The organism is Nocardia sp. NPDC049149, assembly GCF_043197455.1.
Classification (GTDB): Bacteria; Actinomycetota; Actinomycetes; order Mycobacteriales; family Mycobacteriaceae; genus Nocardia.
The window spans coordinates 1-43,959 of the sequence record NZ_JBICTD010000023.1; the positions used below are offsets into that span (position 1 = coordinate 1).

Consider the following 43,959-nt stretch of genomic DNA (forward strand, 5'->3'; position numbering starts at 1 on the left):
GAACAGGAGGACCCAGCACCAGCAGAACTCACCGCCTGACCATACTTCGGATCATGCGGTGACCACTCAGTTACACCACGCCCCGGGACTTGACCTGGTGGGTCTCTCGGTGGGTCTTGCCACCATAGGACTCTCGTCAACGGGCACCTTCAACCATATGACTCCCGTCAACGGAGGTCAGCGACCATTTGACTATCGTCAGTAGGTTCGGCAATCCCCGGGATCATCGGCCGGTGGTTCGGCTCAGAGACCTTCAAAGCGATCTTGGAATGTTGGCGTGAGAGAAAAGGTGCGTGTCGCGACGTGTTGCAACCCCTTCACTCACGCCAACCAGGTTCAGCAACCATTTCTCTCACGCCGATGGAGGGCGGCCAACCATTGGACTCGGGCCGATGGCCAACCATTGGACTCGCGCTATGAGGCTCGGCAGCCATTCACGCACGCCGACAAGCCTCGGTAACCGTCCGACGACCGCCGACGAACCTCAGCAACCACCGATCACCGCCGACAAGCCTCAGTCACCACTTCTCTCCCCGGACAACCCCCAACCCCTCACCCCTGCCGCGCAACTGGAATGAAGGGCCTCAGCAACCACTTCTCCCCCGGACAAACCCAAACCCCCAACCCCTGCTGCGCAATCGGAACGAGGATTTCAGCAACCACTTCTCGCCCCCCCATGGCCCCAACACCCAACTCCTCACCCCGGCTACGCAACCGGAACGAAAAGCCTCAGTAGCCCCTTCCCCCAACCCCGTGCCCTGGCTACGCAACCGGAACGAAGAGCCCTCAGTAGCCACCTCCCCCGACACCACAACCCCCAACCCGTCCGCGTAGTCGGAATGAAGGGTCTCAGCAACCACTTCTCCCCGGACAAACCCAAACCCCCAAACCCTCACCCCCGCCGCGCAATCGGAACGAGGACTTTCAGCAACCACTTCCCTCCCCCACAGCCCCCGACACCCCAACTCCTCACCCTCGCCCTGGCTACGCAACCGGAACGAAAAGCCTCAATAGCCACGTCCCCCAACCCCCCTCACCCCTGCTACGCAATCGGAACGAGGAGTTCAGCAACAACTTCTCTCCCCCACAGCCCCCAACACCCAACTCCTCGCCCTGGCTACGCAACAGGAACGAAAGCCTCAGTAGCCACAACCCCCAACCCCTGCCTCACCCCGAACCGAAGAGCCTCAGCACCCCTCACCCCTGCCCCGGCTGCGCAATCGGAACCTGCTGATCCGCAACCTCCGTCAACGCCTGCGCCCAACCATCAAGCCGGTCGGCCGCATGTCGAAGGTCCGCAACGATCGCGTCGAAATTGTGGCGAAGAACAGCACTTTCAGGCACCGCGAGGATGCGCCCCGCAGCGGCGACTACCTGCTCGTATTCGGCCACGCCCGTGTCGAGGCGGTTGAGGGCGAACTGGAGGTTGTCGGTGAGGGCTGCGGCGGCGGGAGACGTGGTGCGGCCCATGGCGCCGAGTGCTTGTTCCATGGCGGTGACGTCGGCGGCGAGGGCGTGTAGGGCGGCGGAGCCGGAGCCTGCGGTCTCGAGCATGTCGACGAGTTCGTCGTCGGGCAGGCGGTTGCCCTTGGCGATTTGAGTGCCGAGGCCGTGCAGGGCGCGTTCGGCGCGAACCAGTTTGGCGATCGGGCCGCGTGCGCGTGACCAGACGGGGGGTTGTTTGCGGGGGACGAAGGCGCCTTGCGGCAGCGGGGTGTTGCGCAGGCGCAGGTAGCGGCGGGCGCTGAGCGCGGTGCCGGTGACCAGGGCGACCGCGCCGCCGCCGATGACGACGACGATCCAGGCCGGTGCCGAAATGACCGCGAGCCCAACGGCTCCCGCGGTGGTGAGGCCGGTGGCGGTGCCGAGCTGGAAGCTGCGGCGGCGGACCCTACGGCGCCTGCGCAGTTCTCGTTCGCGCGGATCGGCCCAGCGGCGCACCGCGAACAGTGCGTGTTCCCCGACCTCACGCAGACTGTCGGGCAGGCTGCCTGGCTGTGGAGCGAGCGCGGCTTGTGCCCGGATGATCGCCGCGTCCCGCTTGCGGACGGGCCGCGCCTTACCGGACTGACCGCCGGTTCGCTCAGTCATGCCTTTTCTCCCACTGATTGCGCGGATCGGACCTGCACGGTCCCGGCGCGGCCGACGGCCGGCCCGCCGGGTGCCGTGATGTCGTCCAGTGAACCAGTCACCACCGACAAAGTCTTCCCCGCGCGACTAACTGCTACCGCAGTGCGGCTAGTTCTTGTCCATCTGCGGCTGCGCCGGATTGGCCTGCGCCGGTGCGGGATTGACGGCAGGCTGGGCCGCCCCGCCCGCGGGCAACTGCTCGCCACGCATGGACGCGCGAATCTGTTCCAGCTTGCTGTGCCCCGCCATCTGAATGCTGGCCTGCTGCACTTCCAGCATCCGCCCCTGCACCGTGTTCTGCGCGAGCTCGGCCGAACCGAGTGCGTTCGCGTAGCGGCGCTCGATCTTCTCGCGCACCGCGTCCAGGCTCGGCGTGGTGCCCGGCGCCGACAGCGTCGAGTCCATCTGCTGCAGCGATGCGGAGACCTGCTCCTGCATCTTCGCCTGCTCCAGCTGGCTGAGCAGTTTGGTGCGCTCGGCGACCTTCTGCTGCAACAGCATCGCGTTCTGCTCGACCGCCTTCTTGGCCTGGGTTGCGGCCTGCAGCGACTGATCGTGCAACACCTTCAGGTCCTCGACGGACTGCTCGGCGGTAACCAGCTGCGCCGCGAAGGCCTCGGCGGCGTTGGTGTACTGAATCGCCTTCTCGGTGTCGCCCGCGGCGCTGGCCTGGTCGGCGAGCATGACCGCTTGGCGCGCGTTGGCGTTGAGCTTCTCGACCTCGTCGAGCTGCCTGTTCAACTTCATTTCCAGCTGACGCTGATTGCCGATGACCGACGCGGCCTGCTGCGAGAGGGCCTGGTGCTGACGCTGGGCTTCCTCGATAGCCTGCTGAATCTGGACCTTCGGATCCGCATGCTCTTCGATCTTCGAATCGAACAGGGCCATCAGGTATTTCCAGGCCTTGACGAACGGATTAGCCATCGATTGATCCCGCCTCCATCTGACGTGCCGCGCGTTCGACGCGACTCCAGTGCGCGACCGTCACGCACCCGATATGGTCCTATCCTCCACCATGCGGCAGGTGAGCCGGGCAAACCCGGCCCAACCGACGCCTAGTGAGAATGTATCCGCTTTCGGCACCGGACCGCAGCCTTGCCGCGGCCGTCACCTCTCGTTGTGTGTCACACGCCCTTCACCAGGACCAACATGTCGGCCTTCGGTGCGGGAATGACAATCCGGGTGTCCATGGCCAGCGGCAGCGGGCGGGTACCTGCTGCGGCCACGGACATGGTCGCGCTCGCCGGGGTGAGCACGGGTTCGGCAACGGGTGCCGCCTCGGCCGGCGCGGCGGGCGCGGCCTCGGCAGCCTGCTCCGCTTCGGCGGGTACCGGAGCGGCGGCGGTGTCGGCCGGTGTGCGGGTGGGCAGGCCGTCGGCACCTGCCATGATCGTGCTCACGTCCCACAGCACCCGCGAGAGTGGGACATCGAGTGCCGCGCAAATCGCGGCGAGTAATTCACTGGAAGCTTCTTTGCGGCCTCGTTCGACCTCGGACAGGTATCCCAGGCTCACGCGCGCGGAGGTGGACACCTCGCGCAGGGTTCGGTTCTGGGCGAGACGAGCACGCCGCAGACTGTCCCCGATGGCCTCTCGCAGCAGCGTCATCTCGTTCTCCTTCGCTCCCTGTCAGGGGACCCGCATGACACTCACGAGTGCCACGCACGCCGTTCTTTCTGGCACAACGTCGGACGAGGCCCGGTTGGTTCCCGCCCGACGCAAATCACTTCCTTACCCGCCCGCTTCGGCCGGACTCGCGTCCGGACCTTGCACACATCGCAGCAGTTCCCGCACCGCGATGTGGGTCGCACTGATTCTGATCGTCCACCGGTCGCCGAGGAGTTTCAACCGCATCACCTCGGTGTGCCCCGGCCCGGCCAGGCCGAGGAAGACCGTGCCGACCGGATGTCCGTCCTGCGAATCCGGCCCGGCGACACCCGTCAGCGCGACGCCCCAGTCCGCGCCGCAGCGGGTGCGCGCACCGACCGCGAGCTGTTCGGCGGTGCTTGCCGCGACGGGACCTTCCGTCTGAAGTACTTCGGCGCTGACGCCGCCGAGGCTGTGTTTGAGCTCTGTGGCGTACACCACGACGCCGCCGCGCAGGACCGCGCTGGCGCCGGGCACGCCTGCGATCGTCGCACTCAACAGGCCTGCGGTGAGTGATTCGGCGGTCGCGACGGTCTGCCCGGCCAGGCTCAGAGCCTGAACCAGCTCGGCGACGGGCGCATCGACGACCAACGGATCGGTGCGCACGGATGCGGGACCGTCGTAGGCCGCGGTGGTCATCGCAGGCTCGCCGCGTTCATGCGCCGCGCGCCCGGCTCGGCCCGCCCGCGAACCACACCCGCGCCGCCTGGCCGACGTAATCGAGCCCGGTGATCACGGTCAATGCGACAGCCGCATACATCAGCACCATGCCTGCGCCTGCGAACCAGCCCGACAGCGGCAGCAGCAGCACCGCGATCGCGAGCGACTGCATGAGGGTCTTCAGCTTCCCGCCGCGTCCGGCCGGGATCACGCCGCGGCGCACCACGGCCAAGCGCAGCAGGGTGATACCGATCTCGCGGCCACAGATGACCAGGGTGATCCACCACGCGAGATCGCCGAGCACGGACAATCCGATCACCGCGGAACCGATCAGCGCCTTGTCCGCAATCGGGTCGGCGAGCTTGCCGAAATCAGTCACCAAACCGTATTTGCGCGCCAGTTGCCCGTCGAAGCGGTCGGTGATCGCGGCGAGGCCGAACAGCGCGGCCGCGACGATCCGCCAGCCGGTCTCGTGCCCGCCGCCGACGAATAGCGCGACCACGAACAACGGCACCAGCGCGATCCGCAGCATGGTCAGGATGTTCGCGATGTTCATCAGCGGCACGGCAGCGGGTTCGGACGCCGCGGGAACGAACCCGGAACGGATCGGGCTGGCCGCCGACCAACGCCGTTCGATCTCTTCCGGTTGTGCGCTCATGCCTGCACCTCGCTACCGCTCGGTTCCGGCATGACTGCATGGGCAGCTGTGTTGATTGTTCGCTCGCTGCGCTCCCTCATGCCTGCACCGCATTCACACCGGCACGACGACATCGGCCATCGACACGGCGCATGTCTTGCCGGACCCGCTGCTCGACGCAATGCGGCGAGCGGGGCGACTGGATGTGTGGCACACGTTCAGCCTATCGGTAACCGACCCGACTACTGTGCACCCCATGAACTCTCGGGGACCACTAGGTGGTTCGACCAGCGACGCACATCCGGGCGTGCCTCTAGGCGCGCAGAGCTCCACACCGGTAGTGCGACGCGCTCGAACCTCCGATGTGCCCGAGATCAAACGCCTCGTCGATGTCTACGCCGGTCGGATACTGCTGGAAAAGAACCTGGTCACGCTGTACGAAGCGGTGCAGGAGTTCTGGGTCGCCGAGCTCGACGGCCGCATCGTCGGCTGCGGCGCGCTGCACGTGCTGTGGGCCGACCTCGGTGAGGTGCGCACAGTCGCGGTGCATCCGGATGTCAAGGGCGGCGGGGTCGGCAGGCTGGTGGTGGAGCACCTGATCTCGGTGGCCAGGGAGCTGGAGTTGCGGCGGGTCTTCGTGCTCACGTTCGAGGTGGATTTCTTCACGAGGCACGGTTTCGTCGAGATCGAGGGCACTCCGGTCACGGCCGAGGTCTACGCGGAGATGTGCCGGTCCTACGACACCGGTGTCGCCGAGTTCCTCGATCTGAGCTACGTGAAGCCGAATACGCTCGGCAATACTCGAATGCTGCTCACTCTGTGAGTCGCCCCCACAGGCTGCCGTCCCTCTGATGAATCTCGACTGTAAGGAATGGATCACGTGCCGATCTTCGCCGTTCACTATTCGTACTCCGAGGCCACAGTCCCTGGCCGCGACACCTATCGGCCCGAGCATCGCGCCTGGCTCGGCGACCATCTCGCGGCGGGCACGCTGCTGAGCAGTGGGCCGTTCGCGGACGGGTCCGGTGCGCTGCTCGTCTTCCAGACCGCGGATGCCGACGCGTTGACCGCGTTGCTCGCCGACGACCCGTTCGCGCGCGAGAAGTTGGTCGATCACGTGGCCGTGCTCGAATGGGTTCCGGTGCTCGGCGCTTTCGCGTCCTGACCGGCGCCACGCGCGATTGTCGTTGATCCCCGCGCGTTGTGTCGACGCGCGGGGATCAATGCAGGTCCCACTATTTTTTGGCGAAGCAGCTAACTTCCGGCGACACACCGGGCTCGATGCGGACGTACCACGCATCTCACACGGCAGACTCGCGGCCATGCGCACTTACGTAGCGGTTTTCGCGTCGACGGCTGCCACGGCGGGGCTGTTGTACGTGTACCTGGGTACTCCGGACAAATCGGACCCAGCAACTTCTTCCTCGGCCCATCCGCTGATCCGACCCGGTGTCGTCGACCCGGTGCACTTCCGATCCGCCGACGGGTACTACTTCCAGACCCCGGATCGCCACATCACCTGCGGCATCCTCGATGAGCCTGTCGGCAGGCCACGCCGCACCGCGGGATGCCAGGGCGCGACCGGGCCCGCGCCGCCGCACATGGAGAAGTGCTGGAGCACCGACCCCGCCGCCGCGGCGCTCGCCGTCGGCGAGGACGCCGGATACCTCTGTGTGAACCAGGGCTTCTACACCGCGCTGCAAACCACGCCGGGTAGCGACGACACGGTCGTCGGGCCCGGGCCGGTGCTGCCCGCCGGATCCATCCTGCACGCGCACGGAATCACCTGCCAGGCCGACACTTTCAGCGTCGTCTGTCGCAACGATGACGACGGGCACGGGTTCGAGATCACGCCGGACAGCAACCGGGTGTTCTGACCGCTCGCCCCGCTCAGACCCGACTCGTGCGGGCGCGGGTGCGCAGCAGACTGGCGACCGTCGCGATGACCAGGATGCCGAGGATCACGCCCAGCGAGACCGGGGTGGAGATTTCCGGCACGCTGACGGGCTCGCCGCCATTGATGAACGGCAGCGTGTTCTCGTGCAGCGCGTGCAGCACCAGCTTGACGCCGATGAACGCGAGGATCGCCGACAGACCGTAGGACAGATACACCAGACGATCGAGGAGTCCACCGATCAGGAAGTACAACTGCCGCAAACCCATGAGCGCGAACGCGTTTGCGGTGAATACCAGGTACGGCTCGCTCGTCAGACCGTAGATCGCCGGGATCGAGTCCAGGGCGAACAACAGGTCGGCGAAGCCGATCGCCAGCAACGCCAGCAGCAGCGGGGTCACCGCGCGACGTCCGTCGACGCGCGTGATCAGCTTGTCGCCGTCGTAGCTGTCCGCGGTCGGCAGCAGTCGCTTGGTCAGCGCGACGATCTTGCTGTCGCGCTGTTCTTCGTGCTCGACTTCGTGACCGCTCTCCTTGATCAGCTTGACGGCCGTGTAGACGAGGAAGAGCCCGAACAGGTAGAACACCCAGCTGAACGCGCTGATCGCGGCCGCGCCGACGGCGATGAACGCGCCGCGCATCACCAGCGCGATGACGATGCCGATCAGCAGCGCCTTCTGCTGGTACATCCGCGGCACCGCGAAGGTGGACATGATGATCAGGAAGACGAACAGGTTGTCGACCGAGAGTGCCTTCTCGGTGACGAAGCCCGCGTAGTACTCCCCCGCGAACGTCGAACCCCATCGCCAGGCGACGATGCCGCCGAAGACGAGGGCGAGTCCGATGTAGACCGCGGACCAGAACGCGGATTCCCGGAAGGTCGGCTCGTGCGGCGTGCGCACGTGGGCGAAGAAGTCGAAGACGAACAGTCCGAGGATCACCACGACGGTGATCACCCACTCGAGTGCGGTTACCTGCATGCGGCGTGTCTATCGATAGTCATGGCGTCCATAATGCCCGATTTGTCCGTTCTGGTCGGCTAGCGGGGTGATTGCTGACCATAATTTCACATGCGTTCACCCGGCCTCGCATGCCAGAGTGGCCGCTGTGACCGACGACTACCTGCTGCTGAACAAGGCGAACTGGGACGAGCGGGCGCCAGTACACGCCGCCTCCCGCGACTACGCGGTCGACCGCTTCCTTACCGAGCCGGACTTCCTCAGCGACGTGGTGCGCTTCGATCTACCCCTGCTCGGCGACATCAACGGGCTGCGCGGCGTGCACCTGCAATGCCATATCGGCACCGACACGCTCTCGCTGTCCCGGCTCGGCGCCGACATGACCGGGCTCGACTTCTCCGCCGCGTCGCTGGCTCAGGCCCGGTCGCTCGCCGAAAAGACCGGCGCCGACCTCACTTTCGTCGAATCAGAGGTCTACAACGCGGTATCCGCGCTCGGCAGAACACAATTCGACCTCGTGTACACCGGAATCGGTGCGCTGTGCTGGCTTCCGAGCATCGACCGCTGGGCACGCACCGTCGCCGGGCTCCTGCGCCCCGGTGGGCGACTGTTCCTGCGCGAGAGTCATCCGGTGCTGTGGTCGCTGGACGAAAACCAGACGGACCGGCTGGCTATCGGCTACCCCTACTTCGAAATGCCCGAACCGATGGTGTTTTCCGAAGGCGGCACCTACGTCGAGACCGACGCCGAGTTCGTCCAGACGACCACCCACGAGTGGAACCACGGCCTCGGCGAGATCCTCACCGCACTGCTCGACGCAGGCCTGACCATCACCGGGTTCACCGAGCATCGAAGCGTGCCGTGGGAGGCGCTGCCAGGCCAGATGACGCTCGGGACCGGTGGCGAATGGCAGCTCACCGAACATCAGGAACGCTGCCCGCTCAGCTACACCCTGCAGGCGACACGCGACGCGGACGCGTCTTAGCCGAAAGCCGGGCACAGCGGTACCACAATGCCGTCATGCAAATCCGAGGAGCTCGTATTGTCGTGCTGCCGTGCGCCGTCACGCTGGCTTTGCTGACCGGGTGCGGGAACGACAAAGATACGGCGACACCGACCACCAGCTCGGCGGCGCCGACCTCGGCCGCGGTGCGGACCTCCGCCGCACCGACCGCGCCGCCGACCTCGAGCGCACCGACCACCACGCGGCCGCCCGCGCTCGGCGAGGTCGACCCGGCGCAGTATCGCGAGCAGCGGGGGTACTACTTCCAATCACCGAGCGGAATGTTCCTGTGCGCGATCCTCGACCAGCCGATCGATGAGAACGCCCAGGCCGGCTGTCAAGGGCCGACGACGCCGGCGCCCGCGGATCAGAAGGAATGCTGGGCAAAGGATCCGAACGCGAGCGGCTTGGCCGTCGGCAAGCGCGCGCGGACACTGTGCCTGACCCAGGGCGTGTTCGTCGGCGAGCCGAGCGACGGCGGAAACCGAGGCGGCGGTCGGGTACTTCCATATGGCGCGAGTATTACCGTGGGCCCGTTCACCTGCTCGTCCGCCGAGAACGGCGTGACCTGCACAAACGACAGCACGGGCAACGGATTTCAGATCTCGCGCGAAATGAACAGAACCTTCTGACACACCAAACCGGTTCCCAAGGCGAAATCCGGATGTTAGCGTCGAAGCAAGCAACTCACACGACCAGGAAAGGCGAAGGACGATGGCCGGGACCCAGCAGCTAATGCGCTCGCTGCGCGCTGCCCGGTACTCGCACGCCAACGCTGCGCTACCGACCGCTGTCCTCACCCATCCTCGGATGAGCGTCCGGAGCCGCCCCTGACCGTGTCTGCATAGACCCGGCAAAGGGGTCACTCCGTGGCAATCGCCAAGGAGTGACCCCTTTTTCGTGGGTCAGCACTCCCTCGTAGCCCAATCGGTAGAGGCACCGGACCTAGATTCCGGCAAGGTGCGAGTTCGAATCTCGCCGGGGGAACCACGGTCAACCCGCCGACCGCCACATCGTTCGACAGCCCGGAGCCAGTCGACGACACACCGCACGACAGGTATGACGCAGCCCACACTCACTCCTCGCACGCTGCGATACCAACACTCGTAGGATGAATCACTGATTCAGCAACTAAGGGACGCTCGCACCAGCCGGGGGCGGGCATGGCGTCGATTTTGTAGTGTCGACAAGATCGTCTGCGTGATTTGGGGAGTGCCGTTGTCTAAGGTTCGCATTTTTGGCGCTGTTGGCGTCGTCGTCCTTCTTATCCTGGCAGGCTCGCTCTACTTCGGCTTGCGCGACAAGTCCGAAGCCCCGGCGAATCAGAAAACGATCTCGGTCGCGGTCGACGTGACCAATCTGCCGCAACGCATAATTCAGGTGAAACAGACGATCCCCGTTCAGTCGGGCGAGATAGATTTGCTTTTTCCACAGTGGCTGCCCGGCAACCACTCGCCGTCCGGTCCGATCGACAAGATCGGGGGCATCACCTTCACCGGGGCCGGGAACAAGCTGCAGTGGAAGCGTGATCCGCTGAACGTGTACTCGTTCAAAGTTACTGTGCCCGACGGCGTGGAATCCATTGACGCGAGCTTCCAGTACCTCACCCCCACCGATTCCACTCAGGGGCGCGTGGTGATGACGCCGAATATGTTGAATTTGCAGTGGAATGCCGTGGTCCTCTATCCAGCCGGCGTTCCCGCCAGCGAGATTCCGTTCGTCGCGAGCGTCACCTACCCGCCGGGATTCGAGGCCGGGACCGCGCTGGACGTCGCGGGCAAGGACGGCGACACCGTGAACTACAAGCCTGTTCCGTTGGACATCCTCGTCGACTCGCCCGTGTATGCGGGGCGCTATCACAAGGAGTTCGACCTGGCTCCTGGCGCGAAAACCCCTGTGCGGCTGCAAGTATTCGCCGACGCACCGGAACAGCTCGCAGCCAAGCCCGAGCACATCGAGCTGCACAGGGCGCTGGTGAAACAGGCTGTGGAGCTGTACGGCTCACAACACTATGACCACTACGACTTCCTGCTGTCGTTGTCGAAGCAGCTCAGCTCCAATGGATTGGAACACCAACGATCCAGCGAGAACGGCCAACCCACGGACTATTTCACCGCGTGGGACCCGGCGGTCGGCAGCGCTGATCTGCTCGGGCACGAGTACACCCATTCCTGGAACGGCAAGTTCCGACGCCCGGCAGACCTGTGGACACCCAACTACAACACCCCGATGCAAGACAGCTTGTTGTGGGTCTACGAGGGGCAGACGCAGTATTGGGGCAACGTGCTCACCGGCCGGTCCGGCTTGCGACCCGCGGAAGTCTCTCGTGATGCGCTGGCTTCGGTGGTCGCCGCATACACCGACAACCGGCCCGGACTCACCTGGCGCACTGTGCAGGACACCACCAACGATCCCATCATCGCGCAGCGGCGTCCGAAGCCGTATCGGTCGTGGCAGCTCAGCGAGGATTACTACCAGGGCGGGCAACTGGTGTGGCTGGGAGTGGACGCGCGTATCCGCGAATTGTCCGGGAACACAAAGTCACTCGATGATTTCGCGCGCGCGTTCTTCGGTGTCGACGACAGTAAGTGGGAGTCGCAGAACACCTACGACTTCGACCAGGTCGTCTCGACGCTGAATGGCGTGGTCGCCGACGATTGGGCGAAGTACCTGCGCGATCGCCTCGACGGAAAGGAACCGTTCGCCGCAAGCGTGGAGAAGACCGGGTGGAAGTTGGTCTACGACAACAACCCTGGCGCTTTCCTCTCGGCTCAGGTGAAAGCGGCTGAGGGCGCCGTCAACTACACCTACTCGATCGGTCTCAACGTGTCCGGTGAAGGCAAGGTCACCGACGTGCGATGGGACGGACCCGCATTCAAGGCGAAAGTCGGCACCGGGATGACGGTGGTTTCGGTCAACGACGCCCCCTATAACCAAGCCACGATGGAAGCCGCGATCGAGGCGGCCAAGACCGACCCCGCACCGATCCGATTGCAGGTGAAGGACTTCGATCAGACACGGACCGTGGAACTGAACTATCACGACGGCCTCCGTTTCCCGCATCTGCAACGCATCGACGGCACCCCGGACTACCTCACCCAGATCCTGGCCGCGCGGAACTAGCGCCGCACGGTCAAGCATCGGGACGTCGCGAGCGCGCAGTCCAGCAAGGTGCCTGGTCCTCGACCTGATCGACCAGTGCACGAACTGCGCGCCGCGACGAACCGGAACTCCGCAATCCAGCGAGAACTCGGGATTCCTCTGTGGCACTTCACAACACAGTTGACTTGTCCGAGGGCGCTGGCGTACGGATGGTCTACAGCAGATTTCGCGAATGGAGCCAACCGAATATGCGAGGTTCCATCGACAAGCTAGGAAGCTACATGATCGTCAAAACCGCTCGTACGCTGATGATCAGCGCATTGACTCTGTCCGCCATCGCGCTGAGCGCCGGGACCGCCGCCGCCACCGCCCCCGAGGCCACCGCTGTCTCCGGGTCGGTGACATTGTGCCTGTCCCTTCCCCTCGGCCCGGCCACCGTGAGCATCTGCCTCTGACCTACGGCGCAACCCACGCTGATGACCGCCCGAAATCATCGGGCGGAACGTCCTGAAACCGGCATGATGGTGCGTTCGGCTACCGTCGGATCGCCCTCGGCTCAAGGCCGTGGACCATTTGAGTCGTAAGGAATCCGTGTCGACTCGCCTAGCAAGCGATGCAATTCGATCCGGAGGCCACGCGGACCTTCCTCCTCACGCCCGGTCCACCCGAAGCCGTGCCGTAGATATACGCTCTCGGCGCTCAGGTTTTCTTCCCGTACCCAGAGAGCTACGCGACGGTAGCCGTTGTCCCAGGCCCAATCCACGACCGATTCGACCAAGCGGTCCGCGACGCCGCTGCCACGGGCTTCCGGCACCACGAACATCGACTTCAACAGAACGGTATCCGGCCGTTCGTGTTTCGCCGCCGCCACCATACCTATCGGTTTGCCGTCCTGTAGGGCCACGAACTCTGCGTGGTATCCCTGCACGGTTCGGCGCCACTCGTCATCGGGGAAGTCGAGCGCCTCTTTGAACGTTGTCTTGTACTCCGCGGGCGCTGAGGCGAATGCTTTCAACGCGATCTCTCGATCCAGCTGCCAGTCGTCCGGGGTCAGTTGCTTGACCTTCGGGAGAAGGACAGCCTCGGGAATTGGCCGTGCGTTTGAGTCCAAGAAGTATCCGTCAGAATCCCGTCGACCGGTCGTCATCCACATGCCAAGGGGGGATTTCGATGTCGCGGCGTGCGACAGGTCCTGTTGGGTGTATCTCTCGGTAATGGTCTCGAGGGCTTTCGCGCCTATGTCCTCGCCGCGTGTGGTGTCGGCGAGGTGCGTCGCGACACGTTTTGCCTGGGAGTCCAGCCAATCCGTCGCATCGCGCAGGAGAAGTCGGAGGATCTCTGCCCTCAGCACCCGCTCTCCTGCCTCTTGTGCGCTCGACGCCGCGACCAGAATAATCCCGAACCGCAGCCCGGCTGACCTCGCAGGTGGACACCTCGTCGAGGGAACCATGCGGGTGAATGGTCGCACTTCAGCCAGTTGGCCATGCTCGAGTGCTGAATTGCCAGCCAATTGGCCACTCTCGAGCTGACGCGGCCCCGGGGGCGGCGGGCGGCCCTACACTCCGAGCATCCAGTCGACCTGCATGAAGGATGAGTAGACAATGACGCGCTTGTTGGCCGTGCTCGGCTCTCTCCGTATGGCACTCACCGTTTTCACTGCCGTCACGGCCGCCTATGTTGCGGTGGTTGCGTTGAACAACATCACCGACTTCGGCACCAATCAGCAGTTCGTGCAGCATGTGCTCGCCATGGACACCACTTTTCATGACGACGACGTCATGTGGCGGGCGATCACCGACCCGACACTGGCCAACATCGCCTATATCGCGATCATCACCTGGGAGACGCTCACCGCGCTCGTGCTGATCGTCGCGCTGATCAGCTGGCTCCGCACGCTGGCCGGGCGGGCCGACGTCGAACGCGCCCGCAGGCTCAGCACGGTGGGCTGGCTCATGGTGATCGTGCTGTTCGGCGGCGGTTTCATCGCGATCGGCGGCGAATGGTTCGTGATGTGGCAATCCAAGACGTGGAACGGGCTGCAACCCGCGCTGCAGAACGTGCTGATCGCGTCCGTCGGCCTGGTCTTGGCCCATCTGCCGGAGCGAACCGCCGAATAGCTCGGTCAGCGGGTGCGGAGGTAGGCGACGCCGCGAGGCGAAAGTTGGTAGCCGACTTCGAGGCTGAGGGTGAGACCGAGCGCCTCGAGTTTGCGCACATCGACTTTGAAGCGGTCCGGTTCGCGACCGAGGCGGGCAGCCAGGTCGGGGGCGCGGGTTGCGGGGAGTTCTTCGATGAGGCGCAGGGTCGGCATGGTCCACGGGCCGATCGAGCTCGACGCGTCCATGCGCGCCAAACGCGCTGTGATCCTTGCGATGTCGTCGTCGGAGAGCTGGTCGGTGTTCGCCAACTCCGTGCGCGGATCCGGCTCATCGACCAACCGGATACGCAGCAGATAGATCGGATCACCTTCCGCGCCACGCAGATCCGCGAGCACCTGCGCTATCGAGGCGTACCCGGCGGCGCGAGCATCCTTGGCACGGATGCGGGACGGGGCGACGATATCGGCCTGCTCCACCATGATTCGGCCCGCGGCGGTCCGATAGATGTTGCCCGCACTGGCTTGGCGATGCCGCCAGCGCCGGAACAGCACCGTGACCGAGCCGTCGCGAATGCCCGCCCAGCGCTGCTTCTCGATCAGCATGTCACCCTCCGATCTTCCGGTAGCGGATCCACCCAGGTCACGCGCCTACCACCCTAGGGGTTGGCCTGCGCGAACTAAGCTGCGAAGGGGTAGCAGCGAGGAGGGACGCGTGGCGGTGACACCCCTGATCGGCCGGGACCATCCCGCGTCGCTGTTGCGGGACGAGTTGCGGCGCACAGTGTCCAGCCACGGCGGGTTCGTCCTGGTGTCCGGTGAGGCGGGGATCGGCAAGACCGCGCTTGTCACCGAGGTAGTCGGCGAATTCGACGAGGTGCTCGTGCTCGCGGCGACCGCGTGGAGCGGCGACGGCACGCCCGGATTCTGGCCATGGGTCCAGATTGTGCGCAATCTGCGCCGTGCTGCCGCACCCGAGCAGTGGGCGGCCGTGGATGATGCGGCGGGCAATGCGTTGTCGATTCTGATCGGTGAAGAGCAGGCGCAGCCGCTGACGGACGGCGCCACACTGTTCCGGATCGGCGACGCGGTGACCGAAGCGCTGGTCACCGCGTGCGCCGTGCGGCCGGTGTTCGTGGTGATCGATGATCTGCATCGGGCCGACCCAGAGTCGATCACATTGCTCGCGTTCGTCGCCAGGCATTCCTGGTTCGAGCGGCTCGCGATCGTCGGCACCGTGCGCGACACGGAGGTGCACGCCGACGCCCATCCACTGCGAAACCTGTTCGGCGACTTGCTGACCGCCGCGCGAACGATCGAGCTGACCGGGCTCTCCGTCGACGACGTCGGTGCCGTCGTCACCAGGATGACGGGCGCACAACCACCCGAGGAGGTGGTGCACCGGTTGCACGCGCTCACCGGCGGCAACCCGTTCCTCACCGAACAGGCTGCGCGACTGTGGCATTCGGGAAGTGCCATCGATACGTTGACGCCGGGGGTGCAGGAGACGCTCGACGCGCGCGTGGCACCGCTCTCGTCTGCCGCGGTCGACACCCTCACCACCGCAGCACTGGTCGGCCGTTAATTCACGCTCGTGGTGGTCGCCGCCGCCACCGGGCGCGCGGATGCCGCGGTGGCCGAGCTGGTGGCGACCGCTGTCCGGGCCCGTTTGGTTGCCAGGCTCGACACCGCACGATTCACTTTCGTACACGATCTGATCCGAGAAGCGCTGATCGCACGGCTGGGCGCGACCGAGTCCCGAAAACGCCACGCCGCCATTGTTTCCGCGCTCGAGCAGCTGCCGAGCGAGCGGTCCGGTGCGACGCCGAGCGAGCTCGCGCACCACGCCTATCTGGCAGGCGACGCCATCGATGCCGAGCGCGCGCTGCGGTATCTGCTGGATGCGGCGCTTGATGCCTGCGGCAGGTTGGCCGCGGGCGAAGTCGCGCAACACTATCGGCGGGCACTGACGCTGATCCCGGAGGAGCAGCACGAGTCCCGTGGCACCGTCGGGCTCGATTTGGCAAGCGCCGAGGCCGCGGCCGGTGAACTGTCTGCCGCCCGCCGCACTTTCGAAACACTGCTCGAACTGGCCGGACAGCACGAATCGCCGGAGCTCTTCGCGCGGGCGGCACTCGGCTTGCACGAGCTGGGAATGCCGCGCCCGGAACGCGATTCCGAGCGGGAGATCGCGCTCATCGATCAGGCGCACGCCATGTTGCTGCGCGATCGTCCGCGCAGCGATCCGCTGGCGGTGCGTGTGCTCGCCGCGGCGACTCGGGTGCGCGTACACACCGTGTCCGGACAACGCGCGGCCGCCGAGCAGATGAGCGCCGAGGCGGTGCGGCTGGCCAGGGAATCCGAGGACGACACGGCGCTCGAACTCGGACTGCTCGCCAGGCACGACGCGATCTGGCGACCAGGCACCGCCCCCGATCGACTCGAGTTGGCCGAGGAGCTGATCGCGATCGGTCGCCGAACACATCGCGACGAGACCGAATTACAAGGCGCCCTTTTACGTTTCGCCGCATTGCTGGAGCTGGGTGATCCGCGGGCGCACACCGAGATGGCCGCGCTGCGCGCACACGCGGACCGGGCGAACCTGCCGCGCTTCCGGTTCGTCGCGCTCTCGCGTGGTGGTGCGCTCGCCACGCTGGCCGGTCGATTCCAGGAAGCCCGCGATGCCATCGATGGCGCCTATGCGTTGGGTGAGCGACTCGGCGAGGTGGACCGAGCACCGTTGTGGCTCGAGCAGCGGTGGTCGCTGGCGTTGGTCACCGGCGATCTGGCCGAGGCGGACACGTTCGTCGACCGCTATCGCGCGATGGGCGCCAACTACACGATCATCACCGATCTCATCACCGCCGCCCAGCTCGGCGACAAGGACCGCGCCCGCCGCCGGGTCGCCGAAGTGCAGGCGCTCTACGACGGATACCCGACGCACTTCCACGCCGCCATCCTGGTGGCGCTGGCGCATGCCGCGCTGGTGCTCGACGATGCGGAGCTGCGCACCAGCGTGCGAGCGAAACTTGTTCCACTGCAAGGATTGTGGGCTGTGGTCGCGGGCGGCGGAGCCAGCTACGGGCCGTACGTGTACTGGCTCGGCAGGCTTGCCGCCGCAGCAGGCGACCGCGACACCGCGACGCGCGAACTGCTGGCCGCCGCGGAATCCGCGCGCCGCATGCGCGCCCGTCCATGGCTCGATGCGGCCGAGCACCAGCTGCGGCTGCTCTCGCACGACCGTCGGCCACCGGCCGAGCCGACCGCGCTGCCGGACAACGAGTTCCGACGGGACGGCGCGGTGTGGACCTTGCGGTTCGCGGGCCGCACCGCGCGCCTGCCCGACGCCAAGGGACTACGCGACCTGCACGCGCTGATCGGCCATCCCGGTCACGAGATCCCGTCCCTGGAACTGTTCGGCGCACCCGGTTCCGGCGACATGCTGCGCGCGGCAGGATCACTGGGCACCGACCCGGTGCTCGACGAGTCCGCGAAGGCCGCATACCGCCGCCGCCTGGACACGCTCGATACCGAGATCGATCGGGCGGTCGACCTCGGCGCCGACGATCGAGCCGCCGAACTCGACCGGGAGCGCGCCGCCTTGCTCGACGAACTGCGCCGCACCGCAGGCCTGGCCGGGCGCACCCGGCACCTCGGCGACGATGCCGAGCGAGCCCGCAAGACGGTGTCCGCGCGGGTCAGGGACACGCTGCGGCGCATCGATCGGATCCACCCCGAACTCGCCGAGCATCTGCGCGCCTGCATCTCGCTCGGCATCGTGTGCCGCTATCAACCGCAGCGCGAGCGGCAATGGCGGTTGTGACGGCCGCCGATCTAGCGTCGCGAGATCGGATCTCGCGCCTCCTAGGTGAAGACATCAACGCACCGAGGAGCACATCATGAAGCAGATCTCCGCCGACCTGTGGCAGACCGAGACCGAGAGCCCGTTCGAGGGACTGACCGTCAACGCCTATCTGTGGACGACGCCGGAGGGAAACGTGTTGTTCTACAACACGAACAAGCCAGGCGAGCTGGACAGGATCGCCGAGCGAGGCGGCGTCACCCACCAATACCTCAGCCACCGTGACGAAATCGCGCCCTCACTGTCGACCATCAAGGAGCGCTTCGGTTCTCGGCTGCACATTCATCGCGACGACGCGGAACTGGTCACGCAGACCAGCGTCGACGACGCCTTCGACACCCGGCACACCGCGTTCGGCGGCATCGAGGTGATCCCGACGCCCGGCCACACCGCGGGCAGTGCCGTCTATCTCGTCACCATTTCCGGTAAGCAGCACCTGTTCACCGGCGACACCCTCATTCTCGGCGGCAACGGGCAGTGGTGGGCAGGCTACATCGAAGGCCACAGCAACCGCGAAACCCTGCTCGCCACACTGGATTTCCTCGCCACCCTCACCCCCGACGTCATCGTGTCCAGCGCCTTCATGAGCGACTCCGGCGTCACCGAACTCGGCGACCGCAAGTGGGCCGACTGCGTCGAGGAGGCACGCAAAGGTTTACTCGCAGCGTGACAGCCGCGGCGTCGCGCACTATTCGACGGCAGCCGTCGGCTCTTGGTATGCCTGCGCCTGCAGGGTGTAGAACTCGCGATAGAGGCCGTTGCGGGCCATCAGTTCCTCGTGGGTCCCGTGCTCGACCACGCGGCCCTGCTCGAGCACATAGATCCGGTCGGCGTAGCGGACGCTCGCCAAACGATGGGTGATCAGCACGACGGTGCGCTGCGCGGCATGCTTGCGGATCGTCTCGAAGACGGCATGCTCGGTGCGCGCGTCCAGCGCGGCGGTCGGCTCGTCGCAGATCAGTAGTGGCGCATCGCGATACAGGCCACGGGCCACCGCGATGCGCTGCCATTGCCCACCGGACAGCTCGACCCCGCCGCGGTAGGTGGGGTCGAGCAGGGTGTCCGGCCCGGCGGGCAGTGCGGCAAGGACCTGATCGGCTCCCGCCGCCTGCGCGGCCGCGGTGAACGCGGCGTCGGACTCCGGATGATCGTGTCGGCCGATGGTGATGTTCTGCCTGGCCGAGAACGGCCAGTGGGTAAAGTCCTGCGCCACCACCGCGATTCGACTGCGCAACTGGGTCAGGTCAATGTCTTCGAGCCGGACGCCGCCGTAAGTCACTGTGCCGGAATCGGGTTGGTACAGGCCGCTGAGGACCTTCGCGAGAGTTGTTTTGCCGGAGCCGTTCGCACCGACGATGGCGACGATCTCCCCGGGCGCTATGTCGATGTCGAGCCCGCACAAGGCCGGACGCTGCCCGCTCGGGTAGGTGAACGTGAGATCCCGCGCGCTGATCCGGTCCACGTCAGCGGGCACGGCGACACCGCCCACGCGTTCCTGTCGCTGCCCGGCATCGGCACAGAAATCGAGATAGTCCTGATAGAACAGGGCGTTCTCGTAACTCCAGTTCATGCTGTTGACCAGTTCGCTCAAGGCGGTCATCGCGGTGCGCAACGCGACCACCGCGGTTCCGGCGACGGCCAGCGGCATCACCGCGGTGAACAGCAGCAGGCCGAGGACCAGATAGACCACGGCGATCCCGAGCCCGGCGAGAGCGGCTCCGAGCGAACGACTTACGGCCTGTCTTCGCTCCAGCCGCAACGCCCTGGCCTGGACGAAGCCGGACAACCTGGTGAACTCGGCGAGCAGAAACGAACGCATGGTGTACGCGCGGATCTCGGCGGCCGGAACCCGATCGGCCATCAGGTTGGTCAGCGTCTCCATCCGGCGCTCGGCGCCGCTGGTCGCCGCGTACATCTCATAGCTCATCCTGGCCGAATGCACCGCGGCCCACCAGGTCGGAACCAGGGCGATCACCAACAGCGGCAACAACACCGGGTGCAGCACGCCGAGCACGCCGACCACCACCAGTAGTCCGACCACCCCCGACAGCAACCGCAGCACGCCGTCGACCAGCGCCGCGACCGCGTGTGGCGCACGCTCCCTGATCCGGTGCAGCGTGTTGTGGAAGACGTCGTTGTCGAAGGCCACCAGCTCGGCGTTGGTGGTCAGCTGCAGCAGACCGGTCTGCAGGCTGCGCCGCAACTGCGGATCGATCCGCGACTTCGCCAAGACCGCCGCTTCCCGCAGCGCGCCGCGGACCACCACCATGGCGGCGATCAGGAGCAACGCGGGCGCCGCCGCCCGGACGCGGTCCGGCGTCGGCCCGGCCGCCAGCAGCCGCTCGAGCACCGAGGTGGTGGCGAGCAGTCCGACCGCCGTGCCGAGCTCGGCGAGCAGGGTGCACAGCACCAAGGCGGCCGTATCGACACGGCTCACCTGCCAGCATTCCCGCAACACCCGCGCGAAGGTGGCAGGCAGCCCACGCGCCATCGCCCAGAATCCGGCGGCAGCCACGGTCGCGTCGTGCGCGGTCCACGGGTCTGCCGTCTTGTCCAGATCTACCGCCAGGTCATCGAGGGGCATCCGCCAACGGTACGAACGGCCGCTCGATCAGGAAACCGGATTTCCGACACACCGGAGACGAGCTCAGTCGTCCTCGTCCGCAGGGCCGGAATCGTCCCCGCCCCGGATCGTGTACAGCAACCCATCCAGCTCATCGGGCTTGATGAGCACGTCACGCGCCTTGGAGCCCTCGCTGGGCCCGACGACACCGCGGGTCTCCATCAGGTCCATCAGGCGACCCGCCTTGGCGAAACCGACCCGCAGTTTGCGCTGCAGCATCGAGGTGGAGCCGAACTGCGAGGTGACAACCAGCTCCACGGCCTGAATGAAGACATCGAGGTCGTCGCCGATGTCGGGGTCGACATCCTTCTTCTCCCCCGCCTTGGCGGCGGTGACGCCCTCCTGATACTCCGGCTCGGCCTGGTTCTTGGCGAAATCGACGACCGCGTGGATCTCTTCGTCGCTGATGAACGCGCCCTGCAGACGGGTCGGCTTATTCGCACCCATCGGCAGGAACAGCCCGTCGCCCATGCCGATCAACTTTTCGGCGCCCGGCTGATCCAGGATGACCCGCGAGTCGGTCAACGACGACGTGGCGAACGCCAGCCGGGACGGCACATTGGTCTTGATCAGACCGGTCACCACGTCGACGGACGGCCGCTGCGTCGCAAGCACCAGGTGAATGCCTGCGGCACGGGCCTTCTGGGTGATCCGCACGATCGCGTCCTCGACGTCACGCGGCGCGGTCATCATCAGGTCGGCGAGCTCGTCGACGATGGCGAGGATGTACGGGTAGGGGCGATACACCCGTTCGCTGCCGAGCGGCGCGGTGATCGCGCCCGATTTCACCTTCTTGTTGAAGTCGTCGATGTGGCGAACCTTGTTGGCCTGCATGTCCTGATAGCGCTGTTCCATCTCCTCGACCAGCCAGGCCAGCGCGGCGGCCGCCTTCTTCGGCTGGGTGATGATGGGCGTGATCAGGTGTGGAATGCCCTCGTAGGGAGTGAGTTCCACCATCTTCGGGTCGATCAGGATCATCCTGACCTCCTCCGGCGTCGCCCGATGCAGCAGCGAAACCAGCATCGAGTTCACGAAACTCGACTTGCCGGAGCCGGTGGAGCCCGCGACCAGCAGGTGCGGCATCTTGGCGAGGTTCGCGGCGAGATAGTCGCCCTCGATGTTCTTGCCGAGCCCGATCACCAACGGGTGGTGGTCGTTTCGGGTCGACGGCGCCTTGAGCACGTCGGCGAGCCGGACCAGCTCGCGGTCGGCGTTGGGCACCTCGATGCCGACGGCGGACTTGCCGGGGATCGGCGCGAGCAGCCGGACATTCTCCGTCGCAACGGCATACGCGATGTTGCGGGCCAGCGCGGTGATCTTCTCGACCTTGACGCCGGGCCCGAGCTCGACCTCGTAGCGAGTGACCGTCGGGCCGCGCACGAAACCGGTAACCGCAGCGTCGATTTTGAACTGCACCAGCACCTCGGTGATCGCTTCGATCATCGATTCGTTGGCGGCACTGCGCTTCTTGGGCGGATCGCCGTCGGTCAGCAGCGACATCGGCGGCAGCACGTAGTCGCCCTCGACCTCGCGGTCGGTGACGAACTCGAGCTGCTTGGGCGGCGGCGGGGTCTGGTCCTCGACCACCACCTTCGCCGGGCGCTGTTTCTTCGGCTTCGGCGCAGGCGCAGGCTCTTCGGAGGCGATCGGCTTGGCGTCGCGCAGCGGCGGCTCCCCGATCACCTCGGTCACCGCGTCGCCGTCGCCGAACTCGTCGGGCGGATAGTTCTCCGCCGGGGTGCGACCGCGCCGCTTCGACCGGGCCGAGGCGTGCAGCGGGAAGCCGTCGGCGTCGTACTTGGCGGGGTCGTACTCGCCGAATTCGCCGTTGTACTCGCCGTATTCGTCGCCGCGACTACCGGTGCCGAAGTATTCCCGCAGCTTGGAGGGCACTTCGCGCACCGTGGTCCCGGTCAGCAGCAGCACGCCGAAGATGATGGCCAGCAACAGAATCGGCACCGACAGCCAGGCGGTGAGCCCGTTGGTGAGCGGCCCGCCCACCACGAAGCCGACGAAACCCGCGGCGCGCGAACGCCCGTGCGGGTCGGTCGGCGCACCGGCGGCGATATGCCAGAGTCCGAGGATCGGCAGGCCGACCAGCAGCCCGCCGAGCACCAGCCGCGGCCGGATCTCCGGATGCGGCTCGGTGCGCATGAGAATGACGGCGATCATGGTGGCCACGAACGGCAGCCCGGCGGACGCGGAACCGCCGACCGCGCGAATGGCCTCACCGACCCAGTGCCCCACCGGCCCGCCCGCCGACAGCCACACCGCGGCGGCGATCACCGCGCTGAGGGCGATCAGGGCCAGCGCGATGCCGTCCCGGCGATGGCCGTGCTCGATCTCGCCTGCCCGGCTCAACGTCCGCGTCGTCGCGCCGAGGCCGCGCGCGAGCATGTTCCAGCCACTGCTGATGCCGCGGCTGAATACCGCGAGCGGCGCGGTGTTCGACGTGCGCCGAACCGGCCGACGGGCGGGTTGACGACGACCGCGCGGCGCCGGCGTCGCACGGGGCGTCGCCGAACGGGATCGTGCCGTGGTGGTCCTCCCCCGCGCCGATCCCGCCCGCGCCCGAGTAGTCGTGGTGCTGCGGGACTTACCTGCCATTCCCCCAGGCTAGCCGCAAACGCCCCATCCAGACCATCCGCAACACTAGTCTCGCGCGCCACTCCACGCCTCAACTATGCAGACGCCCAGGTAGGCGATAATGCCGACCGCCACTCGAACTCGCCGAGCTCAGAGCCGCCTTCCGCGTGTTGCCCGCCCCTTCCTGGCTCCACAACAGCGCGGGCAATCCCCGCCCGCGCCACGCGGACGAACAACACACCGCCACGCCGACCGCCGCCCCCTCTCGCGAGCCACCCTCGCCGTCCTGCCCCGAACGGCACACAGCAGGGGCGATCGCATCCGCGAGGTCAGGACGAACAACACACCGCCACGCCGTCGCCTCCCGAGGCGACCGCACGCGCGATCGCGTCGAAAGGTCAGACCGAGCGATCCAGGCTCAGCACAGCACGCACCGACTCGGGGTCTCCCGTGGTCTCCAAACGCACCTCATCGCGGCCGAAGGCGTGCAACAGCAGCTCCGACGGCTTGCCCGTCAGGATCACTTCCCCGCTCGGCTTCGAGTGCACCACCGCGCGTTTGCCGTCCGGTGTCGCCAGGACGACCGTCACCGGCGAGCGGCGGTAGGCCCGGCGGCCCATCCGGCGAGCGAACGACCAGAGGGCGTTCTCGTCGGCGGCGGGCAGCTCGCGTGGTTCCCAGCCGGGGGTGCCGCGGCGGATGTCTTCGTGGTGGACGAACATCTCGGTCAGGTTCACGATCGCGTCGACCGGTCGCAGCGGCGACCACCACGGCGGCCCGGTGCGGACTTCCTCGAGCAGCTCGGGGAACGGCTTACGGGCCGTTTTCGTCTGCACCCCATCGAGATACCCGGCGAACGGCTTCAGCATGATGCCCGGCGAGGCGTCGGGCCGCCGCTCACGAACCACCAAGTGCGCGGCGAGGTCTCGCACCGTCCATGCCCCGCAGAGAGTCGGCGCTTCCGGACCGGCAGCCGTCATCGCCTCGACCAGTTGCTGTCGTTCGCGCTGCGCCATGCTCATCCACTGAACATACCGACCACCCCATTGCGCGGAACGCACCGACTACCCCATTCCGGACACTTCCCACTGCTGCGAATAGCCGGGTTGACAGTCCCAGCGACACGCCAGTTCACTCGGCCGATGCAACGCCGATCTTCCGCAATCCCGGACGACACCAGGACATGTCGACACGCCAGGCCCCGATTTGTCGGGTAGCGCAATGGGTGTTCGCTATGTACCTTGTCACTCGGTCCATCGGGTCGTGGACTCTTGAACAAGAAGGGCAAATTCCCTGTGAAGAAGTTTGTTTCCGGCGCAGCTGTTCTGGTTGCGGCCGGTTGCGCGCTGGCTCTCAGCGCTCCTGCCGCACAAGCCGCGCCGTACAACTACGGCGCCATCGCGCTTTCCACCTCCACCGGTTTGATCGGTTATTCCTACGATTACCCGGATTCCGCTGCGGCACAGGCGCGTGCAGTCCGCCAGTGCGGCGCAGGCGACTGCCAGTCGGTGGTCTGGTTCGCCAATGGCTGTGGCGCCGTGGCGTATTCCAGCCGTACCGGCACCTACAGCTGGTCGTATGCCGCGTCGCGTAGCCGTGCCCAGAGCAAGGCACTGTCGAACAACTACTCCGACGCGTACATCGTGCACTGGAACTGCACGTCCAACCACGGCTGATGTCCGCGCTTCGATTCAGGGGAAACATCGTGAAACACCGCACTTTCCGGACCGCCGTGGCCGTCGTCCTGACCGCCGCCGCGTGCACACTCACCGCCTGCGCCTCGGGTGACGACAAGAAGACGGACGCGCCGAGCAGCACCGCCAAGGCCGACACCGCACCCGGTGAACTGCAGGGCGGCAGCGACAAGGGTGACAAGGAGACCGGCGCTGTGCCGACCACTCCGTCCTCGCCCGCGCTGGCCAAGCCGTCGGTGGAGCAGCTGAACGAGCGCCTGAACAAGGCATTCGATCCCGCTGTGCCGAACAAGGAGAAGATCAGCTGGATCCAGGCCGCCGAGCAGGATCCGTACCTGGTCGCGAACCTGGTCGACGCCGCCAAGAAGCAGGACGTCAAGGTCAAGGTCACCAAGGTCGGCGACCCGGCGGACGGCAAGCTGAAGGCCGACGCCGAGGTCACCATCGCGGGCACCCCGGTGCAGAACGCCTTCATCTCGTTCGTCTCCGAGGGCGGCGAGTGGAAGGTGGACCACACCTTCGCGTGCAACATCGTCAAGAGCGCGAAGATCGAATCCGCGGCCTGCCAGGAGTGAGCTAGCCCGAACGACAAGCGCCGGATGCCAAGGGCATCCGGCGCTTTCGTGTATCCGGTATCAGACGCCGATCACGGTCGGCACGATCATCGGGCGCCGCCGGTAGGTATCGGCGACCCAGCGACCGACCACACGCCGCACACTCTGCGCGATCCGATGCGTATCGGTGACGCCCTCGGTCGCCAACCGCAGCAGTTCCGCCTCGACCAACTCGGCGGCGTCACTGAGCGCCGTCGGATCATCGGAGAAGCCGCGCCCGCTGACCTCCGGCGTGCTGACCGCCTTGCCGGTGGTCTCGTCGATCGCGACGGTGATCGAGATGAAGCCGCCCTCGCCGAGCACCAGACGATCCGACAGTGTCGACTCGCCGACGTCGCCGACCGAGAGCCCGTCGACGTACACGTGCCCGACCGGCACCCGTCCGACGATCGAGGCGATGCCGTCGACCAGGTCGACCACGACGCCGTCCTCGGCGAGCATGACCCGGTCCTCCGGCACACCGGTCGCGATGGCCAGCGCGGCGTTGGCCCGCAGATGCCGCCATTCACCGTGCACCGGCATGGCATTGGTCGGCCGCACCGCGTTGTACAGATACAGCAGCTCGCCCGCCGAGGCGTGCCCCGAGACGTGCACCTTGGCGTTCTGCTGGGTGATCACGGTGGCGCCGAGCCTGGCCAGTCCGTTCACCACCGCGAACACCGAGTTCTCGTTGCCGGGGATCAGCGAGGAGGCCAGCACCACGAGATCGTCCTGGCGGATGTTGATTTGGCGATGATCGCCGCGCGCCATCCGGGACAGCGCCGACAGCGGCTCGCCCTGCGAACCGGTGGAGATCAGCACCAGCCGATCACCGGGCAGCGTCGCGGCCTGATCGAGATCGACGACCACGCTGTCCGGCACCGTCAGATAGCCCAGATCCTGCGCGATCTGCATGTTGCGGACCATCGAGCGGCCGACGAAACACACCCGCCTGCCGTACTTCTGGGCAACGTCGACCACCTGCTGGATGCGATGCACGTGGCTGGCGAACGAGGCGACGATCACCCGGTTGCGCGCCTTGCCGATCACCGTGTCGAGCACGCCGCCGATCTCGCGCTCCGGCGTGACGAAGCCGGGCACCTCGGCGTTGGTCGAGTCGACCAGGAACAGGTCGACCCCTTCGTCGCCGAGCCGGGAGAAACCGGCGAGGTCGGTGAGGCGCCCGTCGAGCGGCAGCTGGTCGAGCTTGATGTCGCCGGTGTGCAGCGCGACGCCCGCCGGAGTGCGGATGGCGACGGCCAGCGCGTCCGGGATGGAGTGGTTGACCGCGAAGTACTCGCAGCTGAAGGGGCCGTGCGTGGTGTGCTGGCCCTCGATGACCTCGAGCAGCTTCGGCTGCTGGCGGTGCTCCCGGCATTTCGCCGCGACCAGCGCGAGCGTGAACTTCGAACCGATGACCGGGATGTCGGAGCGCAGCCGCAGCAGGAACGGCACCGCGCCGATGTGGTCCTCGTGGCCGTGCGTGAGCACGACGGCGACGACGTCGTTGATCCGGTGCTCGATGGGCCGGAAGTCGGGCAGGATCAGGTCGACGCCGGGCTGCTGGTCCTCGGGGAAAAGCACGCCGCAGTCGACGATGAGCAGCTTGCCGCCGTATTCGAAAACGGTCATGTTGCGGCCGATTTCGCCGATGCCGCCGAGCGCGAACACGCGCAGGCCGTTCTTGGCGAGCTTCGGCGGGGCGCCGAGCCGGTCGTGCGCGGCGGCCGCGGCCCGCGGATCCGGTTGCGGCGCCGACTGTTCGCCACGGCCGCGGCCGGACTGCTGGCGGCCGCGCCCGGACTTCCTCGCAGGCTGGGCCGCCTCGGCACGCGGACCCGACTTCTTCGCAGGCGCCTTGTTCGCGGTGTTCGACTTGGCCTGCGCGGTCCGCATCGCGGCAGGCTGCTCGTTCGCTGTCGACACCGGCTGGGCCACCGCTCGCTCCGCGACTGGCTGCACCGCGGGCGCGGGTTGCGCCGCAGCTACAGGCTTTTCGACGCGCGCCGGCTGCTCGACCGGAGCGGGCGGTCCCGCGGTGCGCGACGCGGTGCGACGAGGACGACGTGCCGCCGATTCACTCATGCGTACACCTCGCTGACGCTCAGTTCGGTCATGCGCGGTAAGACGATTCGTTGACTCATGCGTGCACCCCTGCCGCTCGTAGGTCGGCGGCAAGGAGGTCGAGTTGTTCCGGTGTCGGCATCAACTGCGGCAACCGTGGCTCACCCGCCTCGATGCCGAGCAGGCGCAGCGCGCCCTTGCTCATCGCGACGCCGCCGAGGCGGAACATCGCGGCGTTCAACGGCACCAGGCTCGCGTTGATGTCCCTGGCCCGCACGACGTCGCCCGCGGTGTAGGCGTCGAGCAGCTCCCGAAGCCGTTCCGGCACGAGATGGCCGATCACGCTGATGAATCCGGTCGCGCCGACCGAAAGCCACGGCAGGTTCAGCGTGTCGTCGCCGGAGTAGAAGGCCAAACCGGTGCTCGCGATCAGGTCGGCGCCCGCGTTGATGTCGCCCTTGGCGTCCTTCACCGCGACGATGCGCGGGTGCTCGGCGAGGCGGCGGATGGTGTCGGTGGCGATCGGCACCACCGAGCGCGGCGGAATGTCGTAGAGGGTGACCGGCAGGTCGGTGGCGTCGGCGACCGCGGTGAAGTGCGCGAGCAATCCGTCCTGGGACGGGCGCGAGTAGTACGGGGTCACCACGAGCAGGCCGTGCGCGCCGGCACGCTGGGCGTTGCGGGCGAGTTCGATGGAGTGCGCGGTGTCGTAGGTGCCTGCGCCCGCGATCACGGTGGCCCTGGTGCCGACCGCGTCGACGACGGCGCGGAGCAGGTCCGCCTTCTCCGATTCGGTGGTGGTCGGCGATTCGCCGGTGGTCCCGGAGATCGCGAGCAGGTCGACGCCGCGGTCGACCAGGCGGGCCGCGAGCGCGACCCCGGCATCGACGTTGAGCTTGCCGTCGGCACCGAAGGGGGTCACCATCGCGACACCGACCGTGCCGGAGGCTTTCAGCTCCGCAGGCGTCGATTCACCGTTCGTCATGGTCAGAAAGGCTACCCGGTCGCGAGAACGCACTCGACACCGTCGCCTCCGTAGGAACCGGCCAGTCGGGTGATCCACCTCCTACTGCCGCCAGCATGATGTCATGTGCATCCTTGCGTGACATCAAATATGGCGTCACACTGATGTCATGGATCTGAACAAGTACACCGACCGCCTGCGCGCGGACCTCATCGCAGCCGCCGCCCTAGGCGACGAAAAAACCCAGGCCACCGCGGCGGCGCTGGCCGCAGCAACGGAAAGTTCGGCCAGGCTGGTGCTCTTCGCCGCGCTGTCCGAGCTGGCCGCCGAGGTCAACGCCGAGCTCACCGACCGCGCCGTGCACCTGTCCTTCGACGGCACCGAGGCCAAGGTCGACCTCCGCAAGAAGACGACGTCATCGGAGGACAATCCGACCTTCGAGGAGATGACCGGCGATATCAGCCGGGTCACCCTGCGGCTCGTCGAGCAGTTGAAGGCGAAGGCGGAAGAGGCGGCCGCGCAGAGCGGCCAGTCGCTGAATTCCTGGATGTCCGGCGCGGTCTCCGGTGCGTTGCGTGATCAGATGATGCGCGGTTACGGACCCAAGCGCGACGTGTGAGTTCAGCAGCGGCACAGCGTTTCTCGTGTGTCGCCGCAGCCGGGTGGCCGGCTAGAGAAGCGGGGCCAGATTGCCCTTCGCGCCGACGACCACCTTGTCGAGCTCCAGCCAATCGGCCATGTCCCGGAGTGCCTCGGTGAGGGCGCTGGCAGTGGCGGGCGTGTCGTAGCCGGGTTCGGCGAAGGCACCCGGCACGGAGAGCCTGCCCGCGGCGCGTTCGGCACGGAGGTCGACGCGGCCGACGAGCTCGCCGTTGAGCAGGAACGGGAAGACGTAATAGCCGTGTACCCGTTTGGGTTCCGGCGTGTAGATCTCGATGCGGTAGTGGAAGTCGAAGAGGCGCTCGGTGCGGGCGCGGAAGAAGACCAGCGGGTCGAACGGGCACAGCAGCGCCGCACCTTCGACGCGGCGTGGCATCGGGGTGCCTGCGCGCAAGTAGCCGGGTTTGTCCCAGCCCTCGACCTCGACCGGGATCAGCTCGTCCGCGTCGACGAGGTCGGCGATGGCCGGTTCGGTTTGCCTGCGGTGCAGGCGGTAGTAGTCGCGCAGGTCGGTTTCGGTGCCGATGCCGTGCGCGGTGGCCGCGCGCAGCACCAGCTCGCGCACCGCGTCTTCCTCGGAGACGGTGTGCGCCAAGATATCCGGCGGGATGACCCGCTCGGCCAAGTCGTAGTGCCTGGCGAAGGCGACCCGCTTGTCCACCGAGAGCGCGCCCGCCGCGAACAGCTGCTCGCAGATCATCTTCGTGTCGCTCAAGTTCCACCAGGAACCCTTGCCACGCGGCTTGTCCAGTTCCAGATGCCGTTCCACTTCACCGGCGGTGCACGCGCCGACCTCGGTGATCACATCGAGGATGTCCCGGCCCAGGGTCGGATTGCGGTCCACCACCTTGCGCATGCCGGACCAGCGCCCGTGCTCGTATTGCGCCATCCGCCAGCGCATCAGCGGCCAGTCCTCGACCGGAATCAGCGCGGCCTCGTGCGCCCAGTACTCCACCAGCCGCCGCGGCTTGCGCGCGCCATTGCTCCACACCGCCTCGTCGAGCAGCGTGCGGTCGTAGGCGCCGATCCGGCTGAACACCGGCGCATAGTGCGCCCGCACCACCGCCGACACCGAATCCAATTGCAGCAGTTGGGTTTTCTCCAGCACCCCGAGCACCGACCGGCGCGTCGTCCGAGCAGGCTTGCGCGCCGCAAAACCCTGGGCCGCCACCGCCACCCGTCGCGCCACCCCGGCACTGATCTTCCGCATACCCGCACAATGCCATGCCCCACCGACAACTTTGCCCGCCGTTCGAGCCGGAGCCCGCAGACCCGACGCACAACGAGTCCGCACTCCATGCGCCAGGAAACCGCGGGCGAGGGGCATCGCCCTTCTGGCGACTATGTAGAGACGGTGACCGTACCCGCCGCATCGATCTCGGTGCGGCGGTCCTGAGTCGGCGCATTGGCGAGGACCGTGGCCAGAATGCGACGGCCCATCGGCAGCACCCTGACGGTCACCGAACCGGCATTAGCCGCGTCCAATTCCTTTGTCGCGGCCTCGATTACCTGCTGACGCACCCACCGCGGCACCCCGGCGAAACCCCCGTCGTCCAGCAGCACCACCTCGACGCCACGCGATCGGGCACCGCGGGCCGCGCTGCTGAGTTCGTCCGTGACGAGTTGCGGTGCGCGCAACCCGTCCCTGAGTTCGGCTTCCAGCAGCCTGCACTGCTCACGCTCGGTGGCGGTGAGTTCGACCCCGTCGGCGATGCGTTCCAGGATCGGCCGCGCCACCTTGTCGAGCCGGGCCAACTGCCGGTTCCGTTCCCCGTTCTCCGCGGCCATGGTGGCCTCGGCAGCGGCGCGCATCGCCGACTCCTCGCGCAGCAACCGCAGCGAACGCTGAGTGGGCCGCATGATCACCGCGAAGAGCGACACCCCGGCCACCGTCGCGATCGGCACGAACGATCCGGCGATCACCGCGCCGCGCAACCCGCTCACCACGCCGACGAACGCGATGATCGCCGCGACACCGCCGACACCGAGCCAGGCCGAACCCAGCCTGCCGCGCAACACAAGCACCGCAAGCACATACGACGCCGCGAACGCCGTCACCACCTGCTTCGACCAGCCCGACTCGGCGTTGAACGCGGTGATCGCCGTCGCCGCCGGTCCGGACGCGGCCACGAACACGGTCGCAGGCCACGGCAGCGGATCGACCGGAATCACCAACACCAACACCCCGGCCGCGGCAAGCAGCACCAGGGCCGTCACCGCCGGAATCAACGGCGACTGACCGAAATTGCGCACCATGTACAACACGATGGTGGCCTCGAGAATGAGCAGGAACAGCCCGGCCGCCGGATCCCGCAGGCCGAGCAGATCGCGCAGCCCGAATTCGACGTCGGTCTCAGCCATCACTGCCCCACACCAGGGTCACCGTCGTGCCCTCGCCCGGCTGTGACTCGACAAAGCCTGCACCGCCGGCCAGCTGACGCATCCGGCCCAGAATGCTGACCGAGATGCCGAGGCGATCGGCGGGCACCTGCCCCAGGTCGAAACCCGCACCGTCATCACGGAATACCACCCGGATGCCGCCGGCGCTGATGGTCACCGTGACGGTGCGCTGCACCTCGCGACCAGGCACGGTCGCGTGCCGCAGGCTGTTGCGCACAGCCTCGGTGAGCGCGGCGGCAATGGTGCCCGCGGCATCCACCGGCAGCCGCAGATCATCGATGCCGGACCAGCGACGCGCGGTGAACCGGATATCGGTGTTGACCTCGTGCACCGCCGAACGCAGGAATCCGGTGGCAGACTGCGCATCCAAGCGATTCGGTTCCGTCTCCCCACCCCGGCACTCGTCGAGCTGTTCGAGCGTCCGCTCGGCCTGACGGCGCAGCACCGGCGAATCGGTGCCTGCCCTGGACGCGTCGAGCAAAGTGGACAGCACCGCGTCGTGGATCAACGCGGCGAAGCGGGCCCGCTCTCGATCGCGCGCCGCGGCACCCGCGACAGCAGCGGCCCGCCTGCTTTCGATCGCCGACTCCCGATCCACCCGATCCGCGGCAGCCTTGGCGTACACCGCGCACCAGAGAAACAACGCGCACAGTGCGGCCGACTGCACGAAGTCACCGGCCGACCCCAGCGGCGTCACGCTCGGATGCACCCGATTGTTCGCCATCGCCGCGACCGCCGAACCGAGCACCAGATAGCCGACCGCCAGCGCAGGCCGCCACGCCAGCACGGCCGCGAGCACGCCCAACGCCAGCACCCGATACAGCCAGACCGACGTGCCGGTGGGCGCCGGGGCCGGATACGCGAACGGGATCACCACCATCGAGATCAGGAAGCACACCGCCGCCGCACCCGCGACCAGCTGAGTGATCTGTCTGCTCAAGGTGATCGACACCACCGCGAGCACCGGGAACAACCCGAACGCGAGCACCATCGTTGCGACGGTCCACCCGACATCGATGATCCCGCGCTGACCCGTGATCTCCGGCAGCTCCACCACCGCGACGATCACCCCGGCGATCCCGATCGCCAACCCGAACCGTCGCAGAATCCGATCGGCGGCGCCCTCGTAACCGCGACGCTGGGTCGCGGTGACGAGACGACGTCGCCAACGGCTCGCTCCGGCGTGCTCGAGCGACATCGGGTGAGAGTTCGGCGAGGTGTCCAGCATGCTGGACGCGGTCATGCGTGCAGCTCGCTGCTCGACTCCGGCATGCCCACGTAGTCGACTGTGCATGTCGTGTGCTCGTTCATGCGCGTGGATGCCGCTCGGGCACCGGCAGCCAACCATCCTCCACCGCCCGCTTGTACAGGTCGGTCTTGGTCGGCGCGGGACGTCCCGCGTCGGCATACTTTTGCCGGATACGGCCGAGATAGTCGTTGACCGTCTGTTCGGACAGGCCGGTCAACCGCGCGACCCGGGACGCCTTCTCCCCGGACGCGTACAGCGTGAGCACCTCTTCCTGACGCGGGCTCAGGCCGACGTCGGACAGTTGCGGATCGCCGTCGATGGCGGCGGCCCAGTCGGTGGTCACCACTTGCTCGCCGGACGCGGCGCGGCGTACCGCCGCGACCACGGTCTGCACATCCTCGGACTTGCGCACCACGCCGAGCACACCTGCACGCGCGGCGGATCGCACCAGGAACGCGTTGTCCGCGCCGGTGAAGATCAGCACCTCGATGCCGCGGTCCCGCAGCATGCGCACATTGTCTTCGGGCGTCGACCCATCGGCCAGACGCAGATCGAGTACGACCAGATCCAGTTGCGGCAGGTTCTGAGCGGCGGCCAGCAGTTCCGGCACTGTGCCAGCGGTCGTCATCAGGTCGAGGTCGGGTTCCGGCGCCAACATGGCGGCCAGTCCGATCGCTACTGATTCGTGGTCTTCGACCACTCCGATCCGGCGCGGTGCGTTTTCGCCCCCTTCGGCCAACGTCACCTCAATCTCCATTCCCGAGCAACTCGTACACGTCCCCACCGCAACAACGTTCAACCAGTATGCCGGGCCGCCGCTTCGAAAGGTCAGACACCAGAAATCGGGGCCGCTCGATTACCTGTCAACCGGAAGGTTTTCGTCCCCAGCTATCTCGGGGAGAAAACATGTTTCATCAGCCCATCAGCTGGGCGGCGATGGTCGCGCCGAGCTCCCAGCAACCTTGGATATCGTCCTTGCTCGGCGCGCCCGACACGACAACCGGCGCGGCGGCTTGCACCCAACCGAGGCCGGTGGTCACGCTCGCGATGGCGCGTTCCGCGCCCTCGGTGCCCTCGTTGCCGTGCAGGTAGAAACCGAAAGGTCGGCCGCGGGTGGAATCGAGGACCGGGTAGTAGAAGGTGTCGAAGGCGTGCTTGAGCGCGCCGGACATGTAGCCGAGGTTCGCGGGGGTGCCGAGCAGGTAGCCGTCGGCGGCCAGCACGTCGGGTGCCGTGACGGCGAGGGCCGCGCGGCGGACGACCTCGACGCCCTCGATGTCCGGGTCGGTCGCGCCCGCGACGACGGCCTCGAACATCGCCTGCGTATGCGGGGAGGGCGTGTGATGGATGATCAACAGCTGCGCCACGTGCGGATCAGTCCTCGGCCGTTTCCGTGTCCAGCATCGCCTTCTTCATGGCGATCATTTGCTCGTCGTACAACGCGAGAATCGCGTCGTCGTCCTCGAATCCCGCCCGCATCTTCGTGCCGTATTTCTCGTTCGCCTGCTTGCGGTAGTTCGACCACTCGGCCTTGGACTCGGCGGGAGTGCAGGTCAGGAATCGCCACATACGGATGTTGTCCGGCTCCGCGGATCCGGCCGGCGGCGCCCACTCTACCCGCTGGCGGAACAGTGTGCTGCGGGCGATATTGATCCGATCATAAGTGCCGAAGTCGAGCGGGCTGAGCTTGTACGCCTCGTAATAAGCGATGAGCCTCTTGTCGCTCATCTGCTTGCGCGCCTTCGTCAGATCTTCTCGCGGATTCGCCGGGTTGTCGCACCACACCTGCGCGATGTCGCTCCAGATCTTCTGGTTCGCTTCGGCTTGCGCGTCCGATTGTTCCTCGGCCCGCGAGGCCGGGCTGGTGGCATGGGCGGGGACGGCAAAAGCAATGAACAGAACGGAAATTCCGGCGACAAGAGCGGGCAGACGCAGTTTCATCGAGCTCCCTACCTCGTTCGACGTGGTGGCAATGGTGCACGTTAACGTGTTTGGTCGCGTTCGAGCTTTTCCAGCGCGACGGCGCGGCGCATGGTTTCGCGGGCGCGGGCGCGGTCACCGGCATAGTCATAGGCGCGGGCAAGGCGATAGGAGACCCGCCAGTTGTCGGGGTCGGCTTCCCATTCGGCTTTGACACGGTCGAACAAGGCGTCGGCGGCTTCGCGCTCGATGCGGCCGGAGGCACGGCGCGGCAGGTCGGAGGTGTCGAGCTCGCGTCCCTCGTCGTGCATGCGGCGCGCCAGATGCTGGTGCGCGAGCGCGGCGCGGACCGTGGCAACGACGACCCAGACGCCGACCAGCGGCAGCAGCAGCACACCGATGCCGATCAAGATGCCGGTGACCTCGCCGGAACCGATGAGGCTGAACGCGATTCGGCCGAGCAGCAGGAAGTAGAAGCCGAGCACCAGCACCAAGACCGCGATGAAGGCCACGAGCTTGACGACTTCCCGGTTCTGCCCGGAATCGTTCGACTCGGCGTTGCTCACGTCCACGCCTCGGCGACGCGGCCCATGTGTCCTCGCCCGCGCTCGTTCACAGATCGAGGAACGGGTCGAGTCCGACCGTCAGGCCAGGACGGCCGGCGATCTCGCGGACGCCGAGGAGCACGCCGGGGGCGAACGACGATCGGTCGATGGAATCGTGCCGGATGGTGAGGGTTTCGCCCTGGGTGCCGAACAGCACCTCCTGGTGCGCGACCAGGCCGGCCAGCCGCACCGAGTGCACGCGGACGCCGTCGACGTCGGCGCCGCGGGCGCCCTCGAGTTCGGTCGTGGTGGCGTCGGGGCTACGGCCGACGCCTGCCTGTGCTCGGGCGGCGGCGATCAGTCCGGCGGTGCGGTAGGCGGTGCCGGAGGGCGCGTCGGCCTTGTTCGGGTGGTGCAGTTCGATGACCTCCACCGATTCGAAGAACCTGGCGGCCTGTTCGGCGAAGCGCATGGACAGCACCGCGCCGATGGCGAAGTTCGGGGCGATCAGCACGCCGGTCTCGGGGCGGTCGGCCAGCCAGCCGCGCACCTCGTCGAGGCGGGCGGCGTCGAAGCCGGTGGTGCCGACCACCGCATGGATGCCGTTCTGCACCAGGAACTTCAGGTTCCCCATCACCACATCCGGGTGCGTGAAGTCGACAACGACCTGCGTGTTCGCGGCCGTGAACGCCTCGAGCGAATCGTCCTTGTCGACCGCCGCAACCAACTCCAGATCGGCCGCCGCCTCCACGGCAGCGCAGATCGCCTGCCCCACTTTGCCGCGCGCTCCCAGCACACCGACCCGAATGGTCACCGCATCTCCTCTTTCCGCTTTCCCGTCGCAGCCAGCGTATCGACCGTGCCGCAGCCTCGGCCCTCGACCTCTCCGATCTTGCGTAGGGAGTCACACATTGCTACATGCGCATGTTTGCGCATTGCGGGAAACTGACCTAACGTCGCGGGCGTGACTTCGATTCGTGAGCGGGCAGCGGTTTTTCTACGCGCGCACGACAGCAAGAAACTTGGTGTCGGGCAGCATGATTGGCATTACTACAGCGGTGGGGCCGGGGAGCCGGTGCTGCTGCTGACCGGGGGTGCGGGGATCGGCATCGGGTGGGTGGATTTGGCGCAGGCCTTGGCGCCGCGGTTCCGGACGGTGGCGCCGGACTATCCGTCGAGTGTCGGTTCGTGTGACGAGCTGATCGATGGGCTGGTCGCGGTGCTCGACGCGGAGGGCATCGAGCGGGCGCACGTGGTCGGACAGTCGGCGGGTGGGATGTATGCGGAGTTGTTGTCGCGGCGGGTGCCGGAACGGATTCGGTCGCTCACCTTCTCGGGTACCGGACTGTATGGGCCGGAGGATGTCGATCGGCTGCGGATGCGGATCGAATCCGCGTTGACGACACCGTGGCCCGAGACACAGGAGGCCATCCGCACGTCGTTGCGGAGTACCTGGACGGACTCCGATGACGCCGAGTTCTGGATCGAGCAGGTGATCGCGGCGGGCGAGGTGTCGGGTAGCGCGGGCGCCGCCAATTCCTACGGAATGTTGCTCGAGATCGCCGAAGGTGTCGACGACCTGATGCGGCAGCGTGCGTGGCAGGGGCCGACGCTGATCTTCCGGGCGGACGACGATCCGCTGATCACCACCACCCACACCGAGCGGCTGCGAGTTCTGCACCCCGACTGCGATTTTCGCACCTTCCCCGACGGTGGCCACTCCTTGTTGATCAGCCGGACGACCGACTACATCAGTACGGTGACGGATTTCCTCACGAGATCCTGACCGGTGCGGCGCTCGGGCCGCCGGACATGTTGATTGCCATCTTCTCGAGCACCCGCAGGGTTTCGGCGAACTGCTCGTCGGAGATCCCGTCGGCCATTTGCCGGCGACGAGCCCCGATCCGAAGCCACGCCGCGTCGTGGATCGCGCGCCCCGCATCGGTCAGCGCGAGCAGGTCCACATCCGCGACCACCAGGCCTCTGTCCAGCAGTGCTGTCAGTTCGTCCGTCCAGTCCGCCGGGTCGCGCAGGAATGTGTCCAGCGCGGCGCGGACCTCGTCTGCCTGCTGCGGTCCGTCCGCGAGCGAGTGCAGGATCTGCCAGTGCCGCCTGCTCAGCTCGCCCGCGGCGAGATCCTCGTCGAAACGCTCGTTGATCAGGCGATCGAGTTCCACGAGCCAGTACCCGATTCGGCGCTGAACGGCCATCATTCCTCCACAACATGTCAATAAACAACTACATGTACTATGACATGTATCTGCGGGAGGTGGAAGAGTGCAGGACAAGGAGGCATGACCGATGGACGAGCACGACGCGATCACCGAAACCGTCGAAGCGGCGATGGTCCGCATCCGGCGCAGGCAGACCCGCGGTGCGCTCGCCGGGGACACACCGATCCCCGTAGCGGTATTCCGCGTACTCGACGCGGTGGCCGCCGACGAGTCCACCACCGTCAGCACGATTGCCCCAGCGCTCGGCGTGGATCAGCCCCGCGCGAGCCGCCTTGTCGCACAGGCGGTTTCCCTTGAACTCCTGGAACGAGTAGCCGATCAGCAGGACGGCCGCCGCGCCGTGCTCCGGCTCACCGGCGCTGGGCGGCAGGCGGTGGCGACCGCCCAGACCGGTCGCCGCACCGCGATGGCCGCGGCGATGTCCGACTGGACCGCCGCCGAACGCGCCGAATTCGCCCGCCTACTCACTCGTTTCGTCGACACGATGGACGAGGGCCGGGGTCGCCCGCAGTAGCCGGCGCAACCTCAATCGAAGACGATCACCTGTCGCAGCGCGTGGCCTGCCGCGAGTTCGTCCATCGCCGCATTGATGTCGTCGAGGCCGATATGCGCGGAGACCAGCCGTTCCACCGGCAGGCGCCCCTCGCGCCACATCCGGACATACGCCGGGATATCGCGAGCGGGCACCGCCGAACCCAGGTAGCTACCGACAATCGAACGTCCCTGGGCGACCAGGCCGAGCGGCGAGATGGCCGCACGGGCCTCGGGCGCGGGCAGGCCGACCGTCACCGTGGTGCCACCGGCAGCCGTTGCGGCAACAGCGGTTTCGAAGGCGCGGACGTTGCCCGCCGCCTCGACCACGATCTCCGCCTGCACGCCGAGCTCGGCGACCTGCGCCGGGGTGTAGGCGGCGGTCGCGCCCAACTCTCGTGCGAGAGTGAGCTTTTCCGGCACCGTGTCGACGGCGATCACCTCATGACCCTCGGCCGCCAACGACACCGCGACGAGCACCGCGGCCATCCCGACGCCGCCGAGCCCGACCACCATGATCCGGTCCCCCGGTCCCGGCTTCGCCGAATTCAGCAGTGCCCCACCACCGGTCAGCACGGCGCAACCGAGAACGGCCGCGACCTCCGGCGGCACGTCGTCGTCCACCGGCACCACCGACCTGCGGTCCACCACCGCGTGCGTCGCGAACGCGGACACCCCGAGATGGTGGTGCACCTCGTCGCCGTCGCGGTGCAGCCGCCGCCCACCACCGAGCAGTTCACCGGCGTTGTTGGCAGCACTGCCCGGCACACACGGCGTCCGACCGTTGGTCGCGCACCCCGCGCACTCACCGCAGCGCGGCAGGAAGGTCATCACCACGCGCTGCCCGATCGCGAGATCGCTGCCGCCCGGCCCGATCGCCTCGACCCGGCCCGCCGCCTCGTGCCCCAGCAGCATCGGCACCGGCCGGACTCGATTGCCGTCCACCACCGACAGGTCCGAATGGCACAGCCCGGCCGCCTCGATCCGAACAAGCAGCTCACCGGCTTCCGGCGCACCGAGCTCCAGCTCACCCACCCTGATCGGCGCCGACTCGGCGAACGGCACGGGCGCCGCGATCCGCTCCAGGACCGCCCCACGAATCTTCATTCCGCCGACGCTACCGCCCCGACTGTCCCAGGCACAGCGCTCGCGGGTGCCGAGAGCCGCCTGTCCCCCGCGTGGCCCCGCATGGCTCATCCACCCGCAGCAGACCACGACGACCCGCGTGGACAACCCCCCTCCGATCGAGCAGGATGCGGCTGCCCACGCAGGGCCGGTCACCGGAGTGGCTCGAACATGCAACCCTGCCAGGGCAGAAGAGCAAGGTCAGCACTAGCGCCGCAGCGACGGCCCCGATCACCACGCCCTCCCTGGTCGAGGTGACCGGGTGGCTCATCGCACGCGCCCGGCCACTGCCGTTGCCCGGTTCAGCAACCACTCCAGGGGTCCGCGGCGGAAGAAGTGGGTCCAGCAGTAGGCGAACATCAGGATGATCGCGCTCAGGCCGAGCAGCACCGGGAGGGAACCGGCCGGGAGGGTGTCGAAGCCGAGCACCGCGATCGCGATGACGTGAAACACGTAGGCGGTCAACGACATACTGCCGACCGCGATGAGCGGTGCAGTCACCCGCCGGAACCGCAGGGACCTGTCGCATGCCACCAAACACCCGATCAGGACCGTGAGCGCGACACCGGTGTTCGCGAGGATCGACAACGTAGTTTCACTGTGCGGCACCGCAACCAGCTGCGAACGCCAGCCCGACGGCACCTCGGCCACGTCGGACCACCACGGCGCGTTCATGATTCCGGACCACGTGGTCGTCCCGGGCACCAGATGCATTGCCAGCGCCGAACCGCCGTAGCCGAGCACCGCGAGGCCGACTCCGACCGCGAGCAGCCGCATCCGAATCACTGTGGCGGACAGATCGAATCGCGCCACCGCCATCCCGGCGAGGACGAACGGAAGCCACGCCAGCGCCGGATAGCTACCGGTGAACAGCAACCCCATGATCCCGCCGGGGCTGCCGATCGGCTCACCACGGCTGCTCAACCAGGCGAGCGGGTCGAAGCGATCGATGGCGGCGGTCCAGTCGGAATTCGACCCGGTCACCAAGAACAAGATCTGCGGCAGCACCAGGGCGGTCACCGCCGCGACCGCCGCCAAGGTGACGGCACGCAACCGGTACAACGGCAAGACCAGAACGAAGTACAGACCGTAGTAGGCCAGGATCACCTCTACCTCGGTGCCGAGCGCGGTCAACAGAGTGCCGAGCACGAGCAGAATGCCCGCCCGGATCAGCACCCGCACCACCGCCTGCCTGCCGTCGCGGCCCGTCTTCGGCGCGCGGCGGCCGGTGAGCAACACGATCGAGAAACCCGCGAGGAACGCGAACAGCGCCGACGACCGGCCGTGCGCCACCTCCATGACGAACCCGGTCACGCCGCCCTCCACCGGGTCCGGCCCCACGTGCGCGGCGAACATGCCGAGCACCGCGATGCCACGGGCGAGGTCGACGCCGACCAGCCGGGCGCCCTCCCGCGCGGCAGCCGCGCGGCCCGTACCGTCCCCTCGAACCAACCGATCCGGTTCGGCCGAAAGCGCGTTGTATGCCATGACTTTCAGCGTTGAGCAGGCACGACGGCACGGGTATCCGGCACGTGTCCGGAGCACCTCCGCGGACCGGCGGTCGCGACCCCGCCGATCGGCCGGATCACCCCCACCGATCGGCCATCGCCCGGGTCGTCGACGGCTCCGCGGGCAACCCCGCTCTAGGCTCACACGCGGAACTGGCGGAACAGCGAGAGGGGTGCGACGGGTGATCCGGGTGGTGGTCGTCGACGACGAGGCGCTGGTGCGTTCCGGTTTTCAACTGATCCTGAACGCGGCCCCCGACATCGAGGTGGTCGCCACGGCAACCGGGTCGGAGGCGGTGGCGGCGGTCGAGCGGGAACGCCCCGACGTCGTGCTGCTCGACATCAGAATGCCCGACGTGGACGGCCTGACCGTGCTGCGCCAGATCCGCGCCATGGCCAACGCCCCTGTCGTGGCGATGCTGACGACGTTCGACACCGACGACTACATCCTGTCCGCATTACGTTCCGGCGCAGCTGGTTTCGTCTTGAAAGACACTGAACCCGAGCAGCTGGCGCAGCTGACCCGCACCCTGGTCGCCGGTGGCGTCGTGCTGTCGCCGAAGGTCTCGGCGGCCCTGTTGCGCAATGCCGAACCGGCCGCCACCGCCGACATCGATGCGGATGCCGGGCGCATCCAACGACTCACCGACCGCGAGCGCGCGGTCCTCGTGCTGGTCGCCGCCGGCTTGTCCAACGCCGAGATCGGGCAGCGCATCCACTTGAGCGTCGGCACGGTGAAAGACCATGTCAGTGCGATTTTCACCAAGTTGCGGGTGACCAGCCGGGTGCAGGCGGCGCTGCTCGCGCAACGCGCGGGCCTGCTGGACGGACAATCATGACCAGGTTCACCCCGTGGCTGATCGACCTCGCGCTGATCGCGGTGGCCGTGCTGGATCTGATCGCCGACACCGGCGAAACATCGCTGATCGAACGCACCGTCGGCGGCATCGCCTGCGCGGCCCTGTTGTTGCGCAGGCGCTTTCCGCTGCTGGCCTACCTGCTGACGCTGCCGGGGAGTTGGATCCTCGCCAACCTCGCCGCGCCGGCGATCGCGCTCTACACGCTCGCGGAGCGAACCAAGAACCGGGCGCTGCTGGTGGCGGCGGTGCTGGGCACCTCGATCGCCGCCGCCGCGCCGTTCCCGCTCGGGCCGGTCGACGACCGGCCCGCCACCGTCGTCAGCTTCGCGTATTCGCTGGCCTGGGCGGGCGCCCCGGTGCTGCTCGGCCAGCTCATGCAGACCCGCCGCGATCTGAAGGCCAGGCTGGTCGAGATCGAAGAGGCGCGCGACCACGAACGGCAGTTGCACGCCCAGGCCGTGCTGGCCCGCGAACGCGCCCAGATCGGCCGCGAAATGCACGATGTCGTCGCCCATCAGGTCAGCCTGATCGCGGTGCGCGCGGGCGCGCTGCAGGTCGCGGCCACCGACGCGGACGCGATCGACGCCGCCCGCACTATCCGCAGACTCAGCGTCGACACCCTCGACGAACTGCGCCACATGGTGACGTTGCTGCGCGCGGCCGGCGGGCAAAGCACCGAGCTCACCCCGCAGCCGACGCTCGCCGATCTGCGAAAGCTGCTCGACTCCAGCGGAATCGAGGTCGAGTTCAGCGGCACGTTGCCCGACGATCTCGGCGCGCCGGGCCAGCGCACGATCTATCGAACCGTGCAGGAAGCGCTCACCAACGTCCGCAAGCATGCGCCGGGTGCGACCGCGACGGTCCAGTTGTGGCACGACACAGAGCATTTCGGCGTCACCGTGACCAATACCGAGCCGACCCGGCCTGCGGTGGCGTTGCCGAGTTCGCGCCACGGCCTGGTCGGATTGGCCGAACGCGCCGAATTGCTCGGCGGCACTTTCCGATCCGGGCCGACCATTGATCGGGGATATCGCGCCGAACTGCGCCTGCCGCGATGACGTCGACCGTGGTGTCGGTCACGGGGCACTGGCGAAATTCGTCGGAGGTTTGCTAACGTCGTTCGACGTGACGGTGCTCCCGTTGGCCGCCTTGTACCGAGCCCGGGGTCGGGACCGTCACGGCACAAGGAGAAATTCCCCTGTCAGTACAGTTCAATCACACCATTGTCGGTTGTCACGACAATCGGGTGACCGCCGAATTCTGGGCGGACATCCTCGGTTCGGAAATCGGGGCAGAGTGGGGTCCATTCATCCCGCTCCCATTGGATAACGCAGTCACCTTCGACTTCGCGAAAATCCCCCCGCATGTCACCGAAATCGCACCGCAGCACTACGCCTTCCTGGTCTCCGACGACGTCTTCGACGCGGCATACGCCAAGATCCAGCGCTACAAGCTGGACCATTGGGCCGACCCGCGCCAACAAGGCGTCAGCGAGATCAACCACAACGACGGCGGCCGCGGCGTCTATTTCCTCGACCCGAACGGTCACTTCCTGGAGTTGATCACCGTCCCCTACGGCGGCTGGCCAAGTAAGTAACCCAGGCTGGCCGACCGAGTGACACAGGCTGGCCGAGTATGTAATCCAGGCCGGCCGACCAGGTGACACAAGCTGGCCGAGTATGTAATCCAGGCCGGCCGACCAGGTGACACAAGCTGGCCGACCACGTAACGGACGAGAGGCGGCGCCCACCATGCGCCGCCTCTCCCTTCCGCAATCTGCAACCGTGGTCGCTCGAGGTGCCACCGCCCCGTGGTCCCCTCAAAGTGCCCCACCCGAATAGCTCATAGTCGCACCAACTCTCACCCCAACAGCCCTCTCGGGCCACCAGCTCACTTCGCTACGGGTACGAAGACTTCGATGGCGGGGAGATGACGGTTGCCGAGCCCCATCGACGGTAGTCAAATGGTTCCAGATGGCCGTTGACGGTAGTCATATGGTGGCACGACGGGCCGAGACGCCCACCATTGGACTCCCGTCAACATTCCACGATCACTTCCCGGAAGTTCTTTGAACCGGACCACACCCAAATGACCGGGCCGAATCTTTCGTGACGGTGTGACAGTGTGGCGGCGTGGCCCAGTTGAGCGGAGAGAAATGGTTGCTGACCACCGTTGAGCGGAGTCTTATGGTGGCAGTACGCGCCGAGACGCCCACCATTGGACTCCCGTCAACTTTCCTCGAGATCACTTCCCCGAAAGGTCTTTGAACCGGACCACAGCCAAGCAACCCGGTCTGGAACAAGAGAACCCGCACCTGACAGCGGAGGTCAGCCGGGAACGGCACACGACGCCACCACGCTATCCAGTGCAAACCCCGAAACCGTCCCGCTCGCCAGGAAACCGTCCAACCCGCGG

At 67.0% G+C, this 43,959-nt stretch carries 43 protein-coding genes and 1 tRNA gene; 20 read left to right on the forward strand and 24 right to left on the reverse strand.

Annotated elements, in window-relative coordinates; translation table 11 throughout:
- Positions 1–1,197: 1,197 nt before the first annotated feature.
- From ACGFNJ_RS43810 to pgsA, 5 genes are all read right to left on the reverse strand, one after another.
- Complete coding sequence (locus ACGFNJ_RS43810) at positions 1,198–2,091, reverse strand: hypothetical protein (protein ID WP_393462568.1); 894 nt, start codon at positions 2,089–2,091, stop codon at positions 1,198–1,200.
- Positions 2,092–2,238: 147 nt separating this feature from the next.
- Positions 2,239–3,054, reverse strand: a complete 816-nt coding sequence (pspA, locus tag ACGFNJ_RS43815) for a phage shock protein PspA (protein WP_069160230.1) — start codon at positions 3,052–3,054, stop codon at positions 2,239–2,241.
- Positions 3,055–3,254: 200 nt separating this feature from the next.
- The gene (locus ACGFNJ_RS43820; RefSeq protein WP_393462571.1) at positions 3,255–3,737 is read right to left on the reverse strand and encodes a helix-turn-helix domain-containing protein; all 483 of its coding nucleotides are present in this window, start codon (positions 3,735–3,737) and stop codon (positions 3,255–3,257) included.
- Positions 3,738–3,860: 123 nt separating this feature from the next.
- Positions 3,861–4,415: a CinA family protein gene (locus tag ACGFNJ_RS43825; RefSeq protein ID WP_393462573.1), complete on the reverse strand. Its 555-nt coding sequence runs from the start codon at positions 4,413–4,415 to the stop codon at positions 3,861–3,863.
- 16 nt (positions 4,416–4,431) lie between these two features.
- Positions 4,432–5,094, reverse strand: coding sequence for a CDP-diacylglycerol--glycerol-3-phosphate 3-phosphatidyltransferase (gene pgsA, locus ACGFNJ_RS43830; protein WP_393462575.1), 663 nt, complete (start codon positions 5,092–5,094; stop codon positions 4,432–4,434).
- A gap of 235 nt (positions 5,095–5,329) precedes the next feature.
- On the opposite strand from pgsA, the gene ACGFNJ_RS43835 reads away from it, so the two are divergent.
- The 3 genes from ACGFNJ_RS43835 (at position 5,330) to ACGFNJ_RS43845 (ending at position 6,950) form a co-directional block, all read left to right on the forward strand.
- A complete protein-coding gene (locus ACGFNJ_RS43835; protein ID WP_393462577.1) occupies positions 5,330–5,896 on the forward strand; it encodes an amino-acid N-acetyltransferase in 567 nt (188 codons plus the stop codon).
- A 57-nt stretch (positions 5,897–5,953) separates the two neighbouring features.
- Positions 5,954–6,238: a YciI family protein gene (locus tag ACGFNJ_RS43840; RefSeq protein WP_393462647.1), complete on the forward strand. Its 285-nt coding sequence runs from the start codon at positions 5,954–5,956 to the stop codon at positions 6,236–6,238.
- 157 nt (positions 6,239–6,395) lie between these two features.
- Positions 6,396–6,950: a hypothetical protein gene (locus ACGFNJ_RS43845; RefSeq protein ID WP_393462578.1), complete on the forward strand. Its 555-nt coding sequence runs from the start codon at positions 6,396–6,398 to the stop codon at positions 6,948–6,950.
- A 13-nt stretch (positions 6,951–6,963) separates the two neighbouring features.
- On the opposite strand, the gene ACGFNJ_RS43850 is transcribed toward ACGFNJ_RS43845, so the two are convergent.
- On the reverse strand, positions 6,964–7,947 hold the full coding sequence (locus ACGFNJ_RS43850) for a TerC family protein (RefSeq protein WP_393462579.1): 984 nt from the start codon (positions 7,945–7,947) through the stop codon (positions 6,964–6,966).
- Positions 7,948–8,074: 127 nt separating this feature from the next.
- On the opposite strand from ACGFNJ_RS43850, the gene ACGFNJ_RS43855 reads away from it, so the two are divergent.
- The 5 genes from ACGFNJ_RS43855 (at position 8,075) to ACGFNJ_RS43875 (ending at position 12,486) form a co-directional block, all read left to right on the forward strand.
- A complete protein-coding gene (locus ACGFNJ_RS43855) occupies positions 8,075–8,911 on the forward strand; it encodes a class I SAM-dependent methyltransferase (RefSeq protein WP_393462581.1) in 837 nt (278 codons plus the stop codon).
- Between the two features lie 35 nt (positions 8,912–8,946).
- Positions 8,947–9,561: a hypothetical protein gene (locus ACGFNJ_RS43860; protein ID WP_393462583.1), complete on the forward strand. Its 615-nt coding sequence runs from the start codon at positions 8,947–8,949 to the stop codon at positions 9,559–9,561.
- A gap of 280 nt (positions 9,562–9,841) precedes the next feature.
- Positions 9,842–9,919 (forward strand) — tRNA-Leu (locus tag ACGFNJ_RS43865).
- 222 nt (positions 9,920–10,141) lie between these two features.
- Positions 10,142–12,052 (forward strand): M61 family metallopeptidase, encoded by a 1,911-nt coding sequence (locus tag ACGFNJ_RS43870; protein WP_393462585.1) that lies wholly within the window; start codon positions 10,142–10,144, stop codon positions 12,050–12,052.
- 260 nt (positions 12,053–12,312) lie between these two features.
- Positions 12,313–12,486 carry a hypothetical protein gene (locus tag ACGFNJ_RS43875; protein ID WP_393462587.1) on the forward strand — a complete coding sequence of 58 codons (174 nt, stop codon included), beginning with the start codon at positions 12,313–12,315 and terminating at the stop codon, positions 12,484–12,486.
- 101 nt (positions 12,487–12,587) lie between these two features.
- Here ACGFNJ_RS43875 and ACGFNJ_RS43880 read toward each other — a convergent pair whose 3' ends face one another.
- Positions 12,588–13,481, reverse strand: a complete 894-nt coding sequence (locus ACGFNJ_RS43880) for a GNAT family N-acetyltransferase (RefSeq protein WP_393462589.1) — start codon at positions 13,479–13,481, stop codon at positions 12,588–12,590.
- Between the two features lie 151 nt (positions 13,482–13,632).
- Here ACGFNJ_RS43880 and ACGFNJ_RS43885 point away from each other — a divergent pair, with 151 nt between their 5' ends.
- Positions 13,633–14,148: a DUF2165 domain-containing protein gene (locus ACGFNJ_RS43885; protein ID WP_393462591.1), complete on the forward strand. Its 516-nt coding sequence runs from the start codon at positions 13,633–13,635 to the stop codon at positions 14,146–14,148.
- Between the two features lie 5 nt (positions 14,149–14,153).
- Here ACGFNJ_RS43885 and ACGFNJ_RS43890 read toward each other — a convergent pair whose 3' ends face one another.
- Positions 14,154–14,732, reverse strand: coding sequence for a hypothetical protein (locus ACGFNJ_RS43890; RefSeq protein WP_393462593.1), 579 nt, complete (start codon positions 14,730–14,732; stop codon positions 14,154–14,156).
- Positions 14,733–14,841: 109 nt separating this feature from the next.
- On the opposite strand from ACGFNJ_RS43890, the gene ACGFNJ_RS43895 reads away from it, so the two are divergent.
- From ACGFNJ_RS43895 to ACGFNJ_RS43905, 3 genes are all read left to right on the forward strand, one after another.
- Positions 14,842–15,711 carry an ATP-binding protein gene (locus tag ACGFNJ_RS43895; RefSeq protein ID WP_393462595.1) on the forward strand — a complete coding sequence of 290 codons (870 nt, stop codon included), beginning with the start codon at positions 14,842–14,844 and terminating at the stop codon, positions 15,709–15,711.
- Positions 15,712–15,720: 9 nt separating this feature from the next.
- On the forward strand, positions 15,721–17,949 hold the full coding sequence (locus ACGFNJ_RS43900; protein WP_393462597.1) for a hypothetical protein: 2,229 nt from the start codon (positions 15,721–15,723) through the stop codon (positions 17,947–17,949).
- Positions 17,950–18,025: 76 nt separating this feature from the next.
- A complete protein-coding gene (locus tag ACGFNJ_RS43905; protein WP_393462599.1) occupies positions 18,026–18,658 on the forward strand; it encodes an MBL fold metallo-hydrolase in 633 nt (210 codons plus the stop codon).
- Between the two features lie 18 nt (positions 18,659–18,676).
- Here ACGFNJ_RS43905 and ACGFNJ_RS43910 read toward each other — a convergent pair whose 3' ends face one another.
- The 3 genes from ACGFNJ_RS43910 to ACGFNJ_RS43920 form a co-directional block, all read right to left on the reverse strand.
- Positions 18,677–20,572, reverse strand: a complete 1,896-nt coding sequence (locus ACGFNJ_RS43910; protein WP_393462601.1) for an ABC transporter ATP-binding protein — start codon at positions 20,570–20,572, stop codon at positions 18,677–18,679.
- Between the two features lie 63 nt (positions 20,573–20,635).
- Positions 20,636–23,218: a DNA translocase FtsK gene (locus tag ACGFNJ_RS43915; RefSeq protein ID WP_393462603.1), complete on the reverse strand. Its 2,583-nt coding sequence runs from the start codon at positions 23,216–23,218 to the stop codon at positions 20,636–20,638.
- 377 nt (positions 23,219–23,595) lie between these two features.
- Complete coding sequence (locus ACGFNJ_RS43920; protein ID WP_393462605.1) at positions 23,596–24,219, reverse strand: TIGR03085 family metal-binding protein; 624 nt, start codon at positions 24,217–24,219, stop codon at positions 23,596–23,598.
- 249 nt (positions 24,220–24,468) lie between these two features.
- Here ACGFNJ_RS43920 and ACGFNJ_RS43925 point away from each other — a divergent pair, with 249 nt between their 5' ends.
- Together ACGFNJ_RS43925 and ACGFNJ_RS43930 are read left to right on the forward strand one after the other, a co-directional pair.
- Positions 24,469–24,873: a DUF4189 domain-containing protein gene (locus ACGFNJ_RS43925; RefSeq protein ID WP_393462607.1), complete on the forward strand. Its 405-nt coding sequence runs from the start codon at positions 24,469–24,471 to the stop codon at positions 24,871–24,873.
- Positions 24,874–24,902: 29 nt separating this feature from the next.
- The gene (locus tag ACGFNJ_RS43930; RefSeq protein ID WP_393462609.1) at positions 24,903–25,466 is read left to right on the forward strand and encodes a hypothetical protein; all 564 of its coding nucleotides are present in this window, start codon (positions 24,903–24,905) and stop codon (positions 25,464–25,466) included.
- A 60-nt stretch (positions 25,467–25,526) separates the two neighbouring features.
- Here ACGFNJ_RS43930 and ACGFNJ_RS43935 read toward each other — a convergent pair whose 3' ends face one another.
- Both ACGFNJ_RS43935 and dapA read right to left on the reverse strand, forming a co-directional pair.
- Positions 25,527–27,569 (reverse strand): RNase J family beta-CASP ribonuclease, encoded by a 2,043-nt coding sequence (locus ACGFNJ_RS43935; protein ID WP_393462611.1) that lies wholly within the window; start codon positions 27,567–27,569, stop codon positions 25,527–25,529.
- Between the two features lie 55 nt (positions 27,570–27,624).
- Positions 27,625–28,533: a 4-hydroxy-tetrahydrodipicolinate synthase gene (dapA, locus tag ACGFNJ_RS43940; RefSeq protein WP_393462613.1), complete on the reverse strand. Its 909-nt coding sequence runs from the start codon at positions 28,531–28,533 to the stop codon at positions 27,625–27,627.
- 148 nt (positions 28,534–28,681) lie between these two features.
- Between dapA and ACGFNJ_RS43945 the strand changes: the two genes are divergently transcribed.
- Positions 28,682–29,131, forward strand: a complete 450-nt coding sequence (locus tag ACGFNJ_RS43945; protein WP_393462615.1) for a toxin-antitoxin system HicB family antitoxin — start codon at positions 28,682–28,684, stop codon at positions 29,129–29,131.
- A 51-nt stretch (positions 29,132–29,182) separates the two neighbouring features.
- Here ACGFNJ_RS43945 and ACGFNJ_RS43950 read toward each other — a convergent pair whose 3' ends face one another.
- The 8 genes from ACGFNJ_RS43950 to dapB form a co-directional block, all read right to left on the reverse strand.
- Complete coding sequence (locus ACGFNJ_RS43950; protein WP_393462617.1) at positions 29,183–30,382, reverse strand: winged helix-turn-helix domain-containing protein; 1,200 nt, start codon at positions 30,380–30,382, stop codon at positions 29,183–29,185.
- A gap of 131 nt (positions 30,383–30,513) precedes the next feature.
- Complete coding sequence (locus tag ACGFNJ_RS43955) at positions 30,514–31,533, reverse strand: hypothetical protein (protein WP_393462619.1); 1,020 nt, start codon at positions 31,531–31,533, stop codon at positions 30,514–30,516.
- Positions 31,526–32,815 carry an ATP-binding protein gene (locus ACGFNJ_RS43960; protein WP_393462621.1) on the reverse strand — a complete coding sequence of 430 codons (1,290 nt, stop codon included), beginning with the start codon at positions 32,813–32,815 and terminating at the stop codon, positions 31,526–31,528. Before ACGFNJ_RS43960 ends, ACGFNJ_RS43955 begins: the two co-directional genes overlap by 8 nt.
- A 64-nt stretch (positions 32,816–32,879) precedes the next feature.
- A complete protein-coding gene (locus ACGFNJ_RS43965) occupies positions 32,880–33,566 on the reverse strand; it encodes a response regulator (protein WP_393462623.1) in 687 nt (228 codons plus the stop codon).
- Between the two features lie 169 nt (positions 33,567–33,735).
- Positions 33,736–34,137, reverse strand: coding sequence for a flavodoxin family protein (locus ACGFNJ_RS43970; protein WP_393462649.1), 402 nt, complete (start codon positions 34,135–34,137; stop codon positions 33,736–33,738).
- A gap of 58 nt (positions 34,138–34,195) precedes the next feature.
- Positions 34,196–34,762: a hypothetical protein gene (locus tag ACGFNJ_RS43975; RefSeq protein WP_393462625.1), complete on the reverse strand. Its 567-nt coding sequence runs from the start codon at positions 34,760–34,762 to the stop codon at positions 34,196–34,198.
- Positions 34,763–34,803: 41 nt separating this feature from the next.
- A complete protein-coding gene (locus ACGFNJ_RS43980; RefSeq protein ID WP_393462627.1) occupies positions 34,804–35,307 on the reverse strand; it encodes a hypothetical protein in 504 nt (167 codons plus the stop codon).
- Between the two features lie 46 nt (positions 35,308–35,353).
- Positions 35,354–36,100: a 4-hydroxy-tetrahydrodipicolinate reductase gene (dapB, locus tag ACGFNJ_RS43985; RefSeq protein ID WP_393462629.1), complete on the reverse strand. Its 747-nt coding sequence runs from the start codon at positions 36,098–36,100 to the stop codon at positions 35,354–35,356.
- 150 nt (positions 36,101–36,250) lie between these two features.
- Here dapB and ACGFNJ_RS43990 point away from each other — a divergent pair, with 150 nt between their 5' ends.
- Positions 36,251–37,072, forward strand: a complete 822-nt coding sequence (locus tag ACGFNJ_RS43990) for an alpha/beta fold hydrolase (RefSeq protein ID WP_393462631.1) — start codon at positions 36,251–36,253, stop codon at positions 37,070–37,072.
- On the opposite strand, the gene ACGFNJ_RS43995 is transcribed toward ACGFNJ_RS43990, so the two are convergent.
- Positions 37,059–37,499 (reverse strand): MarR family winged helix-turn-helix transcriptional regulator, encoded by a 441-nt coding sequence (locus ACGFNJ_RS43995; RefSeq protein ID WP_393462633.1) that lies wholly within the window; start codon positions 37,497–37,499, stop codon positions 37,059–37,061. The two genes, ACGFNJ_RS43990 and ACGFNJ_RS43995, sit on opposite strands and share 14 nt — an antisense overlap.
- Positions 37,500–37,587: 88 nt before the next feature.
- Here ACGFNJ_RS43995 and ACGFNJ_RS44000 point away from each other — a divergent pair, with 88 nt between their 5' ends.
- Positions 37,588–38,034 carry a MarR family winged helix-turn-helix transcriptional regulator gene (locus tag ACGFNJ_RS44000; RefSeq protein ID WP_393462635.1) on the forward strand — a complete coding sequence of 149 codons (447 nt, stop codon included), beginning with the start codon at positions 37,588–37,590 and terminating at the stop codon, positions 38,032–38,034.
- Between the two features lie 11 nt (positions 38,035–38,045).
- On the opposite strand, the gene ACGFNJ_RS44005 is transcribed toward ACGFNJ_RS44000, so the two are convergent.
- On the reverse strand, positions 38,046–39,158 hold the full coding sequence (locus tag ACGFNJ_RS44005; protein WP_393462637.1) for an alcohol dehydrogenase catalytic domain-containing protein: 1,113 nt from the start codon (positions 39,156–39,158) through the stop codon (positions 38,046–38,048).
- 285 nt (positions 39,159–39,443) lie between these two features.
- On the reverse strand, positions 39,444–40,664 hold the full coding sequence (locus tag ACGFNJ_RS44010; protein ID WP_393462639.1) for a DUF418 domain-containing protein: 1,221 nt from the start codon (positions 40,662–40,664) through the stop codon (positions 39,444–39,446).
- A gap of 202 nt (positions 40,665–40,866) precedes the next feature.
- Between ACGFNJ_RS44010 and ACGFNJ_RS44015 the strand changes: the two genes are divergently transcribed.
- From ACGFNJ_RS44015 to ACGFNJ_RS44025, 3 genes are all read left to right on the forward strand, one after another.
- A complete protein-coding gene (locus tag ACGFNJ_RS44015; protein ID WP_393462641.1) occupies positions 40,867–41,523 on the forward strand; it encodes a response regulator in 657 nt (218 codons plus the stop codon).
- Positions 41,520–42,602, forward strand: a complete 1,083-nt coding sequence (locus ACGFNJ_RS44020) for a sensor histidine kinase (RefSeq protein ID WP_393462643.1) — start codon at positions 41,520–41,522, stop codon at positions 42,600–42,602. Before ACGFNJ_RS44015 ends, ACGFNJ_RS44020 begins: the two co-directional genes overlap by 4 nt.
- 188 nt (positions 42,603–42,790) lie before the next feature.
- Positions 42,791–43,141: a VOC family protein gene (locus ACGFNJ_RS44025; RefSeq protein WP_393462645.1), complete on the forward strand. Its 351-nt coding sequence runs from the start codon at positions 42,791–42,793 to the stop codon at positions 43,139–43,141.
- Positions 43,142–43,959: the final 818 nt, after the last annotated feature.

What these genes read in the sequence shown, in the direction of transcription:
- ACGFNJ_RS43910 (WP_393462601.1), bottom strand. Translation starts at nt 20,572, where the DNA reads ATGCCCCTCGATGACCTGGCGGTAGATCTGGACAAGACGGCAGACCCG.
- ACGFNJ_RS43945 (WP_393462615.1), top strand. Translation starts at nt 28,682, where the DNA reads ATGGATCTGAACAAGTACACCGACCGCCTGCGCGCGGACCTCATCGCA.
- ACGFNJ_RS44000 (WP_393462635.1), top strand. Translation starts at nt 37,588, where the DNA reads ATGGACGAGCACGACGCGATCACCGAAACCGTCGAAGCGGCGATGGTC.
- ACGFNJ_RS43975 (WP_393462625.1), bottom strand. Translation starts at nt 34,762, where the DNA reads ATGAAACTGCGTCTGCCCGCTCTTGTCGCCGGAATTTCCGTTCTGTTC.
- ACGFNJ_RS44010 (WP_393462639.1), bottom strand. Translation starts at nt 40,664, where the DNA reads ATGGCATACAACGCGCTTTCGGCCGAACCGGATCGGTTGGTTCGAGGG.
- ACGFNJ_RS44020 (WP_393462643.1), top strand. Translation starts at nt 41,520, where the DNA reads ATGACCAGGTTCACCCCGTGGCTGATCGACCTCGCGCTGATCGCGGTG.
- ACGFNJ_RS43890 (WP_393462593.1), bottom strand. Translation starts at nt 14,732, where the DNA reads ATGCTGATCGAGAAGCAGCGCTGGGCGGGCATTCGCGACGGCTCGGTC.
- ACGFNJ_RS43960 (WP_393462621.1), bottom strand. Translation starts at nt 32,815, where the DNA reads ATGACCGCGTCCAGCATGCTGGACACCTCGCCGAACTCTCACCCGATG.
- ACGFNJ_RS44005 (WP_393462637.1), bottom strand. Translation starts at nt 39,158, where the DNA reads ATGAAGATTCGTGGGGCGGTCCTGGAGCGGATCGCGGCGCCCGTGCCG.
- ACGFNJ_RS43860 (WP_393462583.1), top strand. Translation starts at nt 8,947, where the DNA reads ATGCAAATCCGAGGAGCTCGTATTGTCGTGCTGCCGTGCGCCGTCACG.
- ACGFNJ_RS43810 (WP_393462568.1), bottom strand. Translation starts at nt 2,091, where the DNA reads ATGACTGAGCGAACCGGCGGTCAGTCCGGTAAGGCGCGGCCCGTCCGC.
- ACGFNJ_RS43850 (WP_393462579.1), bottom strand. Translation starts at nt 7,947, where the DNA reads ATGCAGGTAACCGCACTCGAGTGGGTGATCACCGTCGTGGTGATCCTC.
- ACGFNJ_RS43825 (WP_393462573.1), bottom strand. Translation starts at nt 4,415, where the DNA reads ATGACCACCGCGGCCTACGACGGTCCCGCATCCGTGCGCACCGATCCG.
- ACGFNJ_RS43885 (WP_393462591.1), top strand. Translation starts at nt 13,633, where the DNA reads ATGACGCGCTTGTTGGCCGTGCTCGGCTCTCTCCGTATGGCACTCACC.
- ACGFNJ_RS43950 (WP_393462617.1), bottom strand. Translation starts at nt 30,382, where the DNA reads ATGCGGAAGATCAGTGCCGGGGTGGCGCGACGGGTGGCGGTGGCGGCC.
- ACGFNJ_RS43995 (WP_393462633.1), bottom strand. Translation starts at nt 37,499, where the DNA reads ATGATGGCCGTTCAGCGCCGAATCGGGTACTGGCTCGTGGAACTCGAT.
- ACGFNJ_RS43835 (WP_393462577.1), top strand. Translation starts at nt 5,330, where the DNA reads ATGAACTCTCGGGGACCACTAGGTGGTTCGACCAGCGACGCACATCCG.
- ACGFNJ_RS43845 (WP_393462578.1), top strand. Translation starts at nt 6,396, where the DNA reads ATGCGCACTTACGTAGCGGTTTTCGCGTCGACGGCTGCCACGGCGGGG.
- ACGFNJ_RS43935 (WP_393462611.1), bottom strand. Translation starts at nt 27,569, where the DNA reads ATGAGTGAATCGGCGGCACGTCGTCCTCGTCGCACCGCGTCGCGCACC.
- ACGFNJ_RS43820 (WP_393462571.1), bottom strand. Translation starts at nt 3,737, where the DNA reads ATGACGCTGCTGCGAGAGGCCATCGGGGACAGTCTGCGGCGTGCTCGT.
- ACGFNJ_RS43955 (WP_393462619.1), bottom strand. Translation starts at nt 31,533, where the DNA reads ATGGCTGAGACCGACGTCGAATTCGGGCTGCGCGATCTGCTCGGCCTG.
- dapA (WP_393462613.1), bottom strand. Translation starts at nt 28,533, where the DNA reads ATGACGAACGGTGAATCGACGCCTGCGGAGCTGAAAGCCTCCGGCACG.
- pgsA (WP_393462575.1), bottom strand. Translation starts at nt 5,094, where the DNA reads ATGAGCGCACAACCGGAAGAGATCGAACGGCGTTGGTCGGCGGCCAGC.
- ACGFNJ_RS43915 (WP_393462603.1), bottom strand. Translation starts at nt 23,218, where the DNA reads ATGGCAGGTAAGTCCCGCAGCACCACGACTACTCGGGCGCGGGCGGGA.
- ACGFNJ_RS43880 (WP_393462589.1), bottom strand. Translation starts at nt 13,481, where the DNA reads ATGGTTCCCTCGACGAGGTGTCCACCTGCGAGGTCAGCCGGGCTGCGG.
- ACGFNJ_RS43905 (WP_393462599.1), top strand. Translation starts at nt 18,026, where the DNA reads ATGAAGCAGATCTCCGCCGACCTGTGGCAGACCGAGACCGAGAGCCCG.
- ACGFNJ_RS43875 (WP_393462587.1), top strand. Translation starts at nt 12,313, where the DNA reads ATGATCGTCAAAACCGCTCGTACGCTGATGATCAGCGCATTGACTCTG.
- ACGFNJ_RS43970 (WP_393462649.1), bottom strand. Translation starts at nt 34,137, where the DNA reads ATGTTCGAGGCCGTCGTCGCGGGCGCGACCGACCCGGACATCGAGGGC.
- ACGFNJ_RS43920 (WP_393462605.1), bottom strand. Translation starts at nt 24,219, where the DNA reads ATGAGCATGGCGCAGCGCGAACGACAGCAACTGGTCGAGGCGATGACG.
- pspA (WP_069160230.1), bottom strand. Translation starts at nt 3,054, where the DNA reads ATGGCTAATCCGTTCGTCAAGGCCTGGAAATACCTGATGGCCCTGTTC.